Here is a 44,102-nt window from a genome sequence, read left to right on the forward strand (position 1 = left end):
AAGCCCAACTGAACGGGTCACCGAAGCGACCTCACCTAAGCGTCAGAAACTGCATCGTCTCTAAAAACCTAGCCGAGATGCGTCACGGCGACCGCTGGCCCAATCCCCACTCGGGAACCGGACCCGCGTCATCGGCCAAACCAAGCCGCCGCCTGCGCATCCCTTCTCACAACACGGTCTTCACTTTTAAAAGATCCCGCAGCTCAAAGCTCTGAGCCGCACGCAGCTCAAAGCTCTGAGCCGCATCGGCCTGCCCCCGGGCAGCTCGTGCCAGGGCAACATCGGCCGGTCTGTCTTGGCGCCCGCTGCGTCGTCGCCGTCTGGCGTCCGTCGCGTCGGGAGGCGTGTTATATGCCCTCTCGACTCGGTCTCGCAAGAGCTTTTTTCATCGCTCTGTCATTTTCCGTGGGACAAGGATCGGAGGCCGCTCAGCGCGCGTTGCGCGGGCCGCCAGGGGCTACGTAGAGTGGGGGTGCACCCCACGCCATAGGCTCCTTCCGCACCATGCGCCTCATCCACACCGCAGACTGGCACCTCGGGCAGACCTTGCACGGGGCCTCGCGCGAGTACGAACACGCGCGCTTTCTCGACTGGCTGCTCGAACAGATCGCCGAACAGGCGGCCGACGCGCTGCTGATCGCCGGCGACGTGTTCGACGGGCAGAACCCGCCCATCCCGGCCCTCGCCCAGTTCTACCGCTTCCTGGCGCGGGCCACCTTGCGCTTTCCCGATCTGGACATCGTGGTGGTCGCGGGCAACCACGACAGCGGCAGCCGGCTGGAAGCCCCCTCTCCCCTCCTGAACGAGATGGGCGTGCGGGTGATCGGCGGGCTGCCCTGCGACGGCGACGGCGGTTTCGATCCGGAGCGCATGGTGTTTCCCCTGCATGACCGGTCGGGTGCGGTCGCGGCGCGCTGCGTCGCCATGCCCTACATCCGCATGGCCGATCTTCCGCCGGTCGAGGAAGAGGAGGGTGTCGACCCTCTGATCGAAGGGGTGCGGCGGCTCTACGCCGCGGCGGCCGAGGCCGGGCGGCGGAATCTGCGGCCGGGCGAGGCGCTGATCCTGACCGGCCATTGCTACATGACCGGCGCGTCGCTCTCTGAACTGAGCGAGCGCAAGATCCTCGGCGGCAACCAGCACGCCTTGCCCGTGGACGTCTTCCCGGAGGACGCCGCCTATGTGGCGCTCGGCCACCTTCACCGGGCGCAGGCGGTCGGCGGTCGGGAGACGGTGCGCTACAGCGGGTCGCCCATTCCGCTCGCGCTTGACGAAAATGCCTACGCGCATCAGGTCGCGCTCGTCGAGTTCGCCTCCGGCCGGATGGTCGAGCACAAGCCGTTGCGGGTGCCGCGCTTCGTCGCGATCCACCGGCTCCCCGCGTCGGGAAAGGCCGCGGCCCCGGAGGCTGTGCTGGAGGAATTGCGGCAACTGGCGCTCGACCCGGCTCTGCCACGCGAGTCCTGGCCCTATCTGGAGGTCTCGGTCGATCTGGCCGAACCGCGCCCGGCTCTGCGCGACGAGGTGGACGCGGTCCTCGCCGGCCGGCCCGCAAGGCTCCTGAAGCTGACGGCCCGGCTCACCGGCAGCGGCGAGACGCTGGCCGAGGCCGCGCCCGACATCGAGCTTGCCGCCCTGGCGCCGGAGGACGTGTTCCGCCGCCTCTACGCCCGCAGCCACGAGGGCGAGCCGAGCCCTGCCCTGCTCGCCGCCTTCCACGAGCTGGTCGCATCCGTCCAGGAGTCCGCCTGATGAAGATCCTCGCCCTGCGCGGCTGCAACCTCGCCAGCCTCGACGGCACCTTCGAGGTCGAGCTGAACGGCGGCCCCCTGCGCCGCGCCGGCCTGTTCGCCATCACCGGCCCGACCGGCGCCGGCAAGAGCACGCTTCTGGACGCGCTCTGCCTTGCCCTGTTCGACCAGATGCCGCGGCTGCCCGCCGGGCGCGGCGTGCTGCTCGGGCGCGAGGGGGAGCCGGACGCCATCAACAGCACCGACGTGCGCACCGTCCTGCGGCGGGGGGCGACGTCCGGCTGGGCGGAGGTCGATTTCGTCGGCGCCGACGGGGAGAGCTACCGTGCCCGCTGGCAGGTGCGCCGGGCGCGCATGAAGGCGAGCGGCGCCCTGCAAAAGCAGGAAATGAGCCTGACCAGCCTGGACGGAACCCGGCGCTTCGGCGACGGGCGGTCCGGCGTGCTGCTGGAGATCGAACAGCGGCTGGGGCTGAACTTCGAGCGGTTCCGCCGCTCCGTCCTGCTCGCCCAGGGGGACTTCGCCAGCTTCCTGAAGGCGCCGGCCAAGGAACGGTCGGAGCTTCTGGAGCTTCTGACCGGAACAGAGATCTACTCCCACATCTCCAAGGCCGCCTTCGAGCGTTGCGCGGCGGAGAAGCAGGCCCTCGACGCGCTCGACGCGGAGCGCCGCGCCGTGGATGTCCTGACCGGCGACGACCGGGCGGCGCTCGACGCCGAAGGGGCGGCGCTCGCCGCCACCGTGGAATGCGACAGCCAGACCCATGAGGCCGCGCGCAAGGCCGTTGCCTGGCACGAGCGCGACGGGCAGCTCGCGCGCGCCGTCGCTGAGGCGGAAACCCGCGCGGCGGAGGCGGAAACCGCGTGGCGCGACGCGGAGCCCCGGCGCGCGGAGCTGGCGGCGCTGAAGGCGCTCCAGCCCCTGCGCGCGCTGCTGGCCGACGCGGACCGTTGCGCGGCGGACGCCATGGAGGCGCAATCCGCCCTGGCCTTGGCCGGAGCGTCCGTGATCGCCCGCCGTCATGCGGTGGAGGAGGCGACCGCCCGCCACGCCGAGGCCCGGCGCCAGTTCGAGCAGGTCTGCACCGAACAGAGCAAGGCCGAACCGGCGCTGGAGCGCGCGGCGGAACTCGACAGCGGCATCTCCACCCTGGCGGCCGAGCAGGAATCCTCCTCCACGGATCTGGCGGCGGCGGTGCGGCGCAGCGGCGCCGTCGCGGAGGAGGCGCGGTCCCTGGCCGCGTCGCGCGAGGCGGCGGGGCGCGAGGAGGCCGAACTCGCCGCCTGGCTGTCCGGCGAGGCGGCCCTGCTTCCGGTGGCCGAGCAGTGGGGGCGCTGGGAGGCGGCCCTGCTGCGTTACCGCGACGCCGGCCGCAGCCACGCCGAGGAGGAAGCCAAGCTCCGCCGCCACCAGGGCGAAGCCGAACGGCTCGACGCCGAACTGGCCCGCCATCATGCCGCGCAGGCGAAGGCGGCGGAGACCCAGGCCGAGGCGGAGAAGACCTTTGCCGCCATCCGGGCGGAGGATGTCCCCGACCTCGCCGAGGTCAGCCGCCGCCGCACCTCGCTGTCCGCCCGGCGCGACGCTTTTTCCGCCCTGGCGCGGATCGCCGAACGCGCCGGACAGTTCCGCGCCGAGCGTACGGAAGCCGAGGCCGAGCGCGCCGGACAACGCGCTATCGCCGAACGGGAGGAGGCGCAGGCCGCCGAGGCCAAGGCGGCCCACGGCCTCCGCCACGCCGCATTGGACGAGGCGGAACGGACGTTACGGCGCTTCCACCTCGCCCAGCGCGAGGATGTTGAGACCCTGCGCGGCCAACTGACCGACGGGGATCCCTGCCCGGTCTGCGGGGGAACCGATCATCCCTGGGCAACCGGTGAGAGCCCGCTCGCCGGATTGCTGGGTGAGCAGGAGCGGCAAGTCGCCGGCATCAAGGCCGAGGTCGCGGCGCTGCTGAAGAGCTGCACGGAACATGAGGCGGCGGCGCGCGCCGCCCGATCGCGCCACGCGACGCTCGGCGACCGGCTGGCCGCCTTGGGACGTGAGCTGGACGCGCTCGACGCGCGCTGGGCGGATGGCGCGGCACCCCTCGACCTGCCAGCGGCGATCATGGCGGTGGACGCCATCCTCGGCCAATGCACCGCCGTGGATGCCGAACTGGCGGAGGTCGCCGCACAGGAAGCGGCGGCGCTCGCGCACAAGGACCGTTGCGAGGCCGCCGCCGCAGCCCTGAAGGAGGCCGAAAGGCGGGCGGCGAAGGAACGCGCGGCGGTCGAGGAGGGGCAGCGCGGCCTTGCCGCCGCCCGCCACGCCGCGACGCTGGCGGAGTCCGGCCACGACCGCTGCGCGCAGGTGATGGAGGAAACCCTCGCCGAACTGTCCATTCCCTTCACGGGGATCGCCGGCTGGAAGCCGGCGGTGCAGGCGGACCCGGAAGGCTTCCGGACGTCCACCGCCGTGCGCGTGTCGGTCTTCCTCGCCAAGCGCCAGGCCCAGTCCGATGCGGTCCGGCGCCGGGAAGAGCTGACGGGACAGACTGCCGCCAAGGACGCCGAGCTCGAGGCCGCCCGGCAGGCGGAAGGCGCCGCGCGCCGGCGCGCCGACGGGCTGTCGGAACGGCTCGGGCTGTTGCGCGCCGAGCGTGCCGCCCTGTTGGACGGCCGTCCCGTCGCCGAGGTCAAGCGCGCGCTCGCCGACGGGCAGAAGCGGGCTCAGGCCCTGGTCGATCACGCCACAATCGAGCGGCAGGACGCCGCCGCCCGCCTCTCCGCCGCCGAGCAGGACCAGGCCAACCGGAGCGAGGCCGCCCGGCGCTGCGCCGAGAAGTCGGCCGTCGCGGCGGCGGCCCTGGCCGATGCCGCGGCGGGGCGGAACGTCACCGCCGAGGCGGCGCGCGCGCGGCTGTCGCGGGGCGAGGACTGGCTCGCCGGCGAGGAGGCCGCCCTCGCTGAATTTGAAACGGCGCGGCGGGACGCCGGGCTGCTGGTGGCGGAACGCAGGCGCCTGCGCACCGAGCACGCGGCGGAGGGCATTCCCGCCGGCACGCCGGAGGAGGCGCGCACGGCGCTGGCCGAAACAGGCGCGCGGCTGGACGCGGCGCGCGGGCGCCTCGCCGAGGTCCGGGCGCTGCTGGAGGCCGACGCGCGCAACCGGGTCCGGCTCGCCGCCACCCTCGCCGCTTATGAAGAGCAGAAGGGCCGCCACGATCTCTGGGCGACGATGTCGCAACTCATCGGTTCCGCCGGCGGGCACAAGTTCCGCAATTTCGCCCAGAGCCTCAGCCTCGACATGCTCCTGGTGCACGCCAACGCCTATCTGGAGGATCTGGCCCGCCGTTACCGGCTGGAGCGGGTCGCCGGGGCCGACCTGGAGATCCAGGTGGTGGACCGCGAGATGGGCGACGAGCGGCGCGGCGTCCACAGCCTGTCGGGCGGCGAGATGTTCCTGGTCTCGCTGGCCCTGGCGCTCGGCCTGTCCTCCATGGCGGCGGGCAAGGCCGGGGGCGGCATCGGCACGCTGTTCATCGACGAGGGGTTCGGCACGCTCGACCCGGAGAGCCTGGACATCGCGCTCTCCTGCCTGGAGGCCTTGCAGGCCTCCGGCCGGCAGGTCGGGGTGATCAGCCACGTCCCGGCGCTGGTGGACCGGATCGGCGTGCGGGTCTGCGTCACGCCGATGGGCAACGGACGCAGCGGGGTGCGGGTGGTGCAGGCCGGCGTCCCGCCGGTCGAAAGCGCCGCCGGTCTGGAACCCGCGCTGTAGGGGCGGTGCTTCTCCGCAACGAGGACATTTGCCCGTTCCGGTGCAGCAAGCATACGCGCTTGCACGATTCCAGCAGCCGACACACAATCAAGGAAGCTTGGAGAGGAGTTTCCGTGATGGTAATCATTTTATGGTTGATCGTTGGCCTTCTTGCGCTTTGCGCGCTCTATTGGGTAGCGAGTGTCATTGCTACGGTGGTGCTGTTCGCCGTCGGTAGCCTTGGCATCCTGCTTGTGCTTGCCGGTTTGATTGGGGCGATCGCTCTGGTCACAGCCTGGGTCGGAGTGGAAGCGGCGCTGGTAGCGACGGTGGCCGTGATTGCCTTCGCCTACTTTGCCCAGAAGCGGAGCGAGCGCACCGCGAACCAGTAAGACGGGGCAGACTTGCGCCTCTACCCCCGCGCGACGCGCAGCACCTGGTGCTTGTTGCTGGGCACGGCGGGGGGCGACGGGCGCAGGACGAGGCCCTTGGAGGTCGGCTCGACGTTGGCGTCGGGGTAGACCGCCAGCACGTCCTTCAGCGCTTCCTTGAGGCGGAAGGCGAGCACCCGGTGCTCGCTGACCGAGCCGAAATGCTGGGACAGCGCGTGCCAGGGCACGACCGTCTGCTTGTCCAGGCGGTGCAGCCGGTGGACCAGCCAGACATAGGCGTCCAGCGCCAGGGCCGAGTTCTTGAGCTTGGCGATGGCGTGCTCGTCCAGCGGCACCGCGTGTTCCATCAGATGCTCGAAGAAGGACTGGGTCAGCTTCACGAAGCGCACCCATTCCCCGCCCGTGCGGAAGAGGTCGGGCGCGTCCTCGTCGTCGCGCCACAGCTTGATGCCGTCGATCAGCCGCTGGTCGGAGATCTCCGCGCTGGAATTGCCGGTGGTCGTGCGCAGGGTGAACTCGCAGCGCGCGATGCGCAGGACCTGCTCGCGCACCGGCTTGTAGTTGCCGCGCTCGCCGCCCGTGGGGGCGAGGCCCAGCCGGCGCAGCCAGGCGCTCATGCTCGGGCCGAGATCGACGTGCGGGCTGCGGGTCTTCCGCGCCTCGGTCTGGAGATAGATCATGATCAGCCGCGCCTTGGCGCCGTAGGGCACCCCGACGTCGAGCACGGTGCCGTCCCGCAGGGGCAGGATGCCGGGGCGCACCACGAGCTGGTAGCGGCCGTTGTTCCGGACCCAGGGCGCGGTCTCGTCCTTCGGCTTGCGGTGCGGCAGCGACGCCTGGCAGAAGCCGGCGTGGAGATAGCCGATGGCGTCCATCTCGCTGGTCATGGCCTCGTGGGCCATCTGGACGCGGCGGCGCTCCTTGGCGTCCTCGGTGCGGGCCATCACGGCCTCGAACCCGTCCAGCGTCAACTGCTCGTGGATCTTGCCCATGGACACCCTCGCCACACTCCTTGCCCGGCGTTGGTCTTCCACAAACCACGAAATCTTGGGGCTGGGAAGGGGCATCCCCACCAGCCTTCGCTGAAGTCGCAACACCCCATGCGGATTCCGTTGCGACTTCAGCGAAACCCGGCCGGACCGTATCGAAATCAGCGAAGCGGACGCCGCTGCGGCGGGCCGCGATCCACAGGGCGGCCCGCTTTTCCACGCTGAAGACGCAACGGGCGGCCGAATCCGCCGGGGTGCGGCACGCTGAAAACGCAACGGTGGCCGCGCTGAAGTCGCAACGTACCCCCGAGTCCCGGCGCTGAAGTCGCAACGGAAAGGGCGCTTATCCACGCTGATGTTGAAACCATGTCCTATATGAGTCCCGATTCAGAATCTCCGGATAGGACGGGCGCGGGGATCCGCGAGCCGGTCCGGCGGTGCGTCGGCGGTCAAGGCCAGCGCCGTCGCTGAAGTCGCAACGGGCTGGGGAGCGGGACATCCGGGATGACTTGGGGACGCTGAAGTTGAAACATCCGGCCTTGGACTGCGGTCCCATCGACTCCGGACGGGAACGCTGAAGTTGAAACGCGGGGCCGCGCCGATGGGGGCCGCTGCGGTTTTCGAAACCGGCGAGTCGCAACGTTGAAGCTGCAACGGCGGCGGGTTCACGTGGCAGAGCAACCATCACGCTGAATTTGAAACGCCGGAGTCCAGGCCGCATCGGATCCGAATCGAAATCGACCTGGGGACGGCAACGCTGAATTTGAAACACGACGACTCGCGTGCTGTTGCACCGGACAGGGTGAGCGCGTCCCGGCGACCGGTTGGCCGGCGGGCGTATCGGGCTCAAGGCTTTTGCCGCCGTCGCATTTGGGACGGCAGTCCCATACGACGTCGTATGGGAAGACTCCCTCCCTCCCCCTCCCGCAAATTGACGCAAGCCTGCTGGTTCGGCTTGACCGCTTGCGTCACATCCGTCCATCTTGCGCCCGACGAGGACAGCGAGGGTTTCGATGAAGGGCGAGGAACTGCGGGCGATTCGCGAGAAGCGGGGCGAGGATCAGCAGGGCTTTGCCGGCTGGCTCAACACGCACCTGAACCGGCGCTACGACCGCTCCCGGATCAGCCGGTGGGAGAGCGGGGCCGAGCGGATCCCGCAGCAGGTAGCGGGCTTCCTGAGCGGAGGAAACAGCGCCGTTGCGGGCTCTTCCGCCCCGGCCCCCTCGGGCCTCCCGGCGATCCGGCGTGCAGTGATCGCCGTCGCCAACCAGAAGGGTGGCGTCGGCAAGACGACCTCGGCGGTCAACCTTTCCTACGCCCTGTCCACACTAGGGCTGAAGGTGCTGCTGATCGACGGCGACCCGCAGGCCAACGCCACCGTGCATCTCGGCCTCGACCCCGGCGAGATCGAGACGGGCCGCAAGGGGCTCTACAGCGTGCTGCGCGCCGGCGCCTCCTTCGACGCGATCCTCCAGACGGTGTGCGGCGGCAGCTTCACGCTGGCCCCCTCCAGCATCGGCCTGGCTGCGGCGGAGACGGAGCTGGTGGCGGAACCCGACAACTCGCTGGTGCTCAAGGAAAAGCTGTTCGACATCCGCAACCGTTTCGACGTGACGGTGATCGACTGCCCGCCGAACCTGGGCCTGCTGACCATCAACGCGCTGGCGGCGAGCGACCTCGTGCTGATCCCCGTGCAGACGGAGGTGTTCGCCGGGCTCGGCGTGCCCTTGCTGATGGAGACGATCGCGAAGATCCGCCGCCGGTCGAACCCGTCGCTGAACATCTTCGGCATCCTGCCGACCATGTTCTCCTCGCGCCTGACGCAGGACCAGTCGAGCCTGCGGGAGATCCAGACCCACTACGCCGGCCGCACCCGCGTGCTGCCGGCGGTGCCGCGCGCCACCCTCTTCGCCCAGGCGTCGGGCGCCGGCCGGCCGGCCATCGAGGCGGACCCCAACTCCGCCAGCGTCCAGGCCTACGCCGAACTCGCCCGTGAACTGGCCGCCCATCTTTCCAACGCGGACGCCCGCCATGCCTCGTAAGCTCGAGCGAACCAGCACCCAGATCTTCGACAAGGCCGCCCAGCGCGGGGGCGATTCGCTGTTCGGCCTGTCGGCCGACTTCCCGCGGCTGATCGAGCTGGACCTCGACCGCATCCACACCAACCCCGACCAGCCGCGCCGCCATTTCGACGAGGAGGCCCTGCGCGAGCTGGCCGACTCTATCGAGCGGCACGGGCTGAAGCAGCCGGTGCTGGTGCAGGAGATCGGGGACGGCGACTACCGGCTGATCGCCGGCGAGCGGCGCCTGCGCGCCTGCGGCATCGCCGGCCGTTCCACCATCTTCGCCATCATCACCGACGGCGACCCGGACGAGCTGGCGCTGATCGAGAACATCCAGCGCGTGGACCTCGACGCGCTGGAACTCGCCCACGCCTTCGCCCGGCTGATCGACCGGCACGACTACACGCACGAGGCGCTGGGCCAGGTGATCGGCCGCAGCCAGGCCGAGGTGACCCGCACCCTGTCGCTGCTGCGCCTGCCCACCGACATCCTGGAGGAGTACGGGACGCGCTACCGCGCCGTGCCGAAGAGCATCCTGACGGAGATCGCCGCCGTGGACGATCCCGCCCTGCAGAAGCGGCTGTGGGACACCATCAAGGAGGGCGGCACCGTCAAGGCCCTGCGCGAGGCGAAGAAGAGCGCGACCGCCGGTGCCGCTCGGCGCCAGCCCGCACCCCCCGCCCTGCCGGTCGTCACCTTCGTCAGCGCGGTCCACCGCATCGCCAAGGATTTTTCCAAGCTGGACGCGCGGGACCTGCGCGAACACCGCAAGCGGATCGGCGACAAGGAACGGGAGGAGCTGCAACGGCTCCACGCCATACTGGGCGAGCTTCTGGCCTGACGGCTAAGCGATCGGGCCAGATGTTTCAAATTCAGCGTGGCGGGTCGAGGTCGCCCTCGGCGGCGACCCGGCTCACCTCCCGGTACCAGCGCAGCTTCTCCTCGAAGGGGATGCGGGCGAGGCCGCTGGGCGATGGCACGACGACGTCGCGCACCCCTTCGAACAGCGGCTCGGGCTGCAACCCCCACTCCGCTTCCGAACGGTTGGCGGCGGCGAGATAGACGCCCTTGCCGGTGTAGGCGAGGACCCGCGGCCGGTAATCCCGCACGATCCCGGCGAGGCGCGGTACGCCGCCGCGCAGCTCCGCCCGGCTCAGCTCCGCCGCCGAGGCTGTGGCCCGTGCCACGAGGTTCGTCGAGCCCAGACCCCAGCGCGGCATCAGCCGGTCCTCCTCCGGCCTCAGCAGGCGCGGCGTCAGCCCGGCCGTCGCCAGCAGGCGCCAGAACTGGTTGCCGCGCCCCGCGTAATGGTGGCCGAGCGCGCCCGAGCGCAGTCCGGGATTGAAGCCGACGAACAGCACGTCGAGGCCGACCTCCAGTATGTCGCCGAGCGGGCCTTCGGAGGGTTCGGTGGTGGGGGTGGCGCTTTCCGCCATGACGGTCTGTTCCAAGGGGGCGGGCACGCTGAATTTGTAACCGCCTTCCGTCCGGCCGTCCTCGTTCCGCTGCCGCATGCCGCCCCCGCTCACCGGCGCGGCTCCGGCCGCGGGGTCACGCCCAGCCATTCCTCGAGGCTTTCCTGGGAGGGATCCGTGGGCTCTTCGACTCCGCGGCCCGCCGGCTCCTCCTCGCGCGCCGGGGGCACGGCGGCGGATTGCGGCGGGCGGTCGCGGGAGGGGCCGTCCAGCGGCGCACCGGGACCCACCATGCCGCGCGCGTCCAGCCGGGCCCGGTAGCGGCGGCCCTCGGCGGTCACGAACTCGCCCTCGCCGGTCGGGCGGTTGCGGTGGAATTCCCCGACATAGCGGTTGCCGCTCGGGAAGGTGAGCGTGCCCGTCCCCGTCCGGCGGTCGTCCCGCCATTCGCCCTCATAGACCCGGCCGTCCGGCCAGACATGGACGCCGGGACCGGACGCCCGCCCCCGGTGGAAGGTGCCGTCCAGCCGCCGGCCGTCGCGCCAGCTCACGCGCGCCCGGCCCTCCAGCCGCCCCTCCAGCAGGGTGCCTTCGACGCGGCCGTCGTAATGCCCGGCGTAGGACCATTCCAGGACGCCCGGCCCGTTCGCCCAGCCGTCCCGGCAGGCGCCGGACCAGCGCACGGTCTTGCGGGCATCCGGATACTGGTCCCAGAAGCGGCAGGCGGAATCCTCAGGCCTGTCGGTGAGCGTGACCGCCCGCTCGGCTCGGGCGTCGGGGGCGAAGGCCACCCAGGCGAGGAGAAGGGCGGGCAGGAAACGGGCGGCGAGCCGGCGATGCATGGCCTTGTCCTTCTGAAAGCCGGAACCTCCCCCGTCCAACCGGACCAGTCCGCGCGGGTTCCGAACACCCGTCTTTGTCGGGCCGGATCATCACCCCGGTTGCGCTGTTGAGGAGGCCTGTAACAAAACAGCAATGGATGAGGTGTCCCTTGGAAGGGCTCTGGGGAACGACGGTCATTCCGTTCGAGGAGATGCTCTGGCGGCTCGGGATCGCCTGCGGCTTCGGGCTACTGATCGGCCTGGACCGCGAGGTGCGCGGCATCTCGGCCGGGGTGCGGACGCACATGCTCGTGGCCCTCAGCTCCGCCGTCACCATGCTGATCGCGCTGGAGCTGTTCGAGGAGCTGTCGATCCGTGGTGACTCCGACCCCGACCCGACCCGCGCCATCCAGGGACTGGCGCAGGCCATCGGCTTCCTCTGCGCCGGCACCATCTTTGTTTCCAGAGGCAGCGTCTACGGGCTGACCACCGCAGCGAGCCTGTGGATGTCCAGCACCATCGGCATGGCCGCGGGCGCCGGGCAGACCCGCATCGCGGTGGCCGCCCTGCTCTTCGCGCTGGTGATCATGACCGTGATGTGGCTGCTGAAGCGCTGGGGTCCCGGCAACGGCGCGCGGACCAGCGCCCTGCGGCGGGAGGGGGAGTGATTCGTCCTTTCTCACCGTGCACGGGACGGTGGAACGCGTTCGATGCTGTCCTGTTGGGCTGAAACCGGTAAAGTCGCCCTTTCTGGACAGCAAAGCCGAAGCCACACCATGCCCTTTCCCTCCCTGCACCCCGATCTCGCCCGCGCCCTGCAGGAACAGTCCTACGCGGAACCGACGCCGGTGCAGGCCGCCGTGCTCCAGCCGGACGCGCTCGACCGCGACCTCCTCGTCTCCGCCCAGACGGGCTCCGGCAAGACCGTGGCCTACGGGCTGGCGCTCGCCTCCACCCTGCTGGAGGAGGGGGCGCACTTCCGGGCCACGGGCGAACCGCAGGCCCTGGTCGTGGCGCCCACCCGCGAGCTTGCGCTCCAGGTTCACCGCGAGATGGGCTGGCTCTACGCCCACACGGGCGCGCGGGTGGTGTCCTGCGTCGGCGGCATGGACATCCGGCGCGAGCAGCGCGCGCTGCACCAGGGCGCCGACATCGTCGTCGGCACGCCGGGCCGCCTGCGCGACCATCTGGAGCGCGGCAACCTGGAAACCGGCCAGCTCCGCGCCGTGGTGCTCGACGAGGCCGACGAGATGCTCGACCTCGGCTTCCGGGAGGATCTGGAGTTCCTGCTCGACGCCGCCCCCGCCGACCGCCGCACCCTCCTGTTCTCCGCCACGCTGCCCAAGGACATCGTCGGGCTCGCCAAGCGCTACCAGCGCGACGCCTTCCGCATCGCGACGTCCGTGCAGAACCAGGCACACGGCGACATCGAGTACCGGGCGATCCGCATCGCGCCGAACGACGTCGAGCACGCCGTGGTCAACGTGCTGCGCCACGCCGATTCCCGCGCGGCGATGGTCTTCTGCGCGACCCGCGAGGCGGTGCGCGGGCTGCACGGCAAGCTGCTGGAGCGCGGCTTCGCGGCGGTGGCGCTGTCCGGCGAGCTGAGCCAGAACGAGCGCACCCACGCGCTTCAGGCCCTGCGGGACGGGCGCGCGCGCGTCTGCGTCGCCACCGACGTGGCGGCGCGCGGCATCGACCTGCCGGACCTCGGCCTCGTGATCCACACCGACATCCCGAAGGGGCGCGAGACCTTCCAGCACCGCAGCGGCCGGACCGGCCGCGCCGGGCGGAAGGGCGTCTCGGTGCTCCTGGTCCCGCACACCCGCCGTCGGCAGGCCGAGCGGCTGCTGGACGCGGTCGGCGTCGATGCCGCCTGGATGGCCCCGCCCTCGGCCGAGGAAATCCGGGCGCGCGATCAGGAGCGGCTGATGGCGGACATCGCCACGGGCGAGGAGCTTTCCGAGGAGGACCGCGCCGCCGTCCGCGCGCTCGTCGCCGGGCGCAGCCCGGAGGAGATCGCCGCCGCGCTGGTCCGGCTGTATCGTGCCGCCCTGCCGGCACCCGAGGACATGCTGGATGGCGGTGCCCCCGATCCACAGGGCGAGCCGAAGGCCCGGAACCGCGGCCCCGAGGACACGGTCTGGTTCCGCATGAACATCGGCCGCGCCCAGAACGCCGACCCGCGCTGGCTCCTGCCGCTCATCTGCCGGCGCGGCCATGTCACCAAGCGCGACATCGGCGCCATCCGCATCTTCGACCGGGAGACCCGCTTCGAGATCGCCCGGCACCTCGCCGACCAGTTCACCGCGGCCATCCGGCGCCCCGTGGAGGAGGACGGCAACGTGCGCATCGAGCCCGCCCGCGACGACGCGCCCGAGGCGACCGGCCCCGCCAAGCGGCCGAGGGCCTTCGCCAAGCCCCGGTCCGGCGGGACGGACGAGGCCGGCGGGCCGGCGCGGCCGGGCAAGCCGCCGAGGGCGGGCGCGCCCTTCAAGGCCACGGAGCAGCAGCCCGGGGATCAGAAGCCCAGGGAGCATCGGGGCAAGCGGCCGGCCGTCGGAAGGCGGGCCGCCTTCGCGGCCACCAAACCCGAAAGGGGTTGAGGAGGTGGTGGTCCGGCGTTACCGCGAATTTGACGGGAACGGCCGGACCATGGAGCGGACTATAGTGGCTCCCTGACGCACGCGCCGGCTGCCTCCCGTGGCACCGGTGCGGGCGCAGGCACCGCCGCCTACTCGGACATGGAACCGCCCGGATGAGCGATCCCGCCCTTCACAGCCAGCCGGACCTCCACGCGCGTGCCAGCCGGCACCTGGAGGCGTCCTGCGCCCGCCTGCGCCGGCGGATCGACCTGATCGGCTCGGACCGGACCGCCATGCTGGGCAAGCTGAAGGAGGCGGTCGCGGCCGGCGACGACGCGACCGTGCTGCGGACCATGCGGGTACTGGAAGGCGCCAAGGCGAAGCTGGAGGAACTGTCCTTCGCCTACGCCGACTACGAGGACCTGCGGAACGAACTCGACCGCGCCAGGCGCCAGGACACCGAAAACGGGCGCGTGCCCGACCTCCTCTATGGACGGATCGTGCTGTTCAGCGAACGGACCAAGCTGCTGTGACGATTTGCTAAGCCGATATTCCGATCTCGGGGTGCGCATCGCTTTCGGCTTTCCGCCCTTTGGGCGGTGCCGGTTGGCCTGTCACTCTCTTGCTCGCTTACGGTTCTGGCTGCGGCAAACTGGTCGCTTCGTGCGCCCGGTGGAGCCTACCAGCGTCAGAGATACTGGCTTTCCGGGACACGGATGTACCCTTTGATGCTTTCTTCCGGTGTACGGACGCAAATCTGGACATGCGTCCTCGACATGATCATCGAATCCGGAAAAATTGGCGGCTCTTCCTGGAAGAGTCCGCGCACCGTGTTGAACGGCTGTAGGGGAAACGGCTGGTTTTCGGCGCGGGTCACATGAAGCGTGTTGATCACGGCGCAGTCAAGGGCGTGGGATGGCCCTTTCCTGGTCTTCCTGTTCTCCGGGAGCGGCTCACCGGATTCCTTATGGGCGTTCAACAAGGTGTCGTAGGCCGGTTTCAGAAGATCAAGCGGGCCACGGGACATCAGGTCGAGGCAGTAGCCAAGATGGATCGCGGCACCGAGGACGAAGGCATCGGCAGCGCCATATCGGTCGAGAGCCCACTCGTATCCACGCTTTGGATCGGCTTCCCAAAAATAGATGCCCGACCCAAGCCAATCCCACCTGTTCCTGCTGTCCTTGAGATGAGGAACTTTTCCAGCGAGAATATCCTCGCCCACGCTTTTCCTGCATCCATGATAACCGAGCACGAACGGGTTGGAGAGTTCGGTCATTGCGCAGGCTTATTCCGTATCGTCCTTGTCGGCCGTCGGCGAATAGATCTTATCGAGGAAACGGCGTGCGTTTTCGGGCGACTGCCTGACGCGCTCATTCGCCTGCCGTATCGCTTCCATGGCAGCCTTGAGATCCTCGTCGGTCATCGCGGTTCCTGTCTTGCGAATCATCATGTCGAGTCCTTCCATCATTCACCAGGGAGCGATAATGGCAAGATGAATTTGACCTTTCGGGCAAACACAAACGCTCACTCCGAACGATCGTCGCGCTTTTGCGTTCCGAACTCTTCGCCATTGCCGTTCAGGAGGTGGCCAGCCCCGGCATCACCTCGCACGCCAGTTCCTCCATCACCTCCGCCGCCGGGCGCGATGTGCGGGACAGGTTGAACATCACGTGGTGGACGCCGATGGCGCGGAGCCCATGGAGCGCGTCGACCAGCGCGTTCCGGCCCAACCGGTAGCCAAGTTCGATCTCCTCCGCCGGGGCGTGCGGATCCTCCCGCAGATCCAGCGCCATGGTCTGGCTGAAGCCTCGGAACGGGCCTCCGGCCTTCGTTACGGCGGCCTTCCACAGGCCGATGCGGTCCCTCTGCGCCGGAAAGGGCCGGTGGTAGGTGGCCCAGCCGGCGGCGTTGCGGGCGATCCATTCCAGGGGCTGCGCGGCCGATCCGACGGCGAGCATGGGGATGCGGCCGAACAGGGGGCGCGGCCTCATCTCCAACCGAACCGTCTCTTCGCCCGCGATGTCCGGGATCACGGCGGCTTCCGGTCCCAGCGCCGCAGCGACGCGGCGCCAGCCGTCGCGGAAAATGTCCCTCCGTGTCTCCCGGTCGCGCCCGAAGGCCGCGAACTCGAAAGCCCGGTCGCCCGCCCCGAGCCCGAGCAGGAACCGTCCGCCGGAAAGGGCATCGACGGACAGCGCGGCCTTGGCGACATGCAGCGGGTGCCGCAGGGGGAGGACCACCGCGCCGGTCAGCAGCGCGATGCGCTCGGTGCGCGCGGCGAGCGCCCCCAGCAGGGTCCAGGGATCGGAATGGCCGATGGGGTCGGGATAGGCAGGGCTGTTGAGCGGAACGTCCCGCACCCACAGCCCGGCGAAACCCAACCGGTCCGCAAGGGCGGCGAGCGCCAACTGCTCCCGCCAATCGACCGGCCGGTCCGGGGGCGACGCGACGGGCAGGACGAAGCCGAGGGACAGACCCCCGTCCCCGAACATCCGACCGAAGGCCGGGTGCCGCTCCGTTTCGCCCGTCATGCCCCTCCCTCCCCGCCTTGCCGCGCGCGTCACGCTGAATTTGCAACGCCTGGCGGAAACGCGCCGTTCCGCCGGAAGGTCGGGGCGTTTCCCGCCCTCACACGGAGCGGGTCAGGCCGCCATCCACCTTGAGGCTCTGTCCGGTGATGTAGCCGGCACCGTCGGATGCCAGGAAGGCGATGGTGGCCGCGACCTCCTCGCTCGTGCCGTACCGCTTCATCGGCACGGCTTCGCGGCGCTCCTCGGTGGCCGGAAGGCTGTCGATCCAGCCGGGCAGAACGTTGTTCATCCGGACATTGTCGGCCGCATACTGGTCGGCGAAGACCTTCGTATAGGCGGCCAGCCCGGCCCGGGCGACCGCGGAGGTCGGGAACATCGGGCTCGGCTCGAAAGCCCAGGCCGTGGAGATGTTGATGATGGAGCCGGCCTTCTGCCGGACCATGATCGGCGCCACCAGCCGGGTCGCCCGGACCACGTTCAGGAAATAGACGTCGAAGCCCTGGTGCCACTGTTCGTCGGTGATCTCGATGATGGGCGCGCGGGGGCCATGGCCGGCGCTGTTGACCAGCACGTCGATCCGTCCCCAGTGCTCCATGGTCAGATCGACGATGAGCTTCAGGTCGTCGTTGGACTGGTTCGATCCCGTCACGCCGATGCCGCCAAGTTCCCGCGCCAGAGCTTCGCCCTTGCCGGAGGAGGACAGCACCGCGACCCGGAAGCCGTCGGCCGCCAGCCGGCGGGCGGCCGCCGCGCCCATGCCGCTGCCGCCTGCCGTGACGAGCGCTACTTTTTCTGCCGACATTCCTGTCTCCGTCTTCCGGTGGGCCCACCTCGGGCCGTTTTCCTGCCAGCGTGATATCAGGAACGGACCGGTCGCACGAACCAGTTCCGCTCCCCGGCCTTCGCGTCTTCGAGGTTGCCGCAACGCGGGGTGCTCGCGCGGATGTTTCCACGATCGCGGAGCCCCGGTCTGTGGTACCTTGAAGGCAGGTGCCGCAAGGGGCTCCAGCCGGCCTACCTCGCCAGCCCAGGCCGGCGGCAGGGCGCCGATGATACCGAAGAGGCCATTGGCTTCCGACACCGCATGCCGGATATCAGCCCCTGATCAGGGCCGGTTCCGCGAGGCGGCGGGCGTGGTCCCGCAGGTCGGTCGGCCAGCCTTCCGTGAGGCCGTGAAAGCGCGCGCGATCGCCGGCATAGAGCGCGCGTGACGCCTCCTCCCACCCCGGCTGGTTGCCGAGCATCGCCATCATGAAGCGGTCGGCGGCGGCTTGCGCCTCGCGCGCGCGGCCACCTTCGGCACCTTCGGCGCGCGCGGTATCGACCAGACGGCGGATTGTTGCCGACGCCCCTTCCGGCTGGGCGGAGAGCCATTCCCAATGGCGCGGAAGGAGCGTCACCTCGCGCGCCGTGACGCCGAGCCTGGGGCGGCCCCGCGGCCGGCCGTTCGCCGGCACGCCGTCCGGCGTTCCGCGCAGCCGCTCGATGATCTCCCCGTCGCTTCCCCGCAGGTCGAAGTCGATCTGCCGTCCGGTCCGGTCATCGAAGACGAGGATCGCGCCGCTGTCCCCGCCGGCCTTCTTGACGGCCAGGGCCACGTCCCATGGCGTGCCCGAGGCGAGCCGCCGTTCGCCGAGAAAGGCCGTGCAGCTTCGGTCTTCGGTCAAAATCATCATCCTCTCTGTCCGGACAGCCGTAATTTATACCCGGATAATAAACTTGCCGTCAATATCACCCGGGTGTAAATGTCCGGATGAGGCCGCGCCGATGCGCGCACGGCCGGGCGATGGCGATGGGAACGGGGCTGGTTATGAAGACCGAGGACAAGAAGGCCGCTGTGGCCGCCTACAAGGAGCGGAAGATTTCCGCCGGCATTTACGCCCTGCGTTGCGCGCCGACCGGGGAGGTCTGGGTGGGCGCGGCACCCGACTTGGGCACCATCCAGAACCGCCTGTGGTTCCAGCTCCGGCTGAACGGCAGCCCTTACCGGGAACTCCAGGCCGCCTGGAACCGGCACGGGGCGGACAGCATCACTTTCGAGGTGCTGGAGCCGCTGGACGAGGAGACCGCCGGCTATGCTCTCGGCGCCGCGCTGAAGGCGCGGGCACGTCACTGGACCGAAACGCTGAACGCGCGCCTCATCTGACGCGATTGATCTCAAGCGCTCGCCTGCCGCGCTCGCCTGCCGCGGGAGCGCGTCAGTCCTCGCGGCCATCCTCGAACAGCCGCTGCACGGCATCGGCCGTGTTCTGGTAATGCGCCCGTAGGGCCTCGACCGCCGGCTCCGTCCGCCGCTCGATCGACAGCGTCATGATCGCCTCATGCTCGCGGGCCACGTCGCGGCTCTGTCCGGGGATGCTGATCGACATGCGCCGGTAGCGGTCCGCCTTGACGAAGAGCTTTTCGCACAGGTCCAGCAGGATCGGCGAGCCGCAGGCCGAGAGCAGCGCCCGGTGGAAGGCGGCGTGCTTGCGGTCCCATTCCTCGCGCATCGCCGACGGAATGTCGTCGCGCTCCCTCGGCACGCGGGCCATGAGGTGGTGCGCCGCCAGGACGCGGCTTTCCCACTCCGCGTCGCCGTTCTGGATGGACAGGCGCAGCGCCTCCCCTTCCAGCAGCCTGCGGTTGGCGACGATATCCCGCAGTTCGGCCAACGACAGCGGGGCGACGCGGAAGCCGCGGTGGTCGTCGGAGATGGTGAAGCCTTCCGCCGTCAGCCGGGCCAGCGCCTCGCGCACGGGCGTCACGCTCATCCCGCAGAGGCTCTGCAGCTCCGCGAAGCGCAGGCGCTGGCCGGGCGCCAGCTCGCCCGAGCGGATGGCCCGGTGGATGGCGGCATAAGCATCGCCCGCCAGTGTGCCGCCGGCCACGCGCGCCTCGTCACGCTCCTTCATGGTCACGGCCCTTCATGGCTACCCCTTCCGTTCCGGCCGCCGGATTTTCGAAAATCCTGTGAACCGTCGAAAATGTTTGACTTCGTACCTGACGAACGCAAACAGTACGTTAACGCAGCAAATTCGAAAACACGACGCCTTATCGGCGTCCATCACGAGAGGAGATCAGCCATGAAGCTCGTCCGCTTTGGTGCCCCCGGCCAGGAGAAGCCCGGCCTCGTCGATGCCGACGGCCGCCTGCGCGACCTGTCGTCCGTCGTGGCGGACATCGACGGCAAGGCGCTCAGCCCGGAAAGCCTCGACCGCATCCGCGCGCTCGATCCCACGCAGCTCCCGCTGGTGCCGGAAGGCACGCGGCTCGGCTCCTGCGTGACCGGCGTCGGCAACTTCATCGCGGTCGGGCTGAACTACGCCGACCACGCGGCCGAGAGCGGCATGCCCGTTCCGGAGGAGCCGGTCCTCTTCAACAAGGCCCCCTCCTGCATCGTCGGGCCGGACGACACCGTCATCATGCCGCCGGGCTCCGAGAAGACCGACTGGGAGGTCGAGCTGGCCATCGTGATCGGCAAGCAGGGCTCCTACGTCTCCGAGGCCGACGCCCTGGACTACGTCGCCGGCTACTGCGTCTGCAACGACGTGTCCGAGCGCGCGTACCAGCTGGAGCGCGGCGGCCAGTGGACCAAGGGCAAGGGCTGCCCGACCTTCGGTCCGCTCGGCCCCTGGATGGTGACCAAGGACGAGGTCGGGAACGTCGACGACCTCTCCATGTCGCTCGCCGTCAACGGTGAGACGGTCCAGAACGGCTCGACCCGGACGATGATCTTCAAGGTCCCCTTCCTGGTCTCCTACATCTCGCAGTTCATGACCCTGATGCCCGGCGACGTCATCACCACCGGCACGCCTCCGGGCGTGGGCCTCGGCATGAAGCCGCCGCGCTACCTGAAGCACGGCGACACCATGCGGGTGGAGATCCAGAAGCTCGGCGTGCAGAACCAGAAGGTCGTCGCCTCCTGATCCCTGTGTCCCATGAGCCCCTGCGCCGCTCCCCGTGGGCGGCGCAGGGCATGGCCGGTCAAGGAACGGCCGGCAGGACAAGAGCCGAAACAAGAAAACTGGGAGGAAAGCGATGAATCAGATCGATCTGGCTGGCCGGACCATGGTCGTCACCGGCGGCGCCCGCGGCATCGGCTACGCCATCGCCGAACGGCTCGTCCAGTCGGGCGCCAAGGTCGCCCTGTGGGACCTGCTCGGCGAGGAGGCCGAGGCCAGCGCGAGGACGCTCGCCAATGGCAGCATCGCCTGCGCCGTGAACGTCGCCGACGCGGCGTCGGTCGACGCTGCGGCCCGCCGCACCCGCGAGGCCTTCGGGCGCATCGACGGTCTGGTCAACGGCGCCGGCATCACCGGCCCAGTGAAGCCGCTGGCCGACTATTCCGTCGATGAATGGCGCAGCGTCGTCGAGGTCAACCTGACGGGCACCTTCAACTGCTGCCGCGCGGTCGTGCCGGTCATGCAGGAGAACAACTACGGACGGATCGTCAACATCGCGTCCGTCGCCGGCAAGGAAGGCAATCCGAACCTGGCCGCCTACAGCGCCGCGAAGGCCGGCATCATCGGCCTGACCAAGTCGCTCGGCAAGGAGCTGGCGAAGACGGGCATCGCCGTCAACTGCATCACCCCGACGACCGCCAAGACGCCGATCCTCGAGCAGCTGACGCCGGAATTCATCGAATACATGCGCGTCCGCATCCCGCGCGACCGCTTCGCCGAACTGAGCGAGATCGCCGCCATGGTGGCCTGGCTGCTGTCGGAGGAGAACTCCTTCACCACCGCCGCGACCTTCGACCTGAGCGGCGGGCGCACGACCTACTGAGGGCTGTCAACTCCAGACGGCCGGCCGATATCCGGGCAACCGGGCATCGTCCGGCCCTCCCGCGGTTTTGATAATCACGATTATGATAATCGTGATTATCAAAACCGTGGCCCTTCGTCCTCGTGCGGCACATCCCCTCCCCTCGCCTGTTGGTGCCCACGGCATGGCCTGGAAGGCCATGCCCCAACACGCAGTCCGGGCCGTGGCGCCCGGACCGGCACAACGAAGGAGGAGAGCGAGATGGCGATACGGCAATCGGACGCCGAATGGCGCGGCGACCTCAAGCAGGGCAGCGGCACGATGCGGCTGGGCAGCGGGGCCTTCGAAGGGGCCTATTCCTTCCCCTCCCGCTTCGAGGACGGACAGGGCACGAACCCCGAGGAACTGATCGCGGCGGCGCACGCCGGCTGCTATTCGATGGCGCTCTCGGCGGGCCTCGCCAAGGCGGGCTTCACCCCGACGCGCGTCCGCACCACCGCCAAGGTCCATCTGGACATGGTGGGCGGCGCCCCGACCATCACCCGGATCGAGCTGGACTGCGACGCCGAGGTGCCGAACATCGAGGCGGCGGCCTTCAACGAGCAGGCCGAGACCGCCAAGAAGAACTGCCCCGTTTCCAAGGTTCTGGCGGGGGCGGAGATCTCCCTGAACGCCCGGCTCGCCTGATCCCCGGATCGGGGCCGCCGCCCGGATGATCCCCGCCGGGCGGCGGTCAAGCGGTCCGATTGTCAGCCCTTCGCCCTCGGCCGGAATTCGGGCTGGTTTGCGCAAGTCGCGCTGTCTATAATCCGCGCCCAAACCGTGACGCCTTTCGGACCGGAGCCCGTCGCTTTGAGCAAGACCGTAATCGTCGTCGATGACAGCAAGCTTTCCCGCATGCAGGTGCGTGGCATCATCTTGCGCAAGCAGCCGGAATGGACGGTGATCGAAGCCGCCAACAGCGCTGAACTTTATGAAAAACTCGACCAAAGTGATATCCATATCGCCATAATCGATTTCAATATGCCCGGCGACAACGGGCTGGAGGCGGCGGGGCGGCTGCGCGAGGTGCGGCCGGACATCCACATCGCGATCATCACGGCCAACGCCCAGGATTCGGTGGTGTCGGGCATCCGGGCGCTGAACGCCGCCTTCATGCCCAAGCCGCTGGACGAGGAGCAGGTCGGACGCTTCCTGATGTCGGCCAACCTGCCGCCGCGCCGGACCACCGGCGCATGACGCCGCTCGACGCGTTGGAACGCGACGCGCTGACCGAACTGGGCAACATCGGCACGGCGCGCGCCTCGACCGCGCTCAGCCGCATGGTGGGAAGCACGGTGCGGGTGTCGGTTCCGACCGTCGAGATCCAGCCGGCCGCCCAGGCGGCCCTGGGGCTGGACGCCTCCTTTCCGGGACGGCTCGTCGTCATCGCCGAGTCCGTGTCGGGGATCGTGGAGGGTGCGGCCCTCCTGGCCTTCGCGGAAAGCAGCAGCCTGGACCTGGTGCAGGCCGTCCTGCCGCCGGGCGTTCCGCCGGAGGACGCGCCGGAGCTGGAACATGAGGCGCTGTGCGAGGTCGGCAACATCGTCCTGAACGGTTGCCTGTCCACCATCGCGAACATGCTGAAGATCGAGATCCAGACCGGCCTCCCGGCGGTGCAGCGCGGCACCGCGCTGGATTGCTTCGCCGGGGCCGGCGTCGCGACCGGGCCGGAGGCCTCGGCCCTGATCTTCCACGTCGCCTTCGTGGTGGAGGGGCGCGACCTCACGGGCCGAATCGTGCTGGCGCTCGACGCGCGGTCCTTCGCGGGGCTGAAGACGCTCATCGGCGGCTACATCGCCCGCGTCCTGAAATGACGGGGCGCGCGTCCGCGCATCCGGTGGCGCATCCGAGAACGATGCTCTTGAAATGAAACCGGGAAGCCGGGGCCGGTGACGGCGGCCGGCCGAATGGAGTTGGGGGAACAGGACATGGCGTTGGTCAAGAAGAAGCGGATCTCCACGGCCCTGGCCGCCCAAGGCCAGGACGGGCGGCAGGACGGCACGGACACCGCCGCCGGCACGGCCGCTTCGGGCGGACCGTCGGCCGAGGCCCGCGTGGCGGACGCCGCCGCCGCCACGACCGAGGCGAACCGCCGCCGCGCCCGCGCCAACACGCGCCGCCGCAAGGCCGCCGAGGGCATCGCCGCCGCGACGACCGAGCTGGCCAGCGGCGTGGCGCAGGCCGCGGCCGCCGCCGAGGAGCTGCGCAAGGCGATGGAGCAGATCGCCTCGGGCGCGGAGGAGGCGGTCAGCGCCACCCAGCAGTCCCAGCGCATGGTCTCCCGCGCCGCCGCCCTGATCGCCAAGGCGCGCGGCAACGCCGAGACCTCCATCGCCCGGATCGACTCCCTCCAGGGCACGGTGAAGGACGTCAGCGCCCAGATCCTGGGCTCGGTCGAAAGCATCGTCCGCGCCGCCGAGCGGCAGGAAACCGCCGTGGCGCTGGTCCGCGACCTGGAGCGCCGGGCGTCGGAAATCGGCACAATCGTCGTCGGCGTCGCCAACACCGCCGACCAGACCAACCTTCTGGCGCTGAACGCCGCCATCGAGGCGGCGCGGGCGGGTGACGCGGGCAAGGGCTTCGCCGTCGTCGCGGACGAGGTGCAGGGGCTGGCCGAACGGTCGGAGCGCAGCGCCAACGACATCCAGCAGATGGTGGCGCGCATCCAGGAGGCCGTGGGCATCATCGCCGAGGGCATCGTCACCTCCGCCGCCACCGCCACGACGGAGGTGGAGCGCGGCCGCGCCATCGCCGACCGGCTGGAGAAGATCCGCACGGAGATGGTCGAGATCTCCCGTGGCGCGCAGGAGACCATCCGCGCCGCCATCGAGGCCGACACCGCCGCCGGCGAGGCGCAGAAGGGCGGCGAGACCATCGCGTCCGCCGCCGCCGAGCAGTCGGCGGCCAGCGAGGAGGCGCTCCAGACCGTCGGCCAGCAGGCCGAGGCGCTGGCCCAGAGCGAAGAGGCCGCCGGCCAGCTCGCCGAGATCGCCGAGGAGATGACCGGCACCAGCGACGTCCGCCGCACCGCGGGCGAGCTGGCTTCCACCGCCGAGGAGCTGTCCGCCGCGATCGAGGAGATCAACCGGGCCGCCGCCCAGATCATGATCGCCATCAACCAGATCTCGCGCGGCTCCCAGGCGCAGGGGGCCGCCACCCAGCAGTCGGCCACCGCCATCGCCGAGATCGACGCCGCCGCCCGGCTCAGCGCCGAGCGCGCGGCCTCCGCCCTGGAGGGATGCACGGCCATGGGCGCGCTGCTCGCCGAGACCAAGGACATGGTCGGCGCGCTGGCCGAAGGCGTGATGCAGTCCGTCGAGGCGAGCCGCCGCAGCGTCGAGCAGATCGAGGAGCTGGAGGAGATCGGCGACCGCATCGACAAGGTGGTGGACGCCATCACCACCATCTCCATCCAGACGGGCATGCTCGCGGTGAGCGGCTCGATCGAGGCGGCGCGCGCCGGCGAGTTCGGCCGCGGCTTCACCGTGGTCAGCACCGACATCCGCAACCTCGCCCGCGACAGCTCCGAGAACGCCGAGCGGGTGAAGACCATCGTCAAGGCCATCCAGAAGCAGATCGCCCGCGTCCGCCGCGACATCGACGAGATCATGGCCACCGCGACCCAGGAGACGGCCCGCCACCGCGAGTTCGCCGCCAGCCTCGCCGCCGCCGCCCGCGAGCTTCAGGTCGTGATCCAGGGCAGCCGCGAGATCTCCGAGGCCGCCGGCGAGATGATCGGCGCCGTGCAGGAGACGCAGAAGGGCGTGGAGCAGATCGCCGCCGCCGCCGCCCAGGCCAACATGGCCTCGACCGAGGCGGCCAAGGCCGCCCGCGAGCAGGCCAAGGGCGTCGAGGAGCTGGCCGCCGCCGTCGAGGAAATCGCCGCCATGGCCGACGAGCTGCAGGGCGCGGCCTGAGCCGGCCCCGCAGCGATCAGGAGGACCGGCCATGGCCGCGACGATAACGCAAGAGGACGAGGCCGCCGGCGACGCCGGCGCCGCGGGCCTGCGCCGCTTCATGAGCTTCGGAGTCGGCGGCATGAGCTTCGCCGTGCCGCTGGCCGAGGTGGTGGAGATCATCCGCCGGCCCGAGCTGGTCCGCATCCCGCTCGGCCCCCCGAGCCTGGAGGGGCTGGCGCGCCGCCTGGGCGAGGTGCTGCCGGTCATCAGCCTGCGCCGCGTGTTCGGCCTGCCGGAGGCCGTCTCCGACGCCGCCCGCCTGCTGGTGGTGCGGCACCGCGGCCAGCCGGTCGGTCTGGTGATCGACCGCATGGCCGCCATCCTCGCCGTCCCGGAGGACCGCATCGGCGCGGCGAAGGACGCCGTGCCGGACGGCCTGCCCGGCGAGGCCGCCATCGACGGCGAACTGCTGGCCGGCGTGATCCGCCCGGAGGGCGCATCCCAGGATGGCGAGGGTACGGCCACCGTCATGATCCTGGACGCCGGCCCGGTGATCGAGCGGCAGTTCGGCGATCTGGTCCGCCCGGACGCGCTGCCGGGAACCGGCGGGACCGCGCGGCGCGCCGACGCGGCTGCGGCGGCGCAGGCGCTGGACGAGATCCGGATCGTCGGCTTCGACGTGGCCGGCCAGGATTTCGCCCTGCCCGTCGGGCATGTGCAGGAGATCGTCACCCTTCCCGCCGGGATCACCCGCGTGCCGCGGGCCCGCCCGCACCTGCTGGGGGTCATGACCCTGCGCGACCGGCTTCTGCCGCTGGTGGGCTTGCGCGAACTGTTCGGGCTGACGGATGGCGTGACGAACGATGGCGCACGTCGCCGCGTCGTCGTCGTCCAGGCCGAGGATGGCGAGGAGGGGCTGGTCGGAGTCGTGGTGGACGGGGTGCGCGAGATCCTGCGGGTCGAGCGCGGCCGGGTCGATCCGGTGCCGCCCCTGATGGCGCGAGAGGCCGAGTTCGAGGACGTTGCCGGCATCGCCCGGCTCGACGGCGGCCGGCGGCTGGTCTCCATCCTGTCGGCCGAACGCATGTTCCGGCACAGCGCCGCCCTGCGCGCCACGCTGGGTGCCGCCGGCCTGAGCGGCGGCGATGGGGCCGCGGAAGAGGAAAGCGCGATGGCGGACGGCGGTGTGGGGGGCGGCGTGCGGGAGCGGACGGAGCAGTTCGTGGTCTTCCGGCTGGCCGGCGCCGAATACGGCCTGCCGGTCGCCGACGTGCAGGAGGTGCTGCGCCGCCCCGACGCCCTGACGCCCTTGCCCAACGCGCCCGATTTCGTGGCCGGCATCGCCAACCTGCGCGGCGCCGTCCTGCCGGTGATCGACCAGCGCCGCCTGCTGCGCCTGCCCGAAGGGGCGGCATCGTCCGAGGGCGCGCGCGGGCGCATCGTGGTCATCGGCGCCCGCGACCTGCGGGCGGGGCTGCTGGTGGACGCCCTGTCCGGCATCGTCCGGGTGCCGGAGCGCTGCATCGACCCGGCACCGCTGGTGTCCCGTGCCCAGCAGCGGCTGATCCGGCGCGTCGCCCATCTGGAGGATGGGGCGGGGGACCGGCGCATGATCCTTTTGCTCGATCCCGCCGAATTGCTCGACATGGATCAGCTCGCGACGCTGTTGCCGTCGGACTGACCGCCGTTGCGCCGGTCGGTGTTGGAATGCGCGAGGGTGGACGGGCCTGAATGATCAAAGTGCTGGTGGTCGACGATTCGGCGCTGATGCGCCGGCGGATCGCCGAAATCCTGACCGACGCCGGCTTCAATGTGACGACCGCGCCCAGCGGCGCCGACGCGCTGGAGCGGCTGGCGGCGGTCGACCCCGACGTGGTGACGCTCGACGTCGAGATGCCCGGCATGGACGGGCTGACCTGCCTGCGCCGGATCATGATCGAGCACCCGAAGCCCGTGGTCATGCTCTCCGCCCTCACCGCGGAGGGCGCCGGCGTGACGCTGGAGGCCCTGCGGCTCGGCGCGGTGGAGGCGGTGCAGAAGCCGAACAGCGGCCCGGTCCGCTCGCTGGCCGGCATCGCCGGGGAACTGGTGGACACGGTGCGCGCCGCCGCCTCGTCCCGGCCGCGGCGCACGCTCGGCCTTCGCGAACGGCTGAAGCAGACCCGCGCCCGCATCGCCGGCGAGGATTTCGTGGAGCCCTTCGCGCCGGCGCCGAAGGCGGGCAGCCCCGTCGGGGACCCGGCGGACGGCGACGGGGTGGTGCTGGTCGGCGTGTCCACCGGCGGCCCGCGGACGCTGGAGGACATCCTGCCCGCCCTGCCCGCCGCCTTCCCCTGGCCGGTCGTGGTGGCACAGCACATGCCGCCGGCCTTCACCAACACGCTGGCGAAGCGGCTGGACGAGATCTGCGCGCTCCACGTCACGGAGGTGGCGATGCCCATGCCCCTCCAGCCGGGCACCGTCTACATCGCCCGCGGCGGCGCCGACGTGACCTTGTCCAAGCGGGGATCGCAGCGGCTCGTCATGCCGATGCCGGCGGCCCCCGAGCTGCACTGGCACCCCAGCGTGGACCGGCTGGTCGAAAGCGCGCTGCGCGTCGTGCCGCCGGAGCGGCTGGCCGGGGTGCTGCTGACCGGCATGGGCTCCGACGGGGCGGCGGCCATGGCCGATCTGGCCGCGCGCGGCGGCCGGACCATCGCGGAATCCGAGGAAAGCTGCGTCGTCTTCGGCATGCCGCAGGAGTTGATCCGGCGCGGCGGCGCCACCGTCACACTGCCGTCCGAACGGATCGCCGACCAGCTCGTTCGCTGGATCCCGGTGCCGAGGCGGCGGTGAGGGATATCGACGCGATGACGGGTTTTTTTCCGACCAAGCGACGTTGGGGAGGGTAGCCATGGGTCTGGTCAAGGCAGGGAAGAAGCAGGCTTTGCCGTCCGCGCCGGCCGAGGTGGAGGCCGGCGATCCCCTGGCGATGCTGGGGGATGCCGACCCCGCGCAGCGGCGCCGGGCGGCGCACGCCCTGGCGGGACGGGCCGAGGCGGTCCAGCCGCTCTGCGCGCGGCTGGCGGCGGAGCCCGACCCGGCGGCGCGCGAGGCGATCCTGACCGCGCTGGTGCGCACCGGCACGGCGGAGGCGGTGGCGGGTCTCCTGCCCTTCCTGCACAGCGAGGACGCCAGCCTGCGCAACGGCGCCCTGGAAAGCCTCCAGCAGATGCCGCCAGCGATTGTCGGGCCGGAGGTCGAGCCCCTGCTCGCCGACGAGGATCCCGACGTGCGGATCTTCGCGGCGCAGCTCGCCGGCCGGATCGTCCACCCCATGCGGCTGGCCTGGCTCGCCGAACTGGTGGAACGGGATCCCCACGTCAATGTTTGCCTCACCGCCGTGGACGCGCTGGTGGAGACCGGCGATCCCCAGGCCCTGGACAGCCTGGAGCGGCTGGCCGGGCGCTTCCCCGACGATCCCTTCGTCGCCTTCTCCGTGGAGGCGGCGCGCCGCCGCTTCCATGAGAACTGACAAGGCGAGGAGTGGAGGGGTAAAAACTCAGGAAAATCAATGGTTTGGCGGAAACGAAGCTGTCGCTTCTCCCCCAAAGACTTCCCAAAAAGAGCCCTTAGACTCTCCTAAGATCCTCTCCAAAATCGGGGGGATTACCAGGGCTGAGACGGGTGTGATGATGAGGACGCACGGCTGCCGAAACCCGACTGCGCAATTATGCTGCTCTGTCTGGGGGTCTTGTCCGTGAGAAGGCAATGCGTTAGGGTCCGGACTAGAGGGACACGGATCGTACCCCGTGCCCCTCAGTCCTGACTTACTGCATCAGATCCCGTAGCGCGTGGATCACCTGAAGCAGCAGGATCAGGAGTTTGAGGATTTCGTACATCCTCATTCTCCGCTCTGCGTGTGGTGTGGGCGGTGACGAACTCACCGCCCCGCCATCCACACTTCTAGGTGTATAGCGCACAAGCCCCTCCAGCAACGCCATAAACTAGGGTTTGTTGACGATTCGAGGAAAAAAGGGCTTGCCCGCAGTTATCCACAGGGCGTTGTGCACAGGCTGTTAGAAGTCCTCATATCCCTTAGTTTCGGTAAGTTACCCACAGAGTTATCCCCGAATCGAATCGGAAGATTTTGTGTTTCCCTAGTGTCCGATTAGACAAGCAACGCCCCCAAGATGTTGTGTCTGAGGTCAACTCGAAAATGCCTCAAGCCGTTACAAGCGTCGTCGCAAGCCTATGACTGGCCTACCTTCCGACTCAAAAAGGCACCGCTGCGCGAACGGCAATGCCTTTCGGTTCGGGCGGCAAAGTGGTTTGTGACAGGACGCGGGTGTGTGTCGCCACAATGAAAGAGCGTTCAGCCTCAAAAGCACGTATAGCGCTCCAAAAGCGTTTGATGTTCTGCGGGGCTTTCGTCAGCGTGTAGGCGACACCTACGATGCTTAAGCGTGCGTGCAAGGTGTGCATCACATCGCGTGTACCTACGCACAAATTTTTCGGTCTAAATGGGCATGCCAGTAAAGAAGGATAAAAAATGATTGAACAAGCGAATCCAGTCGACACTGCTGCCCAAATGCCGGCCGTTGATCTCTGGGCAGACGATGTTCTTGATCGCCGCAGTGATGCAGACTTCCTCGAAAGCTTTCTCATTGGTCGTGCGGAAGAGCGTCGTCAACGAGGACTTCCTCGATCCTACGTTCTCAATATCGATGCCGCATGGGGGCATGGAAAATCATTCTTTCTTGAGCGGTTTGCGACTCAGTTAAGAGCGCATGGCCATATAGTTGCAGAAGTTAACGCATGGCGTGACGATCATGCAGATGATCCACTCCTTGCTGTGATGGCAGAAATTGATGATGCTGTTTCGCCGCATTTGGGAGTAAGTGAAGAAGCAAAGGAAAAATGGCGGTCCATTCTTCGCACGAGCACTGCAATAGCGCTCGCGGCAGGAAAAGGCGCCGCAAAATATTGGGTAAAAAAAATCATCGGAGACGGTTTCGAACTGGCTCAAGCGCAAATCGAAAGCACGGAGAAAGAAAGGGAGGATGCTGCCGAAACGAGCGCAGAAGCGATAGACGGTATACTTGATAAAAAGCTTGAAGCGCTGCTGGAGAGCTTCAAAAAGGATAAAGCTACCATTGAGGAGTTCAAAGCAAAGTTAGGAGAATTTCTAGCTATCTCAGAGCAAGGAGAGGCGCAGAAGACTATCTTCGTGTTAGTGGACGAAATAGATCGTTGCCGCCCTTCGTTCGCCATTTCACTTCTAGAGCGTGTGAAGCACCTTTTCGAAATCAATAATGTGATATTTATATTCGCGACCAACACATCACAGCTCCGACATGCTATTTGCGCGGTCTATGGGTCAGGCTTCGACTCCGACAGGTACCTTAATCGCTTCTTTGATAGGTCGTATGTTTTTGAAGAGCCACCTATCAGTCGATTTGTAGAATATCTGTATGCAAAGTTTGAGATCGCTCAGGATTCTCTTAGCTTACCTCCCAATACGGATCTTACGTCCTTCACAGCAGAATGCTTTCGATATTATGGCATTGGTTTGAGAGATGCAGGGCAGTGTATAGACATGCTCAGGAGCTGTATAACCGTTTGGAAATCTAAGGTAAAGTTAGAGGCTGCCGTACTTCTTCCGTTCATTGTTGCATCCCATGCTGAGCGGCTGCGCGTCGATTATACGAATGTTCTTGCCTCTCTAAGAAATATTAGGGAGAGCCATGGATCGCCTGATGTTAAATGGAATGTCGTGTTTCCAGATTATATTGATGGAATGTATAAGGGTGGCAAAAGCGTGCCTGCGGAAAAAGTATTTGAAGACTTAATTGGAGCTATGCTAAAGCCTATATATGATCTTGTATCGAATGAGCGTTCCACCGAGCATGCTCGATGGATAAACTATCGTTTCTCAGAAGAATTAGCTATTCTGCACAATAACTCTTTCCGCCGAGGCCAGCCGCTGTATTCAATTATGCGTGACTACCCCGCACTAGTGCGCAGTGCGGGGCGCCTGACACCGTAAAAACACTCCTGTGCGCTTAGTCCGCCTCTCATTTGGAGAGGCGGACCTATTACTTTTAAATAAAACCACTGCCACGCAAACGGGTTCTCGACCTTATCCGATCCCTCTGGCGCTTCCGGAGGCGCAACTTGGTCCGGCAGGTTTTCATCCGCCTCAAGCACCTTTAAGACGCTGTCCAGCACGGCTCTTAGCGCCTTGGCGTTCTTCAGCCCGACCTTGTCCCTGGTCAGGTCGAGCGAACCGAATACGGATACGCCGGTCGGCGTGGTTCTCGACGCTCATCTCACCAATCGTGATTGAACCGCGCGGGGTTTGCCGGAGGCCGTTTGGGTTGAGGCACGTCGCCCTGGCGACGTCCTCCGCTTGGGCATAGTAGCGCGCCTCGGCGTCAGCGGGAGGAATGTTGCCGATGGGTTCGAGGAGACGCCGGTGGTTGAACCAATCCAACCATTCCAGGGTAGCGAACTCCACGGCTTCCAGGGTGCGCCATGGCCCGCGGCGCCGGATCAGCTCTGTCTTGTAGAGGCCGTTGATCGTCTCGGCCAAGGCGTTGTCGTGTGAATCGCCAGCGCTGTTCACGGAGGGTTCGACGCCGGCCTCGGTAAGACGCTCGGTGTACTTTATAGCGACATACTGCGATCCACGGTCGCTATGGTGAATGAGGCCGCCGCCCTTGGCCGGCCGGCGGTCGTGAAGGGCCTGCTCCAGGGCATCTAGCACGAAGCCGGCGTGGGCTGTGGGAGCCGAACCGGGTTTTTGATGTTGACGTACAGCTTGCCATTCTCGTGTGGTTTCACCTCAGCCGGTAGGGTATCAACAGTGGGCTTCTTTTTCGTCATGGCACGGACTTCCCAAACACCTAGGAAAATCAGAGTGTGCAAGGGATATCAACGGGTTGAGTTGGGGTGTCGTTGGTCCCACGAGAACTGACGGGTTCCATGCCCTCATCCACCGACAAGGACCTGCCCAGCCTTCCAGCCGCCGAATACGCGGCTTTCTGCGACTTCCTGCGGTCGCGCACCGGGCTGTCCTTCACCGAGGCCAAGCGCTACTTCGTGGACCGCCGGCTCGCCGAGCGGATGCGCGCCGTCGGGGCGGAGGAACTGGGCGACTACCTGAATCTGCTCCGTTTCCAGGCCTCGGGCGAGGAGCTGCAGCTTCTCGTCAACCTCATGACGGTGAACGAGACCTATTTCTTCCGCGAGAAGTACCAGTTCGACTGCCTCGTGAACGAGGCCCTGAACGAGGTGGTGGCGAACCGCACGCCCGGCGACCGCGTGCGCATCTGGTCGGCCGGCTGCTCCACGGGCGAGGAGCCCTACTCCATCGCCCTCATGCTGCTGGAGCATTGGAGCCGGGTGGACGATTTCGAGATCGAGCTGTACGCTTCGGACATCGATTCGGCCGTGCTCGCCAAGGCGCGGGCCGGCATCTACGAAGAACGGTCGCTGCAGATGCTGCCCCGCGCGCTGGTCGCCAAATATTTCCGGCAGCTCGGCCCCGGGCGCTGGCAGATCATGGAGGAGCTGCGCGAGTCCGTGGACTTCTCCCGCGTCAACCTGGTCGATCCGCAGGAGGTCGCGCGCTTCCGCTCCATCGACGTGATCTTCTGCCGCAACCTTCTGATCTATTTCGACGAGCTTGGCCGGCGCGAGGCGGCGGCGATGTTCTACGAGGCGCTGTCGCCCTGCGGCTTCGTCTGCCTCGGCCATTCGGAGAGCATGAGCCGCATGTCGTCCCTGTTCGTGCCGCGCCGCTTCCCCGACGCGATCCTGTACCAGAAACCGCGGGCCAGCCTGACGGGAGGGAGCGGGAGATGAGCGAGACGCTGGTGCCCGTCCGCGTCCTGGTGGTGGACGACGCCGTCACGGTGCGCGCCTACACGCGCCAGGTGCTCACCGCCGACGGCTTCGCGGTGGAGGAGGCGGTGAACGGGATCGAGGGGCTGGAACGGGCGCTGGCCCATCCGCCGGACCTGCTGATCGTGGACATCAACATGGTCAAGATGGACGGCTACACCATGCTGCGCGTGCTGCGGCAGGAGCCCAGCTTGCGCAACGTGCCGGCCATGATGATCAGCACGGAGGCCAAGGACAGCGACCGCGAGCAGGCGCTGCTGGCCGGGGCCAACTGGTACTTCGTGAAGCCCGTCCGGCCCGACGCGCTGACCGCCGCCGCCCGGCTGCTGACCGGGCGCCTTCTGGTCGTTCCCGCCTCCGGAGGGGACGCATGAACCCGCTCTTCGAACAATTCATCATCGAATCGCGCGAGCTGCTGGAGGCCGCCGGGAGCGCGCTGCTGCGGCTGGAGCGCGAGCCGGCGGAGCCCGGCGCCGTCAACGACCTGTTCCGCGCCCTGCACACGCTGAAGGGCGCCACCGGCCTGTTCGACATGCCCGCCTTCACCCGGCTGGTCCATGCCGGCGAGGACGCGCTGATGGCCGTGCGCAACGGCCGCCTCGCCCTCACGCCGGATCTCGCCGACGTGCTGTTCCGGCTGCTCGACCAGTGCGCCCATTGGGTGGACCGGCTGGAAGCCGAGGAGGTGATGCCCGAAGGGGCCGACGCCGATTCCCGCCGGCTGGAGGAGGCGTTGCGCACCCATCTGGGCGAGGGCGGCGCCTCGGGCGAGGCGACGGCGCTGGACGAGACCTTCGCCTGGGCAGGCCAGCTCACGGGGGCGGAGCGGCAGGCGCTGGCGGCGGGCCTGCGGCCGGGCGTGGCACTGACCGCCGTGGCCTACGATCCCGCGCCGGACTGCTTCTTCACCGGCGACGACCCGCTGGATTTCTGCCGCCGCATTCCCGACCTGCTGGTGCTGCGGATCGAGCCGGTGGGACCCTGGCCGGACCTGGCCTCCTTCGACCCCTACGCCTGCGCGCTGCGCTTCCGGGCGCTCAGCGCGGCGCCCAAGAGCACGGTGGAGGCGGTGTTCCGCACGGTCCCCGACCAGGTGCGCATCGCCAGCCTGCCGCAGGAGGCCCTGCCCGCCAGCCTCCGCGCGAAGCCCGCCTCCCCTGCCCCGCGGGCGCAGGGGCAGACGATGGCGCCGGCCTCCGCCGACCCGGCCGCTTTGGTGCCGGCCATCCTGCGCGAGCAGGTCCGCATCCTGTCTCTGGGCGGGAGCGCCGACGAGATCGCCACCCGCCGCGCGTCGGTCGCGCGGGTCGCCGGCAACATCCTGGCCGCGCTCGGCCGCGCGGGCGAACACGCGGCGCTGGAGGCGGCCCTGGCGGAGTCGGAAGCCGCGGGAGACTCCGGGCCGCTCGCCCGCCACATCGCCGGGCTGGCCGAGGGGGTCTCCGCCGGAGCCTCCGCCCCCTTGCGCCCGGCTGAGGCCGGGCCGGACGGCGGGGCGGAGGCCGGCACCGGCAGCGAGGGCCGCGCCGGCCGCCGCGCCCTGCGCGTCGATCCGGAACGGATGGACCGCATGATGGCGCTGGTCGGGGAGATGGTCGTCGCCAAGAGCCGCCTGCCCCACCTCGCCCGCCTCGCCGGGGAAACGCGCGGTGACGGGCTGGCCCAGGGCATCCGGGAAGCCTACGCCCGCATCGACGGCATCACCGGCGAGCTTCAGGACGCCGTGCTGCGCCTGCGCATGCTGCCGGTCTCGCGCGTCTTCGACCCCCTGCCCCGCCTCGTCCGCGAACTGTCCCGGCGGCTCGGCAAGCCGGTGGACCTCACTCTCTCCGGCGGGGAGACGGAGGCCGACAAGGACATTCTCGACGTCCTGAACGAGCCACTGCTGCACCTCGTGCGCAACAGCCTGGACCACGGCATCGAGCCGCCGGAGCGCCGTCAAGCCGCCGGCAAGCCGGAGACCGGGACGATCCGGCTGGCCGCCTTCCAGGACCGCGACGGGGTGGTGATCGAGATCGCCGACGACGGCGCCGGCATCGACGCGGACGCCGTGCGCCGCAAGGCCGTGGACCAGCGGCTGATCGAGCCGGACCGTGCGGCGGGCCTCAGCGACGAGCAGGCCCTCCAGTTGATCTTCCTGCCGGGCCTCAGCACCTCGGCCCAGGTGTCGGAGCTGTCGGGGCGCGGCGTCGGTATGGACGCCGTGCGCGCCTCGGTCGAGCAGGCCGGCGGGCGGGTGGAGATCGCGTCCACGCCGGGGCAGGGCACCAGCATCCGGCTGGTCCTGCCGCTGACTATGATGATCACCCGCGTGCTGGTGGTGGAGACGGCGGGCGAGCCCTTCGGCTTCCCGGTGACCCAGGTCCGCGCCATGCGGCGCGTGCCGCTGGAGGAGATCCGCAGCCTGAAGCACGCCGAAAGCTTCGTCCACGAGGACAGCGTCCTGCCGCTCTACCGCCTGCGCCGCCTGCTGAACCTGCCCGGCGACGAGGGCGCCGGCCACCGCGCCGAATCCGTTCTGGTCGCCGAACTGGGCGGCCAGCGCGTCGGGCTGGTGGTGGATGGCTTCCGCGAGCGCACCGACGTGGTGCTGAAGCCCCTGACCGGCGTGCTGAGCCGCCTGCGCGGCTTTGCCGGCACGGCGGTGCTCGGCGACGGCCGCCTGCTGCTGGTCGTCAACCTGCGGGAGCTGCTGTGATGAGAATAACGGCAATGGCAATGGAGGCGGCCTGATGCCGATCCGCTACGAGCAGGGAAGGGCCGTGTTCGACGCCGCCTGCACGGTGGAGGAGGCGGTCCCCCTGACCGAATGGCTGGAAGCCACCCCCGGCTCCGCCGTGGACCTGTCCCGCTGCACCGCCCTGCACACCGCCCTCCTGCAAGCCCTGCTGGCCGCCAATGCCACGCTGGCGGTGGAGCCGGAGGACGCCTTTTTGAGGCGCTGGGTGGCACCGCTGCTGGGTGGGGCGATGGTGGGACGCCAGACCTGAGAAGGATGCGCTTGGATCGCCGAGCAATTGGCGGATTCAAGCGATCGTCGCAACAGCCTGATAAAAAAGGTTGCGATGTAGAAGCGGAGGCGGCGATCGGATCGATCCGGACGGGCTCCTCCACGGTTACCCGGTCAGCCCCCTTGGCACAGCGTGAGGATCGTCAGCGGTTCCGGGCAGCGATTGCGGCGGAACAATCGAGCGAGGATGCGGCATCCCTGGCCGGCGTGTCACCCGCGGTGGGGGAGGTTGGTTCCGAGAGGCATGTGTATGCCACCAGCGAAATCTGCATCCGGCGGTGATGCTCTGGAAGGCTGAAGACGGCGAGTCCCTCCGGCACGGCGCTCTCCAACCAGCAGGCCAACCAGCAGGCGAGCTTGGGCGCAGTGGCCTGATAGGGCCGCGACTGCGGCCCCGCGCCCCGTGGCGCGGAAGTCCTGACCACAGGTCAGGACTTCATGAAAATCGTTTGAGCTCCTCTTCCGCCGGCGGGGTGGAGGCGTTCCAGACCCGGCGGAGGCGGCCGAGGCCGTCCAAAGGATGAGGGGCGTCCGGCTCAGCGGATCGGTGCGTCCTTGATGGGCTTCTGAGCAACCTCAACGTCGTGAGCCAGGCTGGCCTTGGCGGCGACCAGGCGGTCCCCGCTCACCGGGATGACTGCAAGGCGCCGTCCCTCCAGGGAGAGGACAAGCTGAAAGCCTGAGAGCTTGGCGGGATCGGTTTGGCCATCATGGGCCCAAAGCGACACCGGATGACCGGGGCTGCCCGCCTCCGCACGGTCGGCTTTGCCGCCAAGCCAGGACAGGGCGGCATCGTGGCTGAGGCCGATTTCGAGTTGCTCGAACGCCTCATCGGTCTTGGCGCGGATCTCCAGTGTCGACAGGGCTCCCTGCGGTCCACCGTAGGACACCTTGGCCACGATGCCGCGCTCGTGTTCCTCGGGAGCAAGCGTCGTGTCCACGCTCGCCCAGCGCTCGAGAGGGGGCTGGGCGTTCGGGGCTTCGATCCAGGCGGTGGAGCCCATCGTGGCGGGGCCCGTCGAGCGGAATAGGAGGGCCCCCGTTTCCAGGCTGTGGATGTGATGGGTGTCAGGGGCGGCGCAGCAGCCCGGCATGACGACGTCGAAATACCGGTTGTCGATCACCGCGCCCTCATTCCCCGGCGCGGAGAAGGAGGCCAGTCGCCGTGGGGCCGGTCCGGACAGATCGTCAACCGCAACCGAAACCTTGCTGTCAGGGTCCACGCCCTCGGCGTGGGTGCTGGTGTGGACGTCCAGCGACACGGTCGCCAGACGCGGCTTGGGCGTTCCCCGCTCGAACGCGACGTAGGGCAGCAGCCGTACGGTGTGCGTGCGCATGTCGATCCGGTCGCCCTCCACCTCGACCGTGGCAGTCGAAGTCGCGCGCGCCTCATGACGGATGGGTTCGGCGGCCGCAGGCCCGGTTGCGGTCAGGCCGGCAAGGAGGATGGGAAGACAGGCCAGGGCCGGCACGGTGAGCGCCGCGATGCGGGCATGGAGGAAGGAGAGATGGCGCAAGGCGGGCTCCGGAACACGAAACGGGACGGGGCGGACACACCAGCGTCCGCCCCGTCCCGTTTCGTGTCAATGACCTCGATCTTCGACGCGATCGAGCTGATCGCCGCCCACTGCGAAGCGTGCTCCCCTTCGTGCTCGAAGACCATCCGAACAAAACCCGGCGCGGTTCAAAAGTCTCTAGGTCCAAGCGCCAAGCCACCGGTTCGCCGCTGCCCAGCGGACGGGGCAGAGGAGTCACGTGTAGGCGCCATATTCAAGGCGGGTCAGGAAATCCTTGACCATCTCCACACCAGCCGGAGTTGCCAAAAGGTGGAGCGGCCGGTTCTTGTTCAAGCCCATGGCGGGGCGATCCAGCCATTCCTCCGCTTCCTCCTGCGAGCCGAACAGTTCGGTCGCCCTGGCGAGGATCTCCGCAAACTGTCATGCCCGGCCGCGTCATCTGTCGCAAAAAAAACAGCGGACGCGGCCGGTTTCAAACTGGCTTGGTGAATCCAGCTTCCTGCCACTCTGCCCCTTACGTGAACAGCTCCATCGCCTTCGGCACGCTCTTCGGCTTTTCGCCGGCCAGGATGGCCTGCACCGCATGGACGGCGGCGATCAGGCTGGCTTCGGAGAAGGGCTTGGACAGGCAGCCGATCGCGAAATCCAGGCTGGCACGGACCTCTTCGCGGAAGGAGGTCACGAACAGGCAGGGGATGCCCTCCGCGGTCAGGCGGCGGGCGGCGTCGATGCCGCTGGTCTTCTGGGCCAGATGGATGTCCACGAGCGCCAGGTCGGGCCGTTCCGCCAGCCCCATGGCGATGCCCTGGTGCGAGGTCGGGGCGGGGCCGATCACCTCGTGGCCGTCCGATTCCAGGTAGAATCGCTGCTCCATGGCGATCAGGACCTCGTCCTCGATCAGCAGGATTCTCATCACTGCACCTCCGCGCGGCGCGGCAACGCGGAGGGTTCCGGCTGGGCTGGCAGGGGGACGGTGACGCGGAAGGCCGCACCCCGCTCGGTCGGCAGGGGTTCCACCCTGGCCTCGATCTGGCTGGCCAGGCTGGTGATCAGCCGCATGCCCAGGCTCTTGGAGCGGCGGTGGTCGAAATCCGGCGGCAGGCCGGGCCCCTGGTCGGTCACGGTGAGGACCGCCTCGTTCCCGGCGCGCTCCAGATCCACCGTGACGAAGGCCTTGCCCACGCCGCGGTGCTTGATGGCGTTGGTGATCAGCTCGTTGGCGACGAGACCGAGCGGTGCCGCCTGGTCGATGGACAGGTCGACGGCGGCGGCGCGCAGCTCGATGTGGCAGGTCGCCTCGCCGCCCGACGCCCGCTCCAGGTCGTTGCACAGCTCGTCCAGGTAGCTGCCGAACTCGATGCTCTGGAACTGCTCGGTCTGGTAGAGGCGGTTGTGGACGCGGGCGATGGCCTCGATGCGGCTGCGGGCGTCCTGGAAATGCGCCTTCGCCCCCTCGTCCGTCAGCGACATGGTTTGCAGCGTCAGCAGGCTGGAAACGAGCTGGAGGCTGTTCTTGACCCGGTGATTGACCTCGCGCAGCAGGGTGGACTTCTGGCCCACCACCTTGCGCAGGGCGGCCTCCATCGACTTGATCTGGGTCGTGTCGATGTGCATCACCACGGCCCCGCCGAAGGGGCCGGCGGCCATGGGCGCCGCCTGGCAGCGGAACCAGCGCGGCTCGCCGCCCTTTTCCTCCGTCGGCCCCTCATACTCGACCGAGACGGCGCCGCCTCCGTGCAGCAGCCCCTGAAGGCCGCCGATCACGGCATCGGCCTGGTCCAGGTTGAGCGGGTCGGCATCGCCGTCCGCGCCGGCGCAGGCCATCAGGTAATTGTCGCCGACCGCCGACCCGGCGCCGAGAAAGGCGCTGGCCGAGCCGGCCTCGGCCCAGGCGCGGTTGACGGAGACGATGCGCCCCTCGCGGTCCAGCACGGCGATGTAGGCGGGCAGGGCGTCCAGCGTCGCCTGGGTCTGCTCGGCGAGCTGGCGCATGGCGAGCGCGTTGAGCTGCAACTCCTCGCGGCTGCGCCGCCGCTCGGTCACGTCGCGCAGGATGCCGGTGATGAAGCTGCGCCCCTCCGCCCGCCAGCGGGCGAGCGACAGCTCCAGGTCCACGCGCGACCCGTCGCGGCGGCGGCCCGCCAGCTCCACCACGCGCGGACCTCGTTCCGCCTCGCCCTCCTGCTCCGACAGGGCGACCCAGTCGGGCGCGCCCTCGGCCAGCAGCGTGCGCACGCTCTCGCCGATCAGCTCGTCGGCGGCGTAGCCGAACTGGCGCGCGGCGGCCCCGTTGAGCCACTGGATGGCGCCGCGTGTGTCGGTGGTGACCATGGCGTCGGCCGCCGTGTCGACGATGGCCCGGTAGCGGGCGTCGCGCTGTTCGCGCAGGATGCGCTCCCGCTTGACTGAGGCGGTGATGTCGTTCACCTGGATCAGGCAGTGGTATCCCTGGCCCACGGGCAGCGGGCGCAGCACCACATTGTGCAGGAGCCGGCTGCCGTCGTTACCGTGCAGGGGAAACAGGGTGGGGTTCAGAGTGTGGGACAGGACGCTCGGCACCCCGGCGTCCAGCACGTCGCGCACGGCGCTGTGCAGGCGCGTGCCCTTCAGCTCCGGCAGCGCCTCGAACAGGTTTCGGCCGACCATGGTGGGGGAGGGCAGGTCGGACGACCGCTCCATCCAGGCGTTCCAGTCGCGGATGAGGGCCTGCTCGTCGAGCAGGACGATGCCCGCGTCCAGGGCATCGAGGATGCCGCTGATCCCGGCGGGCGGATCATACGGGGTCGAGGCCATGGGAACTCTCTGAAGTGACGTGGTCGACGAATCCATGAATGAGGGCCTGCAGCGCTTCCAGCGAGGAGAGCCCCATCAGCAGCGCGATGTAGCCGCGGATGCTGTGGTTGCGCACCGAGAAATCGATGTAGAGGAACAGCACCAGCTCGCTCGTCGCGGCGTCCTCGTGGAAGATCCGCCGCCCGTTGCCGCGCAGCACGCTGGGCAGCGAGATCGTCAGGTTCTCCTTCAGGGAGTTCGCGATCACCACGAGGCAGCTGTTCAGGATGATGTTGCCGATCTCCGCCAGCGCGTCCTGCTCCAGGTCGACGATCTCCTCCAGGCTGAGTTCGCTGCCCAGCACGGCGCGCGCCAGCTCCAGGCTGTTCGTCTCAGGGAAGATCAGCAGCGCCCGGCCGGAGAAGGAGCTGGAGAAGGCCTGCTGCACCGCGACCAGCCCCGAACTCTCGCGCGCCGACAGGAAGCCCGAGGCCTCCTCCCGGCTGACGATGTCGATGGAGGGCACCGACAGCAGCACCTCGTCCGACACCATCCGGCTGAGATGGGTCGCCGCCCGGCCGACTCCGACATTCACGAGTTCGGTCAGGGCGTCGCGCTCCAGATCGGACAGACTCACCATGCGCGGGCGCTCCAACTGACGTGTCGCGCCTGCGTGGACGCGGTACCCAATGTGCGACAGGACTGGATCAAAAATCTCTCCCGTCAATGACATAGTACGAAACAGCCGACCGGGATAGCCGTTTCGCCGGAAGCCTCGGCTCTTCCGCAGGCCCCGGCAGAAAGGGTGCCATGACCGAAAGGCCGCCCTGGGCGAAAGGTTGCGAGCGAAAGGTTGCACGAGGCCGCGCGGGACGCTACGGAAACCGGCGGATCACCGTCCCATTCCCGCAGGGTGCACGAGATTGTATTCGAAACTGGACGGCGCGCGCATCCGCGCCGTCGCGCTGACGCTCGGCATCGCCGCCGCCGGTGGCGGGCTGTTCGCCCTGGCCGCCCTGCCGGCGGCCTGGCTCGCCGGCGCCATGACCGCCGTGGCCGCCACGGCGGTGGCGACCCGCCTGCCGCTCAGCATTCCGGACCCGATGCGGGCGCTGGCCTTCGTGTTCATCGGGCTGTCGATGGGCGCCGGCGTGACGCCGGACACGCTGCATCTCATGCGGACCTGGCCGCTCAGCCTGCTGCTGCTTTTCCTGTCCATGGCGGCGGTGGTCCGGCTCTGCTCCGTCTACTTGGAGCGGGCGCATGGCTGGGACCGTTCGACCGCGCGCTTCGCCGCCATCCCCGGCGCCCTGTCGGCGGTGCTGGCGATGGCGGCGGAGAGCCGGGCGGAGGTGCCGCGCGTGGCGCTGGCGCAGAGCGTGAGGCTGTTCGTGCTGGTCGCGGCGATGCCCTGGCTGCTGACCCTGCCCAGCGGCGGCGCCGGTCTGGCGACGGCGGCGCGGGAGGCTCCGGATAGTGCCGCCGGCATCCTGCTGCTGCTGGGAGCCTGCGGGGCCGCCGCGTGGCTGTTCCAGAGGCTGCGCGTTCCTGGCGGCATGCTGCTCGGCGCCATGCTGGCGAGTGCCGCGCTGCATGGCGCCGGCCTCGCCTACGGGCTGCTGCCGCCGGCCTTGCTGGCGGCGGGCTTCGTGGTGACGGGTGCCATCATCGGGTCGCGATTCCGCGGCGTGTCGCCGGCGATGCTGCGGGCGGCGCTCGTGCCCTCGCTCGGCTGCGTCGCCATCGGCATGGCGCTGACAGCACTCTTCTCCTGGGTGGGCGCCCTGTGGCTCGGCCTCCCCTTCGGGCAGCTCTGGCTCGCCTATGCGCCGGGCGGGGTCGAGGCGATGACCATCGTCGCCTTCACCATGGGTTTCGACGCCGCCTTCATCGGGGCGCACCATGTGATCCGCTTCGTCGGCATCAGCCTGCTCAGCCCGCTCTGGCACCCGGACCGGAGCCGGGGCGGGAAGAGCGCCTGATCACCGGCCTGATCACCGGCCAGCGTGATCACCAGATCCGTTGCGCGAGGCGCTCGCCGCGCGCGGAAATCTCCTCGAACAGGCCGCGCGCGGCGGCCTCGTCGGTCCAATCCTCCGGACCGAGCACGGCCGCGGCGGCCTCCGGCCCGTCCGGCACGCACGCCCGTTCGCCGTCCCCCGCCTCCAGCCGGTAGACCATCCCGTCGCGCGCCTCGACCACGGCATAGCGCCCGTCCAGCGTGACGAGGCGGAAGCTGCCTTTTTCGGAAATGACGGTGGCGGTGGGCACGGTCCTGTCTCCGTTCTGACGAGCCTGTGGTCCGTCAACGGCCCGGAGCGTGGAAGATCGCGCGCCCTCCTCCATTGGGAAGGCGCGCGATCGTCCTGCCGGCATGTCCTCGACGGGACATCGTCACCGGGGCATCAGCCCTGGGACATTATCCCCGCGACATCGGCGGCTTCGGGGTCTTCGGGGTGCCGAAGACGCGTGGGTCGACCTCGCCCAGCTGGCCGTCGTCGCCCACGGCCTTGGGCACGTCCACATACTGGATCTGGCCCTTGCCGTCGACCGACGGACCCTTGGCCCAGCGGCCCTGGGCGCTTTCCGTGCCTTCCGAGAAGTTCATGAACTGGTAGGAGACCTCGGTCAGTTCCTTCTCCTGCGGGAAGGCCATCGGCACCGGGGTCATGTCCAGCCCGTCCTCCTCCAGCTCCTTGATGGCGGCGAGCCACTGGTTCTGGTGCATCGTGTCGCGGGCCAGCAGGAAGGACAGCATGTCGCGCACGCCGCTGTCGCTGGTCATCTGGAACAGGCGGGCGACCTGGAGGCGGCCCTGGGATTCGGCGGTGACGTTGAAGCGGAAATCGGCCAGCAGGTTGCCGCTGGCGATGGTGTAGGCGGCGTTCCACGGCACGCCGACGCTGTCGGCGGGGCGGGCGCCGAGGCCCGACACGATCATGTGCTGCGGGTTCATGCCGGCGACGATGGCGTCCTCGATGTTGGCGCCGCCCAGCGCCGCGGCGATCACGCTGTCACGCGCGGCACCCTCCTGCACCTCGACCGGAGAGGATTCGAGCAGGCGGGCGATCATGACGGCGAGCATCTCGACATGGCCGATCTCCTCGGTGCCGATGTCCATGATCATGTCCTTGTACTTGCCGGGAGCGCGGCAGTTCCAGCCCTGGAACAGATAGGTCATCATGACGCTGATCTCGCCCCACTGGCCGCCCAGCACCTCCTGGAGCTGCCTGGCGAAGACGGGATCCGGCTTGTCCGGCTTGGCGTGGTACTGGAGCTTGCTCTGGCGAAGGAACATGTCGCTACTCCCGAGGTCGTTTGCGGTTAAGCTTTAGAATGCTTCTACGAGTCATTCTCAGAGGTAACACTCTGCCGCTCACGGGAGTTCCTTGCCGGGGCCACGCTTCCAAAGCGCATAAGCCATGAGAGGCATGCGCCATGGCGCCGGAAACCTTGGACGCTCCGCGGGGTTGCTTTTCAAGGAAGCACCGCAGGAGACGATCATGGCCGAACCCATCGCCGACGAGGACAATGTAGGCCGCCCCGAGCAGCCGACCAGTGTGGCGGACCGGGGCCGCAAAGGAGAGGGCGTCGAGGATCCGGCCCGCACGCCAGGCGACGGCTCCCTGGACGGCGCCGTTCCCGCCGGCCTGTCGTCGGAGGAGCTGCGCAAGCGCGCGGACACCGACGAGTCCAGCGAGCCCGGCACGAGCTGACGCCGCCGGCCGGAACCGGCAAGCGGCCCGAGCTGGTGGAACCAGCCGGCAGAAGCCCGAGCTGGTGGAACCAGCCGGCAGAAGAATGGGCGGCCTCCCCAGGGAGGCCGCCCTTTTTCCATCCTGACGCCGGACGCTTATACGATTTTCATGAAGTCCTGACCTGTGGTCAGGACTTCCGCGCCACGGGGCGCGGGGCCGCAGTCGCGGCCCTATACCGGGTTC

At 68.8% G+C, this 44,102-nt stretch carries 41 protein-coding genes and 1 pseudogene; 25 read left to right on the plus strand and 17 right to left on the minus strand.

The window, feature by feature from the left end; genetic code table 11:
- Positions 1-504 precede the first annotated feature (504 nt).
- From JUB11_RS27720 to JUB11_RS27730, 3 genes are all read left to right on the plus strand, one after another.
- The gene (locus tag JUB11_RS27720) at positions 505-1,752 is read left to right on the plus strand and encodes an exonuclease SbcCD subunit D C-terminal domain-containing protein (RefSeq protein WP_207462035.1); all 1,248 of its coding nucleotides are present in this window, start codon (positions 505-507) and stop codon (positions 1,750-1,752) included.
- Positions 1,752-5,513, plus strand: coding sequence for an AAA family ATPase (locus JUB11_RS27725; protein WP_207462036.1), 3,762 nt, complete (start codon positions 1,752-1,754; stop codon positions 5,511-5,513). Before JUB11_RS27720 ends, JUB11_RS27725 begins: the two co-directional genes overlap by 1 nt.
- A 116-nt stretch (positions 5,514-5,629) precedes the next feature.
- Positions 5,630-5,884: a hypothetical protein gene (locus JUB11_RS27730; RefSeq protein WP_207462037.1), complete on the plus strand. Its 255-nt coding sequence runs from the start codon at positions 5,630-5,632 to the stop codon at positions 5,882-5,884.
- A gap of 20 nt (positions 5,885-5,904) precedes the next feature.
- Here JUB11_RS27730 and JUB11_RS27735 read toward each other — a convergent pair whose 3' ends face one another.
- A complete protein-coding gene (locus JUB11_RS27735; RefSeq protein WP_207462038.1) occupies positions 5,905-6,876 on the minus strand; it encodes a replication protein RepA in 972 nt (323 codons plus the stop codon).
- A 1,010-nt stretch (positions 6,877-7,886) separates the two neighbouring features.
- Here JUB11_RS27735 and JUB11_RS27740 point away from each other — a divergent pair.
- Both JUB11_RS27740 and JUB11_RS27745 read left to right on the plus strand, forming a co-directional pair.
- The gene (locus JUB11_RS27740; protein ID WP_207462039.1) at positions 7,887-8,915 is read left to right on the plus strand and encodes an AAA family ATPase; all 1,029 of its coding nucleotides are present in this window, start codon (positions 7,887-7,889) and stop codon (positions 8,913-8,915) included.
- Positions 8,905-9,777 carry a ParB/RepB/Spo0J family partition protein gene (locus JUB11_RS27745; RefSeq protein ID WP_207462040.1) on the plus strand — a complete coding sequence of 291 codons (873 nt, stop codon included), beginning with the start codon at positions 8,905-8,907 and terminating at the stop codon, positions 9,775-9,777. Before JUB11_RS27740 ends, JUB11_RS27745 begins: the two co-directional genes overlap by 11 nt.
- A gap of 31 nt (positions 9,778-9,808) precedes the next feature.
- Here the strand turns inward: JUB11_RS27745 and JUB11_RS27750 are convergent, their stop codons facing one another.
- Positions 9,809-10,501, minus strand: a complete 693-nt coding sequence (locus tag JUB11_RS27750; protein ID WP_247887374.1) for a mismatch-specific DNA-glycosylase — start codon at positions 10,499-10,501, stop codon at positions 9,809-9,811.
- Positions 10,462-11,193, minus strand: coding sequence for a hypothetical protein (locus JUB11_RS27755; RefSeq protein ID WP_207462041.1), 732 nt, complete (start codon positions 11,191-11,193; stop codon positions 10,462-10,464). Before JUB11_RS27755 ends, JUB11_RS27750 begins: the two co-directional genes overlap by 40 nt.
- A 149-nt stretch (positions 11,194-11,342) precedes the next feature.
- Here JUB11_RS27755 and JUB11_RS27760 point away from each other — a divergent pair, with 149 nt between their 5' ends.
- The 3 genes from JUB11_RS27760 (at position 11,343) to JUB11_RS27770 (ending at position 14,290) form a co-directional block, all read left to right on the plus strand.
- Positions 11,343-11,840 (plus strand): MgtC/SapB family protein, encoded by a 498-nt coding sequence (locus tag JUB11_RS27760; protein WP_211112627.1) that lies wholly within the window; start codon positions 11,343-11,345, stop codon positions 11,838-11,840.
- A gap of 108 nt (positions 11,841-11,948) precedes the next feature.
- Positions 11,949-13,778, plus strand: coding sequence for a DEAD/DEAH box helicase (locus tag JUB11_RS27765; protein WP_207462042.1), 1,830 nt, complete (start codon positions 11,949-11,951; stop codon positions 13,776-13,778).
- Between the two features lie 152 nt (positions 13,779-13,930).
- The gene (locus JUB11_RS27770; RefSeq protein ID WP_207462043.1) at positions 13,931-14,290 is read left to right on the plus strand and encodes a hypothetical protein; all 360 of its coding nucleotides are present in this window, start codon (positions 13,931-13,933) and stop codon (positions 14,288-14,290) included.
- A gap of 155 nt (positions 14,291-14,445) precedes the next feature.
- On the opposite strand, the gene JUB11_RS27775 is transcribed toward JUB11_RS27770, so the two are convergent.
- The 5 genes from JUB11_RS27775 to JUB11_RS27795 all read right to left on the minus strand — a co-directional run bounded on the left by JUB11_RS27775 (position 14,446) and on the right by JUB11_RS27795 (position 17,964).
- Complete coding sequence (locus JUB11_RS27775; RefSeq protein ID WP_207462044.1) at positions 14,446-15,033, minus strand: hypothetical protein; 588 nt, start codon at positions 15,031-15,033, stop codon at positions 14,446-14,448.
- A 9-nt stretch (positions 15,034-15,042) separates the two neighbouring features.
- Entirely contained in the window at positions 15,043-15,207 is a 165-nt protein-coding gene (locus JUB11_RS27780) for a hypothetical protein (RefSeq protein ID WP_207462045.1), read from the minus strand.
- A gap of 127 nt (positions 15,208-15,334) precedes the next feature.
- Positions 15,335-16,288, minus strand: coding sequence for a TIGR03571 family LLM class oxidoreductase (locus JUB11_RS27785; RefSeq protein WP_207462046.1), 954 nt, complete (start codon positions 16,286-16,288; stop codon positions 15,335-15,337).
- 97 nt (positions 16,289-16,385) lie between these two features.
- Entirely contained in the window at positions 16,386-17,090 is a 705-nt protein-coding gene (locus JUB11_RS27790; RefSeq protein WP_207462047.1) for an SDR family oxidoreductase, read from the minus strand.
- Between the two features lie 292 nt (positions 17,091-17,382).
- Complete coding sequence (locus tag JUB11_RS27795; protein WP_247887375.1) at positions 17,383-17,964, minus strand: DUF2239 family protein; 582 nt, start codon at positions 17,962-17,964, stop codon at positions 17,383-17,385.
- 134 nt (positions 17,965-18,098) lie between these two features.
- On the opposite strand from JUB11_RS27795, the gene JUB11_RS27800 reads away from it, so the two are divergent.
- Entirely contained in the window at positions 18,099-18,434 is a 336-nt protein-coding gene (locus JUB11_RS27800; RefSeq protein WP_207462048.1) for a GIY-YIG nuclease family protein, read from the plus strand.
- A 52-nt stretch (positions 18,435-18,486) separates the two neighbouring features.
- On the opposite strand, the gene JUB11_RS27805 is transcribed toward JUB11_RS27800, so the two are convergent.
- A complete protein-coding gene (locus tag JUB11_RS27805; protein WP_207462049.1) occupies positions 18,487-19,182 on the minus strand; it encodes an FCD domain-containing protein in 696 nt (231 codons plus the stop codon).
- Positions 19,183-19,353: 171 nt separating this feature from the next.
- On the opposite strand from JUB11_RS27805, the gene JUB11_RS27810 reads away from it, so the two are divergent.
- The 10 genes from JUB11_RS27810 (at position 19,354) to JUB11_RS27855 (ending at position 31,003) form a co-directional block, all read left to right on the plus strand.
- Positions 19,354-20,196 carry a fumarylacetoacetate hydrolase family protein gene (locus JUB11_RS27810; protein ID WP_207462050.1) on the plus strand — a complete coding sequence of 281 codons (843 nt, stop codon included), beginning with the start codon at positions 19,354-19,356 and terminating at the stop codon, positions 20,194-20,196.
- A gap of 112 nt (positions 20,197-20,308) precedes the next feature.
- Positions 20,309-21,055, plus strand: coding sequence for an SDR family NAD(P)-dependent oxidoreductase (locus JUB11_RS27815; protein ID WP_207462051.1), 747 nt, complete (start codon positions 20,309-20,311; stop codon positions 21,053-21,055).
- Positions 21,056-21,295: 240 nt separating this feature from the next.
- The gene (locus JUB11_RS27820; protein ID WP_207462052.1) at positions 21,296-21,721 is read left to right on the plus strand and encodes an OsmC family protein; all 426 of its coding nucleotides are present in this window, start codon (positions 21,296-21,298) and stop codon (positions 21,719-21,721) included.
- A gap of 165 nt (positions 21,722-21,886) precedes the next feature.
- Positions 21,887-22,273: a response regulator transcription factor gene (locus tag JUB11_RS27825; RefSeq protein WP_207462053.1), complete on the plus strand. Its 387-nt coding sequence runs from the start codon at positions 21,887-21,889 to the stop codon at positions 22,271-22,273.
- A complete protein-coding gene (locus JUB11_RS27830; protein WP_207462054.1) occupies positions 22,270-22,890 on the plus strand; it encodes a chemotaxis protein CheC in 621 nt (206 codons plus the stop codon). Before JUB11_RS27825 ends, JUB11_RS27830 begins: the two co-directional genes overlap by 4 nt.
- A gap of 114 nt (positions 22,891-23,004) precedes the next feature.
- Positions 23,005-24,993, plus strand: a complete 1,989-nt coding sequence (locus JUB11_RS27835) for a methyl-accepting chemotaxis protein (protein ID WP_207462055.1) — start codon at positions 23,005-23,007, stop codon at positions 24,991-24,993.
- Positions 24,994-25,024: 31 nt separating this feature from the next.
- Positions 25,025-26,656, plus strand: coding sequence for a chemotaxis protein CheW (locus tag JUB11_RS27840; RefSeq protein ID WP_207462056.1), 1,632 nt, complete (start codon positions 25,025-25,027; stop codon positions 26,654-26,656).
- Between the two features lie 50 nt (positions 26,657-26,706).
- Entirely contained in the window at positions 26,707-27,810 is a 1,104-nt protein-coding gene (cheB, locus tag JUB11_RS27845) for a chemotaxis-specific protein-glutamate methyltransferase CheB (RefSeq protein WP_207462057.1), read from the plus strand.
- A 58-nt stretch (positions 27,811-27,868) separates the two neighbouring features.
- Positions 27,869-28,489, plus strand: a complete 621-nt coding sequence (locus tag JUB11_RS27850) for a HEAT repeat domain-containing protein (RefSeq protein ID WP_207462058.1) — start codon at positions 27,869-27,871, stop codon at positions 28,487-28,489.
- Between the two features lie 1,017 nt (positions 28,490-29,506).
- Positions 29,507-31,003: a P-loop NTPase fold protein gene (locus tag JUB11_RS27855; RefSeq protein WP_207462059.1), complete on the plus strand. Its 1,497-nt coding sequence runs from the start codon at positions 29,507-29,509 to the stop codon at positions 31,001-31,003.
- 366 nt (positions 31,004-31,369) lie between these two features.
- Here JUB11_RS27855 and JUB11_RS27860 read toward each other — a convergent pair.
- Positions 31,370-31,741, minus strand: a pseudogene (locus tag JUB11_RS27860) (integrase core domain-containing protein); the annotation flags it as partial.
- Positions 31,742-31,941: 200 nt separating this feature from the next.
- Here JUB11_RS27860 and JUB11_RS27865 point away from each other — a divergent pair.
- The 4 genes from JUB11_RS27865 to JUB11_RS27880 are packed head-to-tail and all read left to right on the plus strand — an operon-like array spanning position 31,942 to position 35,852.
- Positions 31,942-32,823 carry a protein-glutamate O-methyltransferase CheR gene (locus JUB11_RS27865; protein WP_207462060.1) on the plus strand — a complete coding sequence of 294 codons (882 nt, stop codon included), beginning with the start codon at positions 31,942-31,944 and terminating at the stop codon, positions 32,821-32,823.
- On the plus strand, positions 32,820-33,236 hold the full coding sequence (locus JUB11_RS27870) for a response regulator (RefSeq protein WP_207462061.1): 417 nt from the start codon (positions 32,820-32,822) through the stop codon (positions 33,234-33,236). The genes JUB11_RS27865 and JUB11_RS27870 overlap by 4 nt, the downstream gene beginning before the upstream one ends.
- On the plus strand, positions 33,233-35,560 hold the full coding sequence (locus JUB11_RS27875) for a chemotaxis protein CheA (RefSeq protein ID WP_207462062.1): 2,328 nt from the start codon (positions 33,233-33,235) through the stop codon (positions 35,558-35,560). The genes JUB11_RS27870 and JUB11_RS27875 overlap by 4 nt, the downstream gene beginning before the upstream one ends.
- Positions 35,561-35,594: 34 nt before the next feature.
- Positions 35,595-35,852, plus strand: a complete 258-nt coding sequence (locus JUB11_RS27880) for a hypothetical protein (protein ID WP_207462063.1) — start codon at positions 35,595-35,597, stop codon at positions 35,850-35,852.
- A gap of 556 nt (positions 35,853-36,408) precedes the next feature.
- Here JUB11_RS27880 and JUB11_RS27885 read toward each other — a convergent pair.
- The 5 genes from JUB11_RS27885 to JUB11_RS27905 form a co-directional block, all read right to left on the minus strand.
- On the minus strand, positions 36,409-37,389 hold the full coding sequence (locus JUB11_RS27885) for a hypothetical protein (RefSeq protein WP_207462064.1): 981 nt from the start codon (positions 37,387-37,389) through the stop codon (positions 36,409-36,411).
- Between the two features lie 234 nt (positions 37,390-37,623).
- Positions 37,624-37,797: an antitoxin Xre/MbcA/ParS toxin-binding domain-containing protein gene (locus JUB11_RS27890; protein ID WP_207462074.1), complete on the minus strand. Its 174-nt coding sequence runs from the start codon at positions 37,795-37,797 to the stop codon at positions 37,624-37,626.
- A 106-nt stretch (positions 37,798-37,903) separates the two neighbouring features.
- The gene (locus tag JUB11_RS27895) at positions 37,904-38,302 is read right to left on the minus strand and encodes a response regulator (RefSeq protein ID WP_207462065.1); all 399 of its coding nucleotides are present in this window, start codon (positions 38,300-38,302) and stop codon (positions 37,904-37,906) included.
- A complete protein-coding gene (locus JUB11_RS27900) occupies positions 38,302-40,182 on the minus strand; it encodes a PAS domain S-box protein (RefSeq protein ID WP_207462066.1) in 1,881 nt (626 codons plus the stop codon). The genes JUB11_RS27895 and JUB11_RS27900 overlap by 1 nt, the downstream gene beginning before the upstream one ends.
- The gene (locus JUB11_RS27905) at positions 40,163-40,801 is read right to left on the minus strand and encodes a chemotaxis protein CheX (RefSeq protein ID WP_207462067.1); all 639 of its coding nucleotides are present in this window, start codon (positions 40,799-40,801) and stop codon (positions 40,163-40,165) included. Before JUB11_RS27905 ends, JUB11_RS27900 begins: the two co-directional genes overlap by 20 nt.
- A 283-nt stretch (positions 40,802-41,084) precedes the next feature.
- On the opposite strand from JUB11_RS27905, the gene JUB11_RS27910 reads away from it, so the two are divergent.
- Positions 41,085-42,143: an AbrB family transcriptional regulator gene (locus JUB11_RS27910; RefSeq protein WP_247887376.1), complete on the plus strand. Its 1,059-nt coding sequence runs from the start codon at positions 41,085-41,087 to the stop codon at positions 42,141-42,143.
- 28 nt (positions 42,144-42,171) lie between these two features.
- Here JUB11_RS27910 and JUB11_RS27915 read toward each other — a convergent pair whose 3' ends face one another.
- Together JUB11_RS27915 and JUB11_RS27920 are read right to left on the minus strand one after the other, a co-directional pair.
- Positions 42,172-42,432 carry a hypothetical protein gene (locus tag JUB11_RS27915; RefSeq protein WP_207462068.1) on the minus strand — a complete coding sequence of 87 codons (261 nt, stop codon included), beginning with the start codon at positions 42,430-42,432 and terminating at the stop codon, positions 42,172-42,174.
- A 148-nt stretch (positions 42,433-42,580) separates the two neighbouring features.
- On the minus strand, positions 42,581-43,459 hold the full coding sequence (locus JUB11_RS27920) for a manganese catalase family protein (RefSeq protein ID WP_207462069.1): 879 nt from the start codon (positions 43,457-43,459) through the stop codon (positions 42,581-42,583).
- A gap of 205 nt (positions 43,460-43,664) precedes the next feature.
- Here JUB11_RS27920 and JUB11_RS27925 point away from each other — a divergent pair, with 205 nt between their 5' ends.
- The gene (locus tag JUB11_RS27925; protein ID WP_207462070.1) at positions 43,665-43,877 is read left to right on the plus strand and encodes a hypothetical protein; all 213 of its coding nucleotides are present in this window, start codon (positions 43,665-43,667) and stop codon (positions 43,875-43,877) included.
- Positions 43,878-44,102 lie beyond the last annotated feature (225 nt).

Source organism: Azospirillum sp. SYSU D00513, assembly GCF_017356015.1.
GTDB lineage: Bacteria > Pseudomonadota > Alphaproteobacteria > Azospirillales > Azospirillaceae > Azospirillum.

What these genes read in the sequence shown, in the direction of transcription:
- JUB11_RS27805 (WP_207462049.1), bottom strand. Translation starts at nt 19,182, where the DNA reads ATGAAGGAGCGTGACGAGGCGCGCGTGGCCGGCGGCACACTGGCGGGC.
- JUB11_RS27745 (WP_207462040.1), top strand. Translation starts at nt 8,905, where the DNA reads ATGCCTCGTAAGCTCGAGCGAACCAGCACCCAGATCTTCGACAAGGCC.
- JUB11_RS27765 (WP_207462042.1), top strand. Translation starts at nt 11,949, where the DNA reads ATGCCCTTTCCCTCCCTGCACCCCGATCTCGCCCGCGCCCTGCAGGAA.
- JUB11_RS27840 (WP_207462056.1), top strand. Translation starts at nt 25,025, where the DNA reads ATGGCCGCGACGATAACGCAAGAGGACGAGGCCGCCGGCGACGCCGGC.
- JUB11_RS27770 (WP_207462043.1), top strand. Translation starts at nt 13,931, where the DNA reads ATGAGCGATCCCGCCCTTCACAGCCAGCCGGACCTCCACGCGCGTGCC.
- JUB11_RS27900 (WP_207462066.1), bottom strand. Translation starts at nt 40,182, where the DNA reads ATGGCCTCGACCCCGTATGATCCGCCCGCCGGGATCAGCGGCATCCTC.
- JUB11_RS27730 (WP_207462037.1), top strand. Translation starts at nt 5,630, where the DNA reads ATGGTAATCATTTTATGGTTGATCGTTGGCCTTCTTGCGCTTTGCGCG.
- JUB11_RS27755 (WP_207462041.1), bottom strand. Translation starts at nt 11,193, where the DNA reads ATGCATCGCCGGCTCGCCGCCCGTTTCCTGCCCGCCCTTCTCCTCGCC.
- cheB (WP_207462057.1), top strand. Translation starts at nt 26,707, where the DNA reads ATGATCAAAGTGCTGGTGGTCGACGATTCGGCGCTGATGCGCCGGCGG.
- JUB11_RS27800 (WP_207462048.1), top strand. Translation starts at nt 18,099, where the DNA reads ATGAAGACCGAGGACAAGAAGGCCGCTGTGGCCGCCTACAAGGAGCGG.
- JUB11_RS27815 (WP_207462051.1), top strand. Translation starts at nt 20,309, where the DNA reads ATGAATCAGATCGATCTGGCTGGCCGGACCATGGTCGTCACCGGCGGC.
- JUB11_RS27810 (WP_207462050.1), top strand. Translation starts at nt 19,354, where the DNA reads ATGAAGCTCGTCCGCTTTGGTGCCCCCGGCCAGGAGAAGCCCGGCCTC.
- JUB11_RS27775 (WP_207462044.1), bottom strand. Translation starts at nt 15,033, where the DNA reads ATGACCGAACTCTCCAACCCGTTCGTGCTCGGTTATCATGGATGCAGG.
- JUB11_RS27895 (WP_207462065.1), bottom strand. Translation starts at nt 38,302, where the DNA reads ATGAGAATCCTGCTGATCGAGGACGAGGTCCTGATCGCCATGGAGCAG.
- JUB11_RS27740 (WP_207462039.1), top strand. Translation starts at nt 7,887, where the DNA reads ATGAAGGGCGAGGAACTGCGGGCGATTCGCGAGAAGCGGGGCGAGGAT.
- JUB11_RS27725 (WP_207462036.1), top strand. Translation starts at nt 1,752, where the DNA reads ATGAAGATCCTCGCCCTGCGCGGCTGCAACCTCGCCAGCCTCGACGGC.
- JUB11_RS27830 (WP_207462054.1), top strand. Translation starts at nt 22,270, where the DNA reads ATGACGCCGCTCGACGCGTTGGAACGCGACGCGCTGACCGAACTGGGC.
- JUB11_RS27855 (WP_207462059.1), top strand. Translation starts at nt 29,507, where the DNA reads ATGATTGAACAAGCGAATCCAGTCGACACTGCTGCCCAAATGCCGGCC.
- JUB11_RS27905 (WP_207462067.1), bottom strand. Translation starts at nt 40,801, where the DNA reads ATGGTGAGTCTGTCCGATCTGGAGCGCGACGCCCTGACCGAACTCGTG.
- JUB11_RS27870 (WP_207462061.1), top strand. Translation starts at nt 32,820, where the DNA reads ATGAGCGAGACGCTGGTGCCCGTCCGCGTCCTGGTGGTGGACGACGCC.
- JUB11_RS27925 (WP_207462070.1), top strand. Translation starts at nt 43,665, where the DNA reads ATGGCCGAACCCATCGCCGACGAGGACAATGTAGGCCGCCCCGAGCAG.
- JUB11_RS27835 (WP_207462055.1), top strand. Translation starts at nt 23,005, where the DNA reads ATGGCGTTGGTCAAGAAGAAGCGGATCTCCACGGCCCTGGCCGCCCAA.
- JUB11_RS27850 (WP_207462058.1), top strand. Translation starts at nt 27,869, where the DNA reads ATGGGTCTGGTCAAGGCAGGGAAGAAGCAGGCTTTGCCGTCCGCGCCG.
- JUB11_RS27865 (WP_207462060.1), top strand. Translation starts at nt 31,942, where the DNA reads ATGCCCTCATCCACCGACAAGGACCTGCCCAGCCTTCCAGCCGCCGAA.
- JUB11_RS27720 (WP_207462035.1), top strand. Translation starts at nt 505, where the DNA reads ATGCGCCTCATCCACACCGCAGACTGGCACCTCGGGCAGACCTTGCAC.
- JUB11_RS27750 (WP_247887374.1), bottom strand. Translation starts at nt 10,501, where the DNA reads ATGGCTGGGCGTGACCCCGCGGCCGGAGCCGCGCCGGTGAGCGGGGGC.
- JUB11_RS27785 (WP_207462046.1), bottom strand. Translation starts at nt 16,288, where the DNA reads ATGACGGGCGAAACGGAGCGGCACCCGGCCTTCGGTCGGATGTTCGGG.
- JUB11_RS27875 (WP_207462062.1), top strand. Translation starts at nt 33,233, where the DNA reads ATGAACCCGCTCTTCGAACAATTCATCATCGAATCGCGCGAGCTGCTG.
- JUB11_RS27790 (WP_207462047.1), bottom strand. Translation starts at nt 17,090, where the DNA reads ATGTCGGCAGAAAAAGTAGCGCTCGTCACGGCAGGCGGCAGCGGCATG.
- JUB11_RS27795 (WP_247887375.1), bottom strand. Translation starts at nt 17,964, where the DNA reads ATGATGATTTTGACCGAAGACCGAAGCTGCACGGCCTTTCTCGGCGAA.
- JUB11_RS27735 (WP_207462038.1), bottom strand. Translation starts at nt 6,876, where the DNA reads ATGGGCAAGATCCACGAGCAGTTGACGCTGGACGGGTTCGAGGCCGTG.
- JUB11_RS27820 (WP_207462052.1), top strand. Translation starts at nt 21,296, where the DNA reads ATGGCGATACGGCAATCGGACGCCGAATGGCGCGGCGACCTCAAGCAG.
- JUB11_RS27780 (WP_207462045.1), bottom strand. Translation starts at nt 15,207, where the DNA reads ATGATGATTCGCAAGACAGGAACCGCGATGACCGACGAGGATCTCAAG.
- JUB11_RS27920 (WP_207462069.1), bottom strand. Translation starts at nt 43,459, where the DNA reads ATGTTCCTTCGCCAGAGCAAGCTCCAGTACCACGCCAAGCCGGACAAG.
- JUB11_RS27880 (WP_207462063.1), top strand. Translation starts at nt 35,595, where the DNA reads ATGCCGATCCGCTACGAGCAGGGAAGGGCCGTGTTCGACGCCGCCTGC.